The sequence below is a fragment of the Oleiagrimonas sp. C23AA genome (assembly GCF_011759385.1).
In the GTDB taxonomy this organism is placed as follows: Bacteria; Pseudomonadota; Gammaproteobacteria; order Xanthomonadales; family Rhodanobacteraceae; genus Oleiagrimonas.
In genome coordinates, this window is sequence record NZ_JAARLY010000002.1 from 459,503 (window position 1) to 514,811 (window position 55,309).

Consider the following 55,309-nt stretch of genomic DNA (forward strand, 5'->3'; position numbering starts at 1 on the left):
ATTGAGAAACAGCAGGTACTTGCCGTGGGCTTCCTGGGCGCCGCGGTTGCAGCTGCCGACGAAGCCGAGGTTCTGCGTGTTTCGCAGCAGGCGAAGACCGGGGATGTTCGCCAGCACGTCGGCGCTGTCGTCGGGCGAGGCATCGTCGACGATGATCACCTCGAACGGCAGCCCGGCGCCGTGACGGGCGATCGAGCGCAGGCAGGCCAGCGTGTAGGCAAGCTTGCCGTGCACGGGAATGATCACCGACACCGCCGGATGCTCGCTGCTGGGCAAGTGCCCGGGCACGGTGGGCGACGCGTCAGCCGGTTCGATATCCAGCGCCGTATCCAGCGCCGGGCGCGGCCGGAACTCCTGCGTGATGCGTGTGACGGTGGCCTTGAGGCCGCGCTGCTTGACGCTGCCGCCGGTGCGCTCGATCAGGTAGCGCAGGCGTTTCAGTCGTAGTGTCAGCGTGTCTGCCAGATTCATGCCCTAAATTTGCCCGTCCATTGCAATGCCGATGCTCGATAACCGGCCATTCTAGGCAAAAACGTGGGCGCGCCACCCATCGCGGTGCTGAACGGGACGCCTGTCAACGACTGGCGCTGCACGTCGCGCTCACGTATCAATAGCCCTTTCGTGTTCAGTGTGCGGATGATCTTTTGACCGTGTTTAACCGTTTGCGCAGCGTGACCGCCCGCGCGTGGCCTTGGCTGCGTATCCCATTCTGGCTGGGTTTGGGCCTGCTGGTGGGCTTCATGGTGCCCTATACGCTGGTGCTCAATGCCCGCGTGCAGGAGCGTTTCAACGATCTGGTGTTCTCCGTGCCCACGCGTGTGTATGCGCGGCCGCTGCCGGTGGCCCAGGGCGAGCCGATGAAACCCGACGCGCTGAAGCTGGAACTGACCTTCGCCGGTTACAGTCAGAACCCGCAGGCGCGCGTGCCGGGCACCTGGACCCATCACGGCGACACCTACATCATCGCCTCGCGTGGCTATGCCGGCCCGGAAGGCGGCGAGCTGCCGCGGCGCATCCAGGTGCAGCTGGGGCGCGGCCAGGTCGAGTCGGTCACCGACCTGACCAGCCACAAGTCGCTCAAGGCCGCGCATCTGGACCCGGCGCGCATTGCCACGCTTTACGGCGCGCGCCAGGAAGAGCGCCGCATCGTCGCCTTGAAGGACGTGCCGCCGTTGCTGGTGACCGGCCTGCAGGCGGTGGAAGATCGCGACTTCAAGAGCAACTTCGGCATCGATGTGTCGGCGATCTTGCGCGCGGCCTGGGCCAACATGATGGCCGGCCACGTCGTGCAGGGCGGCTCGACGCTGACCCAGCAGCTGGTGCGCAACCTGTTTCTGGACCGCAACCAGAATCTGGTGCGCAAGGTCAACGAGGCGCTGCTGTCGATCCTGATCGATGCGCACTACAGCAAGGGTCGCATCCTGCAGGCCTATGTGAACGAGGTGTTCCTGGGCCAGCAGGGCAACCAGGCCGTGCACGGCTTTGCCGCCGCCAGCGAATTCTACTTCGGGCGCCGGCTGGAAGAGTTGCGTCCGCAGGAAATCGCCCTGTTGGTGGGGCTGGTGCGTGGACCCAGCTATTACGATCCGCGCCGTTATCCCAAGCGGGCGCTGTCACGCCGCAATCTGGTGCTGCGCGAGTTTCACAAGACTGGGCTGATTTCGCAGCCGGTCATGCAACAGGCTCTCGCCTCGCCGCTGGATGTGACCCGCAATCCGCAGTTGCCGCACAACCGTTTTCCGGCCTTCATGGATCTGGTGCGACGGCAGATCACCTCTGATTTTGATGAGGCCTCCCTGCGAGCCGGTGGTCTGTCGGTCTACACCACGCTGGATCCGGCCGCGCAGCTTTACACAGAGCAGGCGGTCAAGCAGACCCTGGCGAGCATGGGCAAGGCTGGCAAGCCGATGCAGGCCGCCGCGGTGGTGACCGATGCCCACGATGGCAGCGTACTGGCCGTGGTCGGCGGGCGCCATCCGGGTCAGCCGGGTTTCAACCGCGCCCTGGATGCGCGCCGCCCGATCGGCTCGACGATCAAGCCGTTCGTGTACCTGGTGGCGCTCAGCCAGCCGGCCAAGTGGTCACTGGCCAGCTTGCTGGACGATTCGCCGATCAGCCTGCGCCAGCCCAACGGCAAACTGTGGCAGCCGCAGAACGATGACCACATCAGCCACGGTGAAGTGCCGGTGATGTACGCGCTGGAAAAATCGTTGAACCTGGCCAGTGTGCGTCTGGGGTTGGCGGTGGGGCTCAAGCGCATCCAGGGGTTCCTGGAGTCGTTTGGACTCAAGAACGTCAATCCCAATCCCTCGCTGCTGCTGGGGGCCATCGACCTGGCACCGATGCAGGTGGCGCAGCTGTACCAGTATTTCGCCGCCGACGGTCATGCGCTGCCGCTGGTGGCGGTGCGCGGCGTGGTCAACAGCAAGGGCCAGACCATCAAGCGCTATGGCGTGAAAACCGGCAAGTCGCAGTATCAGCAGGCGGCTTCGCTGGTGACCTACGCCATGCAGCACGTGACCACCGTCGGCACCGCGCACTCGATTGGCGATTCGGGCCTGGCCTGGCTGCATGCGGCCGGCAAGACCGGTACCAGCGACGATCAGCGAGACAGCTGGTTTGCCGGTTTCACCGGCAGCCATCTGGCCGTGGTCTGGGTCGGCCGCGATGACAACAAGCCGACGCATCTCTGGGGCTCCAGCGGCGCGTTGAAGGTGTGGGAGTCGCTGTTCAAGCACCTGCCGACGCGTCCGCTGGATCTGGACACGCACGGTTTGCAGTACGCCTGGATCAATCCCAAGACCGGGCATCGCACGCAGCAGGCCTGCGAGGGTGCGGTACAGTTGCCGTTCGTGGCCGGTTACGTGCCGCAGGACGAGGACGGCTGCTTCTGGCAGCGCGTGCGTGGCATGTTCGGCGGTCAGTAAGGCGGCGCAGGTAATGATGAGATCATGCGATTGAAAGTGACCCGACTGCTGTTGCCGAGCGCCGCCGTGCTGATGCTGGCGGCCTGCGCGCCGACCCCGACCCAGGTCAAGCGCAAGGGGCCGCCACCACCCACGCATGCGCAGATGATGGCAGCCATTCGCCATGCCGGCAAAACCGATCACTCGGCGGTGCAGGTCCGCCCGGTGCGCGATCCGGCGGCGCAGGCCTATCTGGATCAGGCCCATGCCGCCAATGACGCCGGCAAGTACCAACAGGCGGCCGATGCACTTGATCATGCGTTGAAGATCACGCCCAAGGCACCGGATCTGCTGCAGGATCGTGCCGAGCTGGCGCTGGAGCTGGGCAACTACGCCCGGGCCGAGTCGTTGGCACAGCAGTCCTACGCGCTGGGCCCCAAGCTGGGCCCGTTGTGCGCGCGCAACTGGCAGACCATTCTTGAAATGCGCAAGCTGGCCGGTGACACCGCCGGCATGGCCAAGGCAAGCAAACATGTGGGCCAGTGCCGCAAGAAGGGCGTGGTACGCATGTAGGCGGTGTGCCTACGCGACCGTGAGAGGTCCGGTACGATGGTAGGCGTTGGCCGGTGGTTCAGGGGGCGGCATCGCGGCGCAGTACGCGCTCGATGCGGCGGTCAGGCACTAGCCACATCAGCGCGACGCCGACGTAAAGCGTCCCCGCAATCCACGGGTTGACGAACGCGCAGGGGATCGCCACCAGGTAGCACAGTGGCGAGATCATGCCCTTGAGATCGCGCCCAAGTGCGCGGGCCAGCACTGACTGGTTACCCTGCAGTCTCACGATGGTCCGTTGCAATATCCAGTAGGCGACCGCCGCCATCAGTAGTGGCACGCCATACAGTGCTGTAGGAGCCGCCGCGAAGTGATTTTCGCCCATCCAGGCGGTGGCGAAAGGGAACAGCGACAGCCAGAACAGCAGGTGCAGGTTGGCCCACAGGACCGGTCCGCTCACCTGCTGCGTGGCCTGAAGCATGTGGTGATGGTTGTTCCAGTAGATCCCGACGTAGACGAAGCTCAGGATATAGCTCAGGAACACTGGTAGCACCGGTCGCAGTGCGTCCAGCGTGTCACCGTGAGGAACCTTCAGCTCCAGCACCATGATGGTGATGATGATGGCCAGTACGCCATCGCTGAACGCTTCCATCCGTCCGGTACGCATCGCCTCGCTTCTCCGTGTCGTTTTCGCGCTCACGCGCCGTTCTTCGCGCAGCCTGTTTAGACCAGGTCCATTGGCTCCTGCCCAGCATTGGCCCGGCGTTACAGCGGGCCATGATCTTGCCATGCACTTTCATCGGAGACGCCGGCGCCGATGCCGGGCGCATCGTAGCCGATCAGGTGTCACCGGCATCGAGCATGAAATCGATACCCGCCCGTGCGTGCAGCGCCAGGGTGTCGAACAGCGGCAGGGAGGTATCGTCGGGACCGATCAGCAGCGGGATTTCGGTACAGGCCAGGGCCATGCCCTGCGTGCCCTCAGCGCGCAGGGCATCCATCAGCGTGAGGTAGCGCTGGCGGGTGGCATCGGTGAAGCGGTTCTGGCCCAGCTCCTCCATGATCGTGCGGTGCACGAACTCGCGCCCGTAAGCGTCCGGCGTGCGCACGCTGATGCCCTGCGCGCCCAGCACCTCGCCGAAGAACGGCAGTTCCATGGTCGCGCGGGTGCCCAGCAGCCCTACGCAGTTCATGCCCCGCCTGGCAATGGACTGCGCAGTGATTTCGGCGATGTGCAGCAACGGTACGTCCAGCGCTTCGCGCAGCGCGTCGGCGGCCACGTGCGTGGTATTGCTGCATAGCATCAGACCCTCGGCACCTGCGGCCACCAGCCGCCGCCCGGCGTCGACCAGGCGTGCGGTGAGCGAGTCCCAGTCGCCGCTGTCGATACAGGCGCGCACTTCGGCGAAATTGAACGAGTACATCAGCAACGGTGCACTGTTCGAGCCGCCCAGCTTCGCATGCACGCCTTCGTTGAGACGGCGGTAGTAGTCGGCTGTGGACACCCATGTGGTGCCGCCAATCAGTCCAAGTGTCCTCATATGCTCCAATGTATCGACGTGCGCATTCGCGCGCCAGCGGATGCGCCGGAGGTTCCGCTGCCGCCGACGCTCGGCGATACTGGTCTTCATGATCGATGAAGACGAGATCGCCGCGCTGCTGGGCACAGATGGACCTTTCGCCCGTGAAGTGCCCAACTTCGCCCCGCGCCAGGCGCAGCAGACCATGGCCTGTGCGGTGGCGCGCGCCATCGAGGACGGCCAGACACTGATTGCCGAGGCCGGCACCGGTACCGGCAAGACCTTTGCCTATCTGGTGCCGGCCCTGATGTCCGGACGCCGGGTGATTGTTTCCACCGGCACCAAGACGCTGCAGGATCAACTGTATTTCCGCGATCTGCCACGCGTGCGCAACGTGCTCGATGCGCGCCTTCGCATCGGCCTGCTGAAAGGGCGCGCCAACTACCTTTGCCTGTATCGACTGGATCAGACCGTGCGCGAAGGACGCCTGGCCAGTCGTGAGGAGGCGGCGCAGCTGGCCAACGTGCGCGACTGGTCGGCGCGCACCCGGCGTGGCGATCGCATGGAATTATCCAGCGTGCCGGAAGACTCGCCGCTGTGGCCGCGCGTGACTTCCACCGCCGAGAATTGCCTGGGCAGCGAGTGCCCGTTCTTTGACGACTGTCATGTAGTCAAGGCCCGGCGCGACGCGCAGGAGGCCGATGTGCTGGTGGTCAATCATCACCTGTTGTTTGCCGATCTGGCCTTGAAACAGGAGGGCTTTGGCGAAATCCTGCCCGGCGCACAGGCCTTCATCCTGGACGAGGCGCACCAGCTGCCGGAGTTGGCTGGCATGTTCTTCTCGCAATCGGTCAGTGCGCGCCAGCTCAACGAACTGGCCAAGGATGCGCTGGCCGAAGCCGGCACGGTGACCGGCGGCACCAGCGTGGTGCTGGAGCCGGTCGAAGCGCTGCAGCAGGCGGTGCGTGCGCTGCGCCTGTCCATGCAGGGCTTGCCCGCGCGTGGTGCGTTGGGTGAGTTGCTGGCACGCGAGATGGCCGCCGAGGCACTGCGTGAACTTCGCGACACGCTGGATGGGCTGGGTGATGCGCTGGCCTCGCAGGCCGAGCGTTCGCGTGGTCTGGGCAACGTTCACGAGCGTGCCGAGCACCTGGCCGGACGCTTGTTGCATATCGACGAGCGCGAGGTCGACAGCGAAGTGCGCTGGTATGAAACCACACCGCGTGGCTTTTCCCTGCATGCCACGCCGCTGGATTTGGCTACGCCCATGCAGCAGCTGCGCGAAGCCACGCATGGCGCCTGGATTCATACCTCGGCCACCTTGTCGGTGGCGGGCGATTTTGGTCACTTTGCGCGTCAGCTGGGTATCGACGCGGCGCAGGAGCTGCGCGTGGAAAGCCCGTTCGATTACGCGCGCCAGGCCTTGTGTTACCTGCCGGCGGGGCTGCCGGCGCCGTCGGCGCGCGATTACACCGATCGCGTCATCGAGGCGGTGTTGCCGGTGCTGGAGGCCTCGCGCGGGCGCGCATTTTTGCTGTTCACCTCGCATCGAGCGCTGCGTCTTGCTGCCGAGCGACTGCAGGACAAGGTGCCCTGGCCGCTGTTCGTGCAAGGCACGGCGCCGCGGCATCAGCTGCTGGAGGATTTTCGCCAGTCAGGCGATGGCGTGTTGCTGGGCGCGGCCAGCTTCTGGGAGGGCGTCGACGTGGCCGGCGAGGCACTGTCGCTGGTGGTGATCGACAAATTGCCGTTTGCCTCACCGGATGATCCACTGCTGCAGGCGCGCCTGGAGGCCATGGAGCAGGCTGGAGAAAACCCGTTCATGGCCTGGCAGGTGCCCAGCGCGGTGATCGCGCTCAAGCAGGGCGCGGGCCGCCTGATTCGCGATGTGCATGATCGCGGCGTGCTGATGCTGTGCGATCCGCGCCTGACCACGCGCGGTTACGGACGCCTGTTCCTCAACAGCCTGCCACCGATGCCACGCAGCCGGGCCTTGGCCGACGTGCAGGCGTTCTTTGCCGAGGATCAGGTCGATGCCGGGGCGGCGGCAGGCGTCGCTGCCAGCCGGTCGACGTAGCATTCTCGCGACCGTGTGGCTGTGGCAAAATACGCCGCTATGGATATTCAACCTGTCATTTTGTCCGGCGGCTCCGGAACCCGCCTCTGGCCGCTTTCGCGCGAAGGTCACCCCAAGCAATTTCTGGCCTTGACCGGCGAGCACTCGATGTTGCAGGCGACCTGGCTTCGCGTGGCGCCGCTGGTCGATGGTGGCGCGCCGATCGTGGTGTCCAACGAGGCGCACCGCTTCATGGTCGCCGAGCAACTGCTGGAAGTGGGCTGCACGCCCTCTTCGCTGATTCTGGAGCCGGTCGGTCGCAACACCGCGCCGGCCATTGCCGTGGCCGCGCTGCAGGCGCAGGCCGACGGCCGTGACCCGTTGCTGCTGGTGCTGCCGTCCGATCACGTGATTGGCGATGAAGCCGGTTTTCGCGAGGCCGTGAGCGAGGCGGCCACGGCGGCTGGCGACGGCGCATTGGTCACCTTCGGCATCGTGCCGACGGCGCCGGAAACCGGGTACGGCTACATCCGCGCCGAGGCCGGCCAAGGCGTGCGCGCCGTACAGGCCTTCGTCGAGAAGCCCGATTCGGCGACTGCGGAAAGCTACGTGGCATCCGGCGATTACTACTGGAACTCGGGCATGTTCCTGTTCCGCGCCTCGCGTTACATCGAGGAGCTGGAACGTCACCATCCGGACATGCTGGACGCCTGTCGCCAGGCATTGGCCAGCGGCAGCCGTGATGCCGACTTCCTGCGCCTGGACCGCAAGGCCTTCGAGGCCTGTCCATCTGACTCCATCGACTACGCGGTGATGGAAAAGACCGACGCCGCGCGGGTGCTGCCGATCAATGTCGGTTGGAACGATGTCGGTTCCTGGTCGGCGCTGTGGGACGTGGCCGAGCACGATGGAGGCGGCAATGCCCATCGCGGTGACGTGCTGGCCATCGATTGCACCAACAGCTACGCCTGGACCGAGCGCCGCCTGGTGGCGATGATCGGGCTGGAAGACGTGGTGGTGGTCGACACCGACGATGCGTTGCTGGTGGCCAGAAAGGATCAGGTGCAGAAGGTCAAGGACGTGGTCGGTTCGCTCAAGGGCAGCCAGCGTGCCGAGGCCGTGTTGCATCGCAAGGTTTACCGCCCCTGGGGCGCGTACGACTCCATCGACATGGCCGAGCGCTTTCAGGTCAAGCGCATCACCGTGAAACCCGGCGCCACGCTCAGCCTGCAGATGCACCATCATCGCGCCGAGCACTGGATCGTGGTCAGCGGGACGGCCAAGGTCACGCGCGGCGAGGAGTGCTTCATCCTCAGCGAGAACCAGTCCACCTTCATCCCGCTGGGCGTCAAGCATCGGCTGGAGAATCCCGGCAAGGTGCCGCTGGAGCTGATCGAGGTGCAGTCGGGCAGTTACCTGGGCGAAGATGACATCGTGCGCTTCGAGGATATCTACGGGCGCTCCAGCTGAGCCCGGCACCCGTCAACAACAGAAAGGGCGCACCCCGCAGGGCGCGCCCTTTTTCGTGCCGATGAGAGGCCCCTACAGGTTGTAGGCGCGCTCGTCGTGCAGCGCCAGGTCCAGGCCCTGGGCTTCCTGCTCCTCGTCCACGCGCAGGCCAACGGTCCAGCCCAGCACCTTCAGGATCACGTAGGTCAATACACCACTGTAGACCACGGTGAACGCCACGCCCTTGGTCTGGATCCACAGCTGGCCGAACAAGCTGGTGACATCACCAAAGCCACCCAGTGTGGCTGAGGCCAGCGGGCCGGTAAGCAGGGCGCCGACGATGCCGGCCATGGCGTGCACGCCGAAGACGTCCAGCGAGTCGTCATAGCCCAGCTTGTGCTTGAGCGTGGTCGCGCAGAAAAAGCAGATCACGCCAGCCAGCAGGCCCAGTACCAGCGCACCACCGGGGCCGGCGGTGCCAGCGGCCGGCGTTACCGCGACCAGACCGGCCACAGCGCCCGAAGCAATGCCCAGCACGCTGGGCCGGCCATGCCTGATCCACTCGATCACCATCCAGCCCAATGCGGCGGCGGCGGTGGCTATCTGTGTGACCAGCATGGCCATGCCGGCCGAGCCGTTGGCGGCCACCGCCGAGCCAGCGTTGAAGCCGAACCAGCCCAGCCACAGCATGCTGGCGCCAACCAGGGTATAGCCCAGGTTGTGTGGTGCCATCGAGGCATTGGGGTAGCCCTTGCGCTTGCCGATCACCAGGCAGGCGATCAGGCCGGCGATACCGGCGTTGATGTGCACCACGGTGCCGCCGGCAAAGTCGAGCACGCCCCAGCCGCCCAGCAGCGAGCCGGCACCACCCCACACCATGTGCGCCATCGGCGCATAGACGAAGGTGAACCACAGTCCGGTGAACCACAGCAGCGCGGTGAATTTCATGCGCTCGGCAAAGGCGCCGACGATGAGCGCCGGGGTGATGATGGCGAAGGTCATCTGGAACATCACGAACACGCTCTCAGGCACGGTGCCGGAGAGGGTCGAGGGCGTCATACCGGCCAGCATGGCCTGGCCCAGGCCGCCGACAATCGAGTGCCAGTTGACTACGCCGGCCTGCATGCCAGTGGTGTTGAAGGCCAGGCTGTAGCCGTAGATCACCCACAGCACGCTGACCAGCGCGGTGATGGCAAAGCACTGCATCAGCACCGACAGCAGGTTCTTGGCACGAACCATGCCGCCGTAGAACAGCGCCAGGCCGGGAATGGTCATCATCAGCACCAGCGCGCAGGAGGTCAGCATCCAGGCAGTGTCACCGCTGTCCAGCGTGGCTGGTGCCGCGCAGGCGGGCAGGGCGGCCAGGGCCAGTCCCATGGCGGTGCCGGTTCGGAAAAGATGGCGAAACGTCATCGTTGGCAATCCTCGTCTGCTGGCGCGCTCAGAGCGCATCGCTGCCGGTTTCGTAGGTGCGGATGCGCACCACTTGCTCCAGATCGGAGACGAAAATCTTGCCGTCGCCCACCTTGCCGGTACGCGCGGCCTCGGTCACCGCCTCGACAGCGCGTTCGAGCTGGTCATCTTCCAGCGCCACCTCGATCTTCAGCTTGGGCAGGAAATCGACCACGTATTCGGCGCCGCGATACAGCTCGGTGTGGCCCTTCTGGCGGCCGAAGCCTTTTACCTCGGTTACGGTCAGGCCCTGCACACCGATGTCGGCCAGCGCCTCGCGCACATCGTCCAACTTGAACGGCTTGATGATGGCGGTCATCCACTTCATCGCACTCTCCCCTCATGGAATGGTGGTGGTCACGGCGTCACAGCCGCGCGGTCGAATAGCGGTGGTGCAGAAGCTGTGCCACGCCTCTTGGGTATGACTCAATCGTTTTTATTCATGTGTTTACGCTGTGAAGCATATGGACGAAAATTTAGTTTGCACGGCTGTGGTGCAATTTTGATTGCTGCGTTGCACCAGGCTGGAAGGTGGGTCTGTGGTGAAGAATTGACCGCGGCCAAGCTAATCCGTACCATTTTGGTACGTTTTAGAACGGCTCTTCGTCCCATGCTTCGCGTCAGCCGCTTGACCGACTACGCCACGGTGGTGATGACCTGTCTCGCCGCCCGACCTGACGACGTGCTCAGCACGGCGCAGATCGCCGAGGACGCCCGTCTGGAATGGCCCACCGTCAGCAAATTGCTGAAGTCGCTGGCGCATGCCGGCCTGGTGGAGTCGTTCCGCGGCGTCAATGGCGGCTATCGGCTCGCGCGCGCGGCCGAATCGATCAATCTGGCGCAGATTGTCGAGGCGATGGAAGGGCCGATCGGGATGACCGAGTGCAGTGTCAGCGCCGGCCAGTGCGAGCGCGAGTCGCATTGTTCGGTGCGTGGCAGCTGGCAGCACGTCAGCTCGGCTCTGGATGGTGCCCTGCGTGGCGTCACCCTGGACCAGTTGTCGCCGCCGGCCCAGCGCACCGGGTCATCCAACCTTGGAACTTTGACGGAATCCACGCCATGAGCAGCGAACGCAGCGACATCTCAGCCACGCTTCGCGACAACGCCGAGGTTGCCGAGGCGCTGTCGCGCCGCTACGGCGCCGGCTTCATCACCGATATCGAGACCGACAGCCTGCCGCCGGGCCTCAACGAGGACATCATCCGCGCGCTGTCGGCGCTCAAGCACGAGCCTGAGTGGATGACCGAGTGGCGCCTGGACGCCTACCGGCACTGGCTGACCATGCCGATGCCGCACTGGGCCAAGCTGAAGATTGCGCCGATCGACTTCCAGGCCATCAGCTACTACGCGGCGCCGAAGAACCGGCCCAAGTCGCTGGACGAGGTCGACCCCAAGCTGCTGGAAACCTACGACAAGCTGGGCGTGCCGCTGCACGAGCGCGCCAAGCTGGCCGGCGTGGCAGTGGACGCGGTGTTCGATTCGGTCTCGGTGGGCACCACCTTCCGCAAGGAACTGGCCGAGGCCGGGGTGATCTTCTGCTCGATGAGCGAAGCCATCGCCGAGCATCCGGAACTGGTGCGCCAGTACCTGGGTTCGGTGGTGCCGACCGGCGACAACTACTTCGCCGCGCTCAATTCGGCAGTGTTCTCCGATGGCTCGTTCGTGTTCATTCCCAAGGGTGTGCGTTGCCCGATGGAGCTGTCCACGTATTTCCGCATCAACGCCGGTCATACCGGCCAGTTCGAGCGCACGCTGATCATTGCTGAGGACGAGGCCTACGTCTCGTACCTGGAAGGCTGTACCGCGCCGATGCGTGATGAAAACCAGCTGCATGCGGCGGTGGTCGAGCTGGTCGCGCTGGAAAAAGCGCAGATCAAATACTCCACCGTGCAGAACTGGTATCCGGGCGACGAGCAGGGCCGCGGCGGTATCTACAACTTCGTGACCAAGCGTGGCGACTGCCGTGGTGACGACTCGAAGATCTCCTGGACCCAGGTCGAGACCGGTTCGGCGGTAACCTGGAAGTACCCCAGCTGCGTGCTGCGCGGCGAGCGCTCGGTGGGCGAGTTCTACTCGGTGGCGCTGACCAACAACATGCAGCAGGCCGATACCGGCACCAAGATGATCCACCTCGGCAAGCACACCAAGTCGAAGATCATCTCCAAGGGCATTTCGGCCGGCCGCAGCTCCAACGCCTATCGCGGCCTGGTGAAGGTGGAGAAGGGTGCCGAGAACGCGCGCAACTACACCCAGTGCGACAGCCTGCTAATTGGCAAGCGCTGCGGCGCGCACACCTATCCGTACATGGAAGTGAAGAACCCCAGCGCGCAGGTCGAGCATGAGGCCACCACCTCGAAGATTTCCGATGAGCAGATGTTCTATTGCCGTTCGCGCGGCATCGGCGAGGAAGATGCGGTGTCGATGATCGTCGACGGCTTCTGCAAGCAGGTGTTCAAGGAGCTGCCGATGGAGTTTGCGGTCGAGGCCAAGAAGCTGCTTGAGGTATCACTGGAAGGCGCGGTGGGTTAAGCCGATGCTCTACCTGGCCACCAAGTACGCCATCACCGCAGCTGTAGTGGTCGCCGTTTCCGAGATCGCCAAGCGCAGCGGGCGGCTGGGGGCGCTGATAGGCGCCCTGCCGCTGGTGGCGGTGCTGGCGCTGCTCTGGATGCGCGTCGAGCGTGAGGATGCCGCCAAGATCGGCAGCTACGCCTGGTACACGTTTTGGTATGTGATCCCGACGCTGCCGATGTTCCTGGTGTTTCCGTCGCTGTTGCAGCGTTTCGGCTTCACCGTGGCGATGCTGGCCTTTTGTGTTGGCACCGTGCTGATTTTCCTGGCTTTTGCCCTGGTGCTCCGCCGTTTCGGCATCCAGTTGCTGTGAAGGGCGCCGCCAGTTTTTTTGAATCCCCATTTCCCATGCCAGATATGACCATGCTGACCATCGAAAACCTCCATGCCCGCGTCGAGGGCAAGGACATTCTCAAGGGCCTTTCGCTGACCATCGGTCCGGGCGAAGTGCACGCCATCATGGGGCCCAACGGTGCCGGCAAGTCCACGCTGGGCAATGTGCTGTGCGGCCGTGACGGCTACGAGGTCACCGAAGGCTCGGTGCTGTTCGAAGGCAAGAACCTGCTCGAGCTGGAGCCGGAAGAGCGCGCCGCTGCCGGCGTGTTCCTGGCCTTCCAGTATCCGGTGGAAATTCCCGGCGTGAACAACACCTACTTCCTGCGTGCCGCGCTCAATGCCCAGCGCAAGGCGCGTGGCGAGGCCGAGCTGGATTCGATGCAGTTCCTGAAGATGGTGCGCGAAAAGCTCAAGGTGATGCAGATCTCCGATGATTTGCTGCATCGTGCCGTCAACGAAGGTTTTTCCGGCGGCGAGAAAAAGCGCAATGAGATTTTCCAGATGGCGCTGCTGGAGCCGAAGCTGGCGATACTGGACGAGACCGACTCGGGCCTGGATATCGATGCGCTCAAGCAGGTGGCGCAGGGCGTCAACTCGCAGCGCGACCCGGCGCGTTCGTTCCTGGTGATCACCCATTACCAGCGTCTGCTCGACTACATCGAGCCGGATTTCGTGCACGTGCTGGCCGATGGGCGCATCGTCGAAAGCGGCGACAAGACGCTGGCGCACAAGTTGGAAGCACAAGGCTACGCCTGGCTTGCCGAGCACGGCGAGCCGGCCGGCGCAGGAGCGGCATGATGGCCACGCCGTTCGTCGAGGCCATGGCCGAAGGCGCCGCCCAGGCGCTGCCAAGCCTGCCCGGTGCCCAACTGACCTGGCTGGATGCGGCGCGGCGCGAGCAACTGCAGGCGTTTCTGTCCGAGGGCCTGCCCGGTCCGCGCAGTGAGGCTTTCAAATACACCTCGCTGCGTGCGCTGGAACGCCGCGCGTTCGCGCCGATCGACGCCGATGCCGGCGAGCATGCCGTGGACGCGCAAGCGCTGGCCTTGCCGGGCGTCGAAGGCCCGCGGCTGGTGTTCGTCAATGGTGCGTTTCGTGCCGATCTTTCGCAGCTTGATGGTCTTCCCGAAGGCGTCACGTTGGAGCCGCTGTCGCAGGCGCTGGCCGGCGATGCCGAGCCGTTGCGCTTTTTCCTGACCCGCCACTGGCAGGCGCCGGGCGATGCCTTTGCGCGCCTGAACGCGGCGCTGGCCTCCGATGGCGTGGTGTTGCGCGTGGCCGCCGGCACGCAGGTTGCTGCACCGGTGCACGTGGTGCACATGGGTACCACGGCAGCGAGCGACGTGGCCTGGCATGGCCGCCACATCATCGAGCTGGGCGAGGGCGCCCGTCTGTCGCTGATCGAGCAGCATGCCGCCGGCGAGGCGCACAGCCATTTCGCCACCCAGGTCACCGACGCGGTGTTGCGTGAAGGCGCCCAGCTGGACTGGCTGATGGTGCAGGAAGCGGCCAGCGGCGCGACGCTACTGCGGCGCACCGGCCTGCGTCTGGATGCGCGTTCGCGCGTCACGCTGCATGCGCTGGAGCTGGGCGGCGGATTGGTGCGCCACGAACTGGGCGCAGACCTGGTCGGTGACGGCGCACAGCTGGAAACGCGCGGGGTGTTCATACCGCGCGCGCGTCAGCATCAGGAGACGCGCCTGGATATTCGCCATCAGGCAAAAAGCACGGCCAGCGACGCGCTGTGGCGCGGCGTGGCCGACCAGCGCGGCCGCGGCGTGTTTCATGGCGCCATTACCGTTGATGAAGGCGCCGATGGCACCGATGCCGCGCTCAGCAACAAGAACCTGCTGCTGTCGCCACATGCGGAAATCGACACCCAGCCGGTGCTGGAAATCTACGCCGACGAGGTCACCGCGGCGCACGGCGCCACGGTTGGCCAGCTCGACGAGCGTTCGCTGTTCTACCTGCGCTCGCGTGGCATTGGGTACACGCAGGCGCGCTCGCTACTTACGTTGGCGTTCTGCCGCGCCGCGCTCGATAGCGTGGCCAACGAGGCGCTTCGCGAGCATTTGAATGGCCGTCTGGTGGCGCAGCTGCCGATCGACGCCGACGCCCGCTGAGTTCGCCACTGCCGGCCGCCCGACCACCGTTCGATTGACCTTTGCCCGGACCCTTGATGACCGCCCCGACTTCCCGCGTCCAGCCCATTGATCCGGCCACCGTGCGTGGCGATTTTCCGGTGCTTGCCCGCCAGGTGCACGGCAAACCGCTGACGTATCTGGACAGTGCCAACACCGGGCAGACGCCGAACGCGGTGATCGAGGCGGTGGACAGCTATTACCGCCAGTTCAACGCCAACGTGGCGCGTGCGGTGCATCAACTGGGCGACGAGGCCACCACCGCCTACGAAGGCGCGCGCGACAAGCTGGCGGCCTTCATCGGCGCCAATACCCGCGAGGAGCTGGTGTTCACCTCCGGTACCACGCAGGCAATCAATCTGGTGGCCTACAGCTATGCGCTGCCGCACCTGAAGCCGGGCGATGCGATTCTCGTCACGCAGATGGAGCATCACGCCAATATCGTGCCGTGGCAGCTGGTCTGCGAGCGCACCGGCGCGACGCTGAAGGTGGCGCCGATCACCGAGTCGGGCGAGCTGATCGTCGACGAGTTCGTCAAGGCGCTGACGCCCGAGGTGAAACTGGCGGCGTTCACGCATGTGTCCAATGTGCTGGGCACGGTCAACCCGGTGCGCGAGCTGGCCAAGGCCTGCCGTCAGCGCGGCATCGCCAGTCTGATCGATGGCTCGCAGGCGGCGCCGCATCTGCCGCTGGATGTCAAAGCCATCGGCTGCGACTTCTACGCCATCACCGGGCACAAGATGGCCGGGCCGACCGGCACCGGTGTGCTGTGGGCGCGCCGCGAGCATCTGGATGCCATGCCGCCGTTCTTTGGTGGCGGCGAGATGATCCGCGAAGTCAGCTTCGAAGGCACCACATTTGCCGATCCGCCGCACAAGTTCGAAGCCGGCACGCCGAATATTTCCGGCTTTGTGGGCTTGGGCGCGGCGGTCGATTACCTGACCGGCCTTGGCATGGAGCGCATCGCGGCGACCGAGCAGGAGCTGCTGGCCTATGCCACGGAAAAGCTTTCGGCGGTGCCGGGCCTGCGTATCTTCGGCACCGCACCGCACAAGGCGGCGGTGATCTCGTTCCTGATCGAGGGCGCGCATGCGCACGATCTGGCGACCATGCTCGATTTGCAGGGTGTGGCGGTGCGCTCGGGCCATCACTGCGCGCATCCGCTGATGCAGTTCTATGGCGTGCCGGCCACGGTGCGTGCCTCGCTGGCGTTCTACAACACGCCTGAGGAAGTGGACCGCTTCATCGAGGCGCTGGCCACGGTGCGCAAGCTGCTGATGTAAGCGCCGCCTCAGCCTGCGGCGGCAGCATGGGCATGCAGTATGCTCAGGTCACCGTTCGCAGGGGGAAAGGCATGAAGACACGTCGCCAGTTTCTGGCCCAGGTGCCATTGGGGTTGCTGGGTGCGGCCGCCGCTACGCGATTGCAGGCGCAGGATACGTCCGTGCCCGGCGCCGCGCCGGCCTTCAATACGTCCAAAGGTGCTGGCCCCAACGTCACCGCCGACACCTTCGCGCAGGCCGAAAAGCTGGTTCGGGCGCCGATGTCGGCCGTGCAGCGCGAGATGGCCGCATCCAACTGGGGCACCTCGATGGCCGGTCTGATGGAGCGGCGCACCGGACCGAACCGTGTCGCGCTGGAAGCTGATCTTGCCCCGGCGTGCGTATGGGACCCTCGACTGCCAGGGCATCGGGTGGGGCCGGCGCACGATCATTTCGCGCCGGCCAAGCCGGCGCCAGTGCCGCTGCCCGCCAACGATGCCGATATCGCCTACGCCAGCGTGGCGCAGCAGGGGCAGTGGATTGCCCGGCGCCAGCTCACCTCCGAGCGCCTGACGCGCATCTACATCGCTCGCATCAAGCACTTCGACCCCAAGCTACGCTGCGTGATCACGCTGCTGGAAGGTCACGCCCTGGCGCAGGCCAAACAGGCTGATCGCGAGATCGCCGCCGGGCATTATCGTGGCCCGCTGCATGGCATTCCGTGGGGTGCCAAGGATCTGCTCGACACCGCAGGCATTCGCACCACCTATGGCGCCGAGCCGTTCCGCGATCGCGTACCGGACGCCGATGCGGCCGTGGTCAAGCGCCTCAACGAGGCCGGTGCGGTGCTGCTGGCCAAACTCAGCATGGGCGCGCTGGCGCTCAACGACATCTGGTTTGGCGGCCAGACCATGAATCCCTGGCTGCCGCAGGAGGGCTCCGGCGGCTCCAGCGCGGGGCCTGCCTCGGCCACGGCGGCAGGGCTGGTGGCGTTTGCCATCGGCAGCGAGACCCAGGGCAGCATCATCGACCCGGCGATGCGCTGTGGCGTGACTGGCTTGCGCCCCAGTTTCGGGCGCGTGCCGCGCACCGGCGCCATGACGCTGTGCTGGACCATGGACAAGCTCGGTCCGCTGACGCGCTCAGTGGAAGACACCATGCTGGTGCTGCATGCGATCACCGGCCCGGATGCCGGCGATGTCTACAGCGTACCCAGTCATCTGGACTATGACGCCGCCGCCAGCGTCGAGGGGCTCACCGTCGGTTACTTCCCGGACTGGATGCACGAGGCCCCGGCCACCGACGTCGATCGCGCCGCGCTCGATCAGCTCAAAGCGCTGGGGCTGCGAGCGCAGAAGGTGTCCTTGCCGGACTGGCCCTACGATTCGCTCAACCTGCTGCTGTTCGCCGAGGCGGCCGCTGCTTTCGAGGAGTTGACCTTGAGCGGCAAGGTGGACCAGTTGAGTGTGCAGACGCCCGACGCGTGGCCCAACCTGTTTCGTGAATCGCGCTTCCTGTCGGCGGTCGATTACGTGCAGGCCGACCGGCTGCGGCGCAAGGTGGCCCAGGCCATGGCCGCGCTGATGGGGAAAGTGGATCTTTTGCTGGTGCCATCCTTGCGCGACGAGATGCTGGTGATCGGCAACATGACCGGCCAGCCCTCACTGACCCTGCGCACCGGTTTCGTCGAAGTCTCGCAGGCGCGCAGCGACTGGGCGCCCGATTTGGCCCATCCCTTGCCGCGTTTTTCGCCGCCGCGGCGGGTGCCTTACGGCGTCACGCTGATCGGTCGCCAGTTCGAGGAAGGCACGCTGGCGCAGGTGGGGCGCGCGTTGGAGCTCAAGCTGGATGTGGCCAAGGCGCGCCCACCCGGTTTCTAGCGCGAAGCGTGGATGGCTGCGTGGCCGGGGCCGCCACGCAGCCGTTATCATGGCGGCCATGAATCACGTTTCCGATCTCACTTTCCGCGCCGCCAACGTTGACGACATCGAGGCGATCGTTGCATTGGTGCAATCGGCCTATCGCGGTGATGTCAGCCGCCAGGGCTGGACCACCGAGGCCGACATCCTGGACGGGCAGCGCATCGATCCGGCGCTGCTGCGCAAGGACATCGAACGCGCCGATAGCCGCGTGCTGCTGGCCGAGCGCGATGGCGAACTGGTCGCCTGCTGTCACGTCGAAAAGCGCCCGGATGCCGGCTACTTCGGCATGTTTGCCGTGCGCCCGGGTCTGCAGGGTTCGGGCCTGGGCCGGCGTGTGCTGGCCCAGGCCGAGCACGTGCTGGCCGATGAGCTGGGCGTAAGCCAGGTGCGCATGACCGTGATCGATGTGCGCGAGGAGCTGATCGCCTGGTACGAGCGCCGCGGTTACGTGCGCACCGGCCAGTTCGCGCCGTTTCCCTACGGCGACGAGCGCTTCGGCATTCCGCGTCGTGATGATCTTCGTTTCACCTGGCTCAGTAAGTCGCTGGCAGGCACACCTGACGAGGCGGTGGCATGAGCGAGTGGATCGAAGTGGGCACGCGCAGCGAGATTCTGCCCGGCGAGTTCAAGATCGCCTGGGATGGCGATACACCGATTGCCGTCTACAACATCGACGGCGAGCTCTACGCCATCGAAGACACCTGCACCCACGACGGTGGCGAACTGGCTGGTGGCGAGGTGCATGGCTTTGAGGTGGAATGCCCGCGTCACGGCGCGCGCTTCGACGTGCGCACCGGCGCGCCGACCTGCGCGCCGGCGTATGAGCCGATTGCCAAGTTTCCCGTGCGTGAGGAAGGCGGCGTCATCTACACGCGTGACGACCGCTTCGACTAGGCCGCGCCCGCCGCGCTCAGAACAGTTCGCGCCGGTAGCGGCCCTCGGTATGCAGGGCGTCTAACGCCTCGGCGCCCAGCAGGGTTTCCAGCGTCATGTGCACGCCTTCGCCCATGGCCGGACTGCCGCAGACCATGATGTGCGCGCCGCGTTGCAGCCAGGCGCGCAGGCGCTCGGCGTCATCGGCCAGTGCCTGCTGCACATAACCATCGCCATCGCGCGAATAGCGCGTGTCGAGCACGGCCAGCACGCCGCGGGCATGCAGTGCCTTCAGCATGGCCTGCGCGTAATGGTCGCACTGGGCATGACGCTCGCCATGCACCAGCCACGCCGGTGCCGCGTCATGGCTGGTGCCGCGCTCGTGCAGAAGACCCAGGAATGGCGCGATGCCGACGCCATTGGCGATCATGATCAGGGGTACGTGCGGCGCCGGAGCGTGAAAGCGCGGGCAGTGCCGTACACGCGCCGGCAGCTCCATGATATCGGCATCGACCAGTGCCCGCGAGGCCAAACCATGGGCCCCGACGCGCAGCAGCAAGCGCACATGCGGACTGTCCGATGCCGAGGCGATGGAATAGCTGCGCGCTGACAGTGGTGCCAGTCCATCCAGCAGACGCTGCGCATCGGGCTTGGCCGGTCGGGTCGGGTGTCGTGGCAGCTCATGGTATTGCAGCGCCTGATAGAGCGTGGTTTCAGCGCCGGCGTGGGTGACCGGGGTGTCGCCATCCTGCGCCCATGCGTCCAGGCACGCACTGATGCGGCTATCCGACGGCGCCACCCGTACATCCAGCAGGTCGCCCGGCTGCCAGCGCGCGTCGGCGCCTTGCGGCGGTTCCAGTTCGATGGCCCAGACGGCGTCGCCGTCGCTGCCGGGGTTCAGGTGCTGGCGATGCACGATGCGCCATGGCTGCATGGCCGCGGCCGGCTCGATGTGCGAGGCGGGAATGTCGCCTTCGGCCACGCCCTCCCAATAGCGACTGAGCTCGGTACGCCATCGGTGCAGGGCCTGGGTGTCGCCCTCGTCGTATTCGATGGCCGGGAACAGGGCGTGGGCACCGGCCTGCTCCAGCCAGGTATCGAGACGGCGGCCGAAACCACAGAAGGCATCGTAACGGCGGTTGCCTAGCGCCAGCACGGCGTAGCGAAGCGACGATAGCTCGGGCACATCGGCGTGGCCCATGAATCGCCTTACGAAGCGCAGCGCATTGTCCGGTGGCCCGCCGTCGCCATAACTGGCGACCACCAACAGGGCCTGCCGACACGCCGCGAGCGTGCGCCGGTCCAGTGCACCCAGCGAGTGCACCTGCGCGGTCTGGCCGCCATCGCGCAGCCAATGGGCGGTGGCCCAGGCCAGGCGCTCGGCCGTGCCGCTCTGGCTGGCGAAGAACACATGCACCGGCTCGCCGTGAGGTATCACCGGTTGCATGGCATCGCGCTCGCGTCGGGCCTGGCCGGCGCTGCGTCGGCGCTTCAGCCACAGCCAGACACCGGTAATGAAAAACAGCGGCATACCCAGCGAGGCGAGGGACATCAGATACAGGCCCACACGGCCAAAGTAGCTGCCCGAATGCAAGGGGAACAGCGCGCCAACAAAGCGCTGTCCGCGAGGCTTTTCCGCCCATAGCTGACGCTGGGTGATGGCACCGCTGCGCGCGTCGATGCTCAACAGGTTCCAGGCGCGTTCGTGCGGCGAGTGCGTGGTCAGATAACGCACCTGCAAGGGTTTGCCCGCATCGCGGCTGGGCGTGAGCATGATGCGGTTGGCATCCGGGGCGCTGCGCCGTGTGCTGGCCCAGGCCGCATCCAGCGACAGCCACGGCCCCTGGCCGCTGGGTGCGCTGAAGCGGTGGTGGTGCGAGCGCCCTTGGACGCCGGCCAGGTGGTTGATGGCGTTGCGGTAGAAGCTGTAGCTCCACCACAGGCCGGTCAGCCCCGCCATCAGGTAGAACACCAGCACCCAGGTGCCGACGACGGCGTGCAGGTGCCACAGGAAATTGCGTCCTTCAAGGCGCGTATCCAGCGCCAGCCAGGCGCGCAGCGAGCGCATCTGGCGTGGCCAGCGCAGGATCAGTCCGCTCAAGGCCAACAGCACCAGCGCGGCGGTACTGGCGCCGACCAGTTGTTTGCCGACTTCGCCGGCGGTGAGGTTGCGATGCAGCTGTTCGGCGCCGTGGAAGAAGCCTTCACCGCGGACCGGCGCCAGTATCTGGCCGGTGTAGGGGTTGATCGCCACCTGTTCGCCGCCGCGGCGCTGTCCGGGGCGGCCCATGCGCACCATCACCGCCTGCTCGGGGCCATTCCACTCCACGGCGCGCGGCTGCAGCCCTGGATGGGCCTTTCGCGCGGCCGCCAGCCAGGCATCCGGGCCGGCCGCCTTGGCATGGGCCGGAGCGGTGACTGAAAGCTGGGGATTGATCAGCGCCAGCAGCGGCTTTTCAAAACCGATCAGACCGCCGGTAACGCCAATCACCACCAGGAACAGGCCGGCGCTCAAACCCAGAATCCAGTGCAGGCGGAACAGCACGCGCTTGAGCACAAACGGCATGGAAGGTGACTCGCAGTCGGGAAAGTGAAGGATTCAAACAGAAATGATAATGACTTGCAATTGCGTCCATGGGTTGAGGATGGCTTCTCGTCCGACCATTGCCTAACGCCGGCCATTTGTCGCACTCTTGGATGACAACGGCTGCGGTCGGGAAACCGCCAGGCGATACGAGGGACATCGCTCCGCGCCGACATCCAGGGGGATATTCATGCCGCTTCATGCACGCATGGGACGCCTGCGCGTCCTTTTGATTACCGGTCTTTGCTGGACGGGCGCGGCGCTGGCACAGGCGCCGCCGACCAGGCCATTGCCGGCGACCGCTTCCAGCGCCGCACCGGCCAGCGTCAGTTCCGTCGCACCGATCGGCTTTGCCGCCTCCGATGCCGCCGCCGTGCGCACGCCGTCATCGGCCGACGCCTGGGGTGGCGTGCACACCGGCATGCAGGCGCCGCTGTCCGATCGGGTGGTCAGCTACCAGATCGACGCGACCTTGCATCCGGATACGCATATCGTCGATGCGCGCCAGCACATGACCTGGCGCAACCGCAGCGATCGCCCGGTGCACGCGGTGTATCTGCATATGTATCTGAACGCCTTCGAAGGGCCGGGCAGTACCTTTTTTACCGAGCGGCGCCTGTTGGCCCAGGGCCATTCTCGCGGCAAGGCCAAGCTGAAAGCCGGGCAGTGGGGACATATCCAGCTCAACAGCGTCAGTCAGGGCGATGCGCCGGTGCGCTGGCGCTTTGTGCATCCGGATGGCGGCCCGACCAGCGACCACACCGTGGTGCGCCTGGAGTTGGCACAAGCGGTGCCCGCGCACGGCACGTTGAGCCTGGATATGGATTTCACCGACAAGCTGCCGCGCGTGGTCGAGCGCACCGGCTGGTTCGGCAAGTTCCACCTGGTGGCGCAGTGGTTTCCCAAGATCGGCGTGCTGGAGCTACCCGGTGAGCGTGGCGCCACCCAGCCGCAGTGGAACGTGCACGCGTTCCATTTCAACAGTGAGTTCTACGCCGATTACGGCCGTTACGATGTGCACCTGACCGTACCCAAGGGCTACACGGTGGGCGCGGTGGGCCGGCAACAGGGCAAGCCGGTGGCGCACGATGGCCAGCAGACCTATCACTTCGTGCAGGACGATGTGCACGATTTTGCCTGGGTTGCCGCGCCCGGCTATCGCGTGCTGCAAGGCAGTTACGACGGCGCTGGCAGTCCGCACGTCAAGGTCAAGGTGATCTATCCGCCCGAGTACAGCGCCAGCGCCGCGCCGGTGCTCAAGGCCACCATCGATGCGCTGGGCTATTTCTCCAAGACGCTCGGCCCTTATCCGTACCACACCGTCACCGCGGTGGTGCCGCCCTACAACGCCGGCGAGGCCGGTGGCATGGAGTACCCGACCTTTTTCACCGCCGAGGGCTACAAGTCGGTGCCGGAAGGCACGTTGACGCAGGTGCTGCTGGACTTTGTCACCATCCACGAGTTCGGCCACGGCTACTTTTACGGAATCCTGGGTTCCAACGAATTCGAGGAACCGATGCTCGACGAGGGCCTGAACGAGTTCTGGGATCAACGCATGCTGCGCGCACGCGGGCAGCTGATCGATCTGACCTCGCCGTTCCTCAAACTGCTGGGTTTTGACCCCAAGGTGCCGCCGTTCGTCTACGAGCGTTTTGCCGGTGTGCGCTTGCTCGATCCGCCGGCCGATCCCACCGGCGCCAACAGCTGGGATCGCATGAACAGCGAAAGCTACGGCACGGTGTATTCGCGCACCGCGACGGTGATGCATGATCTGGAATCGCGTATCGGCTCCGAGGCGCTGGAGAAGGGTTTCCGCGCCTATTACCAGCGCTGGCGCTTCCGTCACCCAAGTGTGGCCGATCTGGAGCAGTCGCTGGCCGAGGCTTCCGGCAAGCCCGAGGTGGTGCATCAGCTGTTCGACCAGCAGGTGTATGCCACCCATCACGTGGATGATCGCGTCGGCGCCTTCAGCAGCGAGGAGGTGCTGCCGCAACCAGGGTCGCAGTTCAAGGGTGGTCACTGGCAGGTGACCACCGCGGCCGACGTTCGCGCCACGATCGCGCGCACGCGCAAGCAATGGAAGGCCAATCACCCCGATGCCAAGCCGGGCACAGGGCCTTATCCCTGGCAAACGGTGGTGGTGCTGCGTCATGACGGCGCCGCGATGGCGCAGACGGTGCGTGTCAATTTTGCCGATGGTAGCCACATCGAGCGTACATGGGACAGCGCCGCGCCCTGGCAGCGCATGGTGTTCGAGCGCCCGGTCCGCGCCGTGTCGGTGCAGATCGATCCCGCGCGCAAGGCCTATCTGGATGCGAACAAGCTCAACGACAGCCGCACGCTGAAAGCAGACGGGGCCGCATCGCGGCGCTGGACCGCGCAGGCATCGGCCTTGCTCGAAACCCTGTTCGGCTCGCTGGAGACGCTATGAATACGGTGCCGCGTTCTGGATTGACCGGTTTTTTCGGCGCATTGGCAGCGGCGCTGCAGTGGCGCCTGCTGCTGTGGTGGATGCTGTTGCTGCTGATACCCACGGCGGTGGTGGCCATTCCGCTGTGGCGACATCTGGCCGGCATGCTTGATCACGCCGTCGGCACAGCTGGCTGGGCGCAGCATATCGACGCGCTGGCTGTTTCCGACGCGCTGGAAAATCTCATCTGCCAAGGCAGTGCGCCGGGTGGTGCGGGACTGGCCGGCATGCTGCTGGCGCTGTTGCTCTCGCCTTGGCTGACCGGCATGGTGCTGGCCAGCGCGCGCGCGCCACGCGTGGGTTTCATCGAGCTGGCGCAGGTCGGCCTTGCCGACTACGGACGCCTGTTGCGGCTTTTGATCTGGTCGGTGTTGCCGCTGGGTATTGCGGTGGCGGCGTTCGCCTTGTTGCAGCATGTGGCTGGCGGATATGCCGACAAGGCCGTGCTTGAAGGGGCGGCAGATCGGGTTTCGTGGGCGTGCACGCTGGCCGCCTGGCTGGTCTACGTGGTGATGCACACGATGGTGGAATCGGCACGAGCGGCGATGCTGATCGAACCGGGACTGCGCTCGGCCACGCGCGCGTTGGGGCGTGGCGTGATGCTGGTGTTGCGTCGTCCGCTGGCCAGCCTGCTGGGTTACCTTGCAGTCACCGCGATCGGTGCGGTGCTGTTGCTGCTGGTCGGCGCGTTGCGCCTGCATACCGGTGGCCCGGGGTTTGTGGGCATGCTGGCGGGGTTTGCGGTCACGCAAATGCTGGTGCTGGTGTTGGCGTGGATGCGCGCGGCGCGCTTGTTCGTGCTGGCCGGCGTGATGCATCACGCACCTTCACGTCGGCGCCGGGCACATCGATTGGCGCCGGTTTGAGCTCGGGGCAGGCGTTATTTAGTCAGGGTCCAGGCGCGCCAGCACCAGATCGCCGGCGCCATCGATCAGCACGCGGCGGCCGGCGCCGGGCTGCACCCACACCGGCTGGTCCGTGTCCAGGGTCAGCCGGTCGCCATCGGCCTCGCTGAGCTGGGCGCGACCGGCAGCCAGATAGACCAGCCAGCGCGCCGGTGGCAGCCATTGGGTTCCCAGCAATGGGCGGGCCAGCAACTGGGCGCGGTGACCGTGACGAAGCATCAGGTTGAAGGCGCGAGAGGGGCCTTGCGGCAGTTCGCAGCGGGTGCGGCCGGCGCCATCGAAGCGGTGTACCGCCAGCCGCGCGACCGGCGAGGGCTGGTCGTCGTGATGCAGCGTCAGTGGCGCATCCAGAGGGACGAGAAGCCGTTGCACACCGGGCAGCGTGGAAAACTCCCCCGGTTGCTCGATCTGCGCCACGCTGGCGCGCCAGTGCCAGTCATCGACCTCGGGCTCACGGGCCAGCTCGGTGGTCAGGCCGCCGCCATTGGCCCATGCCTCTGGCTGAAAAGGGCCGGGCAGTGGTGCAAAGGTCGGCACGGCGATGTCAGCCGACGGCAGACAGACGCTGACGCAGCGGCGGGTAATAGGCGAACACGTGGGTGGCCGCCCCCATGAAGTCGATCTCGTCGACGCGTTCGCCGCCCAGGCGCTGGGCGACGCAGTCGGAGCTTTCGTTGCCGTTGCGGACCAGGCTGATCACGCGCTGCGCGCGCAGCTTGCGCCAGGCGTAATCGAGTGCCGCCTCGCTGGCTTCGGTGGCGTAGCCGTGATGGCGGTGCTCGGGTTTGAGCATCCAGCCCAGTTCCATGTCGGGCCAGCCTTCCGGGCGCATCAGGCCGACACGGCCAAGGAAGGCGTTGTCGGACAGACGTTCCACGGCCCACATGCCGAACCCGCGCAGCTGCCAGTGGCCGGCCAGCATGGCCAGCGAGCGCCAGGCGTTCATGCGGTCCAGTGGCAGGCCGTCACCAACCCAGCGCGTACTCTCGACATCGGCCAGCATGCTGGCGTAGTCGTCGAAATGGCACTCGGTCAGCGCGGTCAGGCGCAGACGCTTGGTATGCAGAGTGGGGATGTCGAACATTGCGTATGAGGTCAGGCCGTCAATGCGGCCAGGGCGCGAGTGGAGACTGCCAGGCTTGTTGGCCAGTCGAAGCCGGTGATTGTCTCACCGGTGACCGCATCATTGAAAGTTTCGCTGATCCCGGGTGGCAGCAGGTGCCGATAATCGACCGTGATCTCCGTGCCTGCGGCGAGGTCGGCCGCGGCGAAGATGAAACCCAGGTGCCACAGCCCGGTCGGGGTGAAGCTATGGTTGACGTAGCATTCGTCCGGCCATTCCGGCGAAAGCGTGTAGCGGTCCTCGAACCAGCGTGCACTGGCTGACATCTGCGCGCTCAGCGCGGGATCGCGCTGAATCTGGCTCAGGCTGTAGGTGTGCTCGATGGCGTCTGGGGCAGTGATGATCTGGCCGGCACGCAGTGCCTGATCGAGAAACAGACCCTTGCCGGCTCCGGCCAGGGTGGAATCGGCAATACGATAACGCGGCAGGATCATGAAGGCGCCCCGGGAAGGTGGGCGAAGTCTAGGCCTGCTTCGGTCGCTATGGAAGTGCCTCGTGCAGCGCAGGGGGCCGCGCCGGCGACCGGGGCCGGCGCGGCGCCCAGGCGCCTACGATTTGCCGGCGTGAACCGGCTTCAGCTTGATGTCGGCACGGTTGTGGCTGACCGTCGCCGGGCCGATGCCCTTGACCTTGGTCAGCGCCTCGACGCTCTTGAAAGGTCCATTGGCCTTGCGATAAGCCACGATGGCCTTCGCCTTGGCCATGCCCACACCATCGAGGGATGCGGCGATAGTGGCGGCATCGGCGTGATTGACATCGACCGGCTTGGCGGCCAGCGCCGGCAGGCTGAAGGCAAGACCCAGCAGTAGTAGCGGCAGTTTTCGCATCATGCGTATCTCTCCATGTGTCATCCATGCGGCAGTCGCCGCATGGCGCACTGTTGCAGAGAACGTCGCAGCTGACTGTCGGCTTGGGGGCCGCTTTGTGCTCGCATGGGCCCTGCCATTTCGTGCGCCCGTGACGATCGCGGACGTGGGCATGAACTGATACTCCGGAGGGTCCATGCCGACAGCCCGTGAGGCTTTTTTTGCCCTGCTAGAATGAGGACCTTTACGCAGTTGCCGAGGAGCACTTCATGGACAGCACCCGGATCCAGTCGTTTGTCGAAGGTGTGTGGGACGAGGAGATCGTTCCGCAGCTGGTCGAGTACATCAAGATTCCCAACAAGTCGCCCATGTTCGACGAAAAGTGGGTCGAGCACGGCTACATGGAAGAAGCCATCGCGCTGATGGAAGGCTGGGCGCGCAAAAAGCTGGACAGGTTGCCCGGTGCCACGCTCGAGGTGGTGCGCCTGGAAGGCCGCACGCCGCTGATCTTCATCGATGTGCCGGGGCAGGTGGATGACACCGTGGTGCTGTACGGGCACCTGGACAAGCAGCCGGAAATGACCGGTTGGGACGATGACCTGGGTCCGTGGAAGCCGGTGCTGCGCGGCGACAAGCTGTACGGCCGCGGCGGCGCTGACGATGGCTATGCCATCTTCGGTTCGCTGACCGCTTTGCTGGCGCTGGCCGAGCAGGGCGTGCCGCATGCGCGCTGCGTGATCATGATCGAGGCCTGCGAGGAATCGGGCAGCTACGATCTGCCGTTCTATGTCGATCACCTGGCCGACCGCATCGGCAACCCGTCGCTGGTGGTTTGCCTGGACTCGGGCTGCGGCAACTACGAGCAACTGTGGCTGACCACCAGCCTGCGTGGCATGACCGGCGGCGAGCTCAGCGTCAAGGTGCTGACCGAGGGCGTGCATTCGGGCGATGCCTCGGGCGTGGTGCCGGACAGCTTCCGCGTGTTGCGCCAGATCATCTCGCGCCTGGAGGACGAGACCTCCGGTCAGGTGCGCCCGCAGGAACTGTACGTGGACATTCCCGAGGAGCGCCGCGAGCAGGCGGGCCATTGCGCCGAGGTGCTGGGCGACGCGGTGTTCGACAAGTTCCCGTTCGTCGAGGGCATGAAGCCGGTCAGCCACGATCGTGTCGAGCTGATCCTCAACCGCACCTGGCGTCCGCAGCTGGCGGTGACCGGTGCCGACGGCCTGCCGTCGCTGGACAGCGCCGGCAACGTGCTGCGTCCGGGCACGGCGGTCAAGCTCAGCCTGCGCCTGCCGCCGACGCTGGATGGCGTCAAGGCCGGCGATTTCGTCAAGAACCTGCTGGAGTCCGATCCGCCGTACGGCGCCAAGGTCGAGTTCGAGCTGGAAAAGAATGGCAGTGGCTGGCATGCCCCGGCACTGTCGCCGTGGCTGGCCGAGGCGGTCTCGGCCGCGTCCGAGCGCTACTTCGGCAAGCCGGTGGCCTACATGGGCGAAGGTGGCTCGATTCCGTTCATGGGCATGCTCGGCGCCAAGTTCCCCGAGGCGCAGTTCCTCATCACCGGTGTGCTGGGCCCGCACTCCAATGCGCATGGCCCCAACGAGTTCCTGCACATTCCGATGGGCAAGCGCGTGACCATGGTGGTGGCCGATGTGGTCGCCAGCCACGGCAAGCGCATGGCGCAGGGCTGAGGCGTCATGAGTGCCGATGCCGGACACGATCTGGCCGCGCGCTGGGCGGCGGTGCGCGAGCGCGTCGCCGCCGTCTGCCAGCGCGTCGGACGCGCACCGGGCTCGGTGCAGATTCTGCCGGTCAGCAAGACCTTTCCTGCCGATACGGTGCGTCAGGCTGCCAGCCTGGGCCTGACGCGCTTTGGCGAGAACAAGGTGCAGGAAATCCGCGAAAAGGCGGCCGCACTGGCCGATCTGTCGCTAGAGTGGGTGGTGATCGGCCACCTGCAGACCAACAAGGCCAAGGACGTGGCAAGGCTGGCCGCCGAGGTGCAGTCGCTGGACCGGCTGGATCTGGCCCAGGCCCTGCAGCGGCGGCTGGACCTGGAGGGGCGCCAGCTGGATGTGCTGGTGCAGGTGAAGACCTCCAGTGAGGACAGCAAGTTCGGACTGGCGCCGCAGGACCTGCCGGCATTTCTGGACACGCTGGCCGCCGATTACCCGGCCTTGCGCGTGCGCGGGCTGATGACGCTGGCCGAGCACAGCGACGATGAGGCCGTGGTGCGTGGTTGCTTCGCCCGCCTGCGCCAGCTGCGGGAAGAGGCGTTGGCGCGCGGTCATGCGCTGGAGCGTCTGTCGATGGGCATGAGCGGTGATTTCGAGTGGGCCATCGCCGAAGGCTCAACCGAAGTGCGCATTGGCTCAGCCATCTTTGGCGCACGACAGTATCAGAAGGCCTGAGATTTCGCTGAATTAGCCCGGATTTAACGACTCATCGACACAGCTTTGCTAGGTTCGCTTCACGCGGTCGTCACGTCCTCGGGCGGGCGGCCCTCTTCCGAACCTGGATGTGGACTGACGATGCGTATCCGCTCCGGCGCGTTCTGCGCCCTTGCTCTGTTCGTGTGTGCGTTCGCCGCCACCGCGCGTGACCTGCCGGTGGTCCCGGCCAATCACGAGGCGCCGCGCCTGGTGCTGGGTCCGGAAGTGGCCGATCTGGCCAGTTCGCCGCTGGTGCTGGACGCGCCACCGGTCGGCGCCAGTAATGCTGCGCAGCAGTCGCTGATCCGCATGGCGCTGACGCTGCGCGACATTGCCTATCGCTATGGCGGCAACCTGCCGTCCACCGGCTTTGATTGCAGCGGCTTCGTGCGCTATGTGTTTGCCCGCGTGATGGGTATCAACCTGCCGCACAGCTCGCGCAGCCAGTTCCACGAAGGCACCCGCGTCGCACGCAGCCAGCTGCATGCCGGCGATCTGGTATTTTTCCGCACCCGGGGCCGGCACGTCTCGCATGTGGGCATCTATTTGAGCGACGGTCGTTTCATCCATGCCCCGGCCGCCGGTCAAAGTGTACGGGTGGATACGCTGAGCTCGCGCTACTGGTCGCGCCGTTACATGGGCGCCCGGCGTCTGCTGGCGCAAAGCTGAGCCCCGCCAGCAATGCGTCGGCTTCACAATGTAGGCGGTGCGTCCCTGAGCGTGCGCCGGCGGAACCAGCCGGCAATGGAGATGCGTTCGCGTCGGGTCGGCAGCACTTCGTGATCGAACTGCGCTGACAGGAACAGCGCCAGCCGGCCGTGCTGCGGCAACACGTCATGATGGCCGCCATCGGGCAGGTACAGGCGCAGGGCACCGCCATCGGCCGGCGCCCAGTCCTGGTTGAGGTAGAGCACAGCACTGAGTACACGCGCGTCGTCGTCCTGGAAGCGGTCGCGATGGCGCGCGTAGAACGTGCCCGGTGGATAAAGCGCGTAGTGAGCCTCAAAGCTTTCCATACCCAGTAGCAGGCGTCGGTTGAGCGTGATGCGCAGGCTGTGCATGTGTTCGAGGAACTGCGCCTGCAGGGCGCTGTGGCGCGTATCCAGCCAGCGCGTGCGGTCACCGCGCACGCGTCGGTCGAGCATGTGCGAGCCACCGCGGCCGATACCGGCGCGGGTCAGTTGGTCTTGCTCATCCAGCTGCTGGCATTGCTCGGCCAGGGCCAGCAGCATGTCGGCAGGAAACAGGCGGTCGCTTACGCACCAGCCGTCGCGCTCCAGCGAATCGCCGAGCGTCTTGAACTCATCGGGGCAGATGGCCATCTAAGTCGCTATTGCCGTGCGAAGTGACGGCGTGCGCGGCGCACGATACCCTTTCCGGGCTTTTTCGCAAGGATTTTTGATGAACTTTGATTTGCCGCCGGTGACTCGTAACCTGCTGATCGCCAACGTGGCGGTGTATCTGCTGCAGATGCTGCTCGGCGACCAGATGCTGGCCTACTTCGCGCTGTGGCCGCTGGGACCGCATCAGCCGGCGATGACCTCGCATGGCGTGATCATGGTCGGTTTCCAGGTCTGGCAGCTGGTCACCTACGCGTTCCTGCATGGGGGCTTGATGCATCTGGCCTTCAACATGCTGGCCTTGTTCATGTTTGGTGGTGCCATCGAGCACACCTTCGGCAAGCGCCAGTTCCTGCTCTATTACTTTGTGTGCCTGCTGGTGGCTGGCATCTGCCAGCTGATCGTGCTGCACCTGATGGGCGGGCGCTTCGTGCCGACCTTGGGCGCATCGGGCGCCATCTTCGGCCTGCTGCTGGCGTTCGGCATGATGTATCCGCACGAGCGCATCATGTTGATCATTCCGCCGGTGCCAATGCCGGCCTGGGTGTTTGTCACCGGTTACGGCGCGGTGGAGCTGTTCCTGGGCGTGACTGGAACGGAGGCGGGCGTGGCGCATTTTGCGCACTTGGGAGGCATGCTGGGTGGCTTTGTGCTGATCCAGTACTGGCGCGGCAAGCTGCCGATCAAACCCAAGCGACGCCTGATGCGCTAGGTATTCGCGCGTCGGCCTTGCCAAAAAAGCCGGCGCCGAGGGTATGGTTGTTTACAGCGACGCCGTGTCATGGCTGCAGTGTGTGGGCAGCATGAGGCGGCAAGAGGCATTGGCATAAAACGGCGGGGCGGCCCGAGGGTGGGGTGGCCGGGCACGCTGGCGGGCTCGCATCTAAGGGCCTTGTCCGGGTATTGTATTGCCAAATTGAATTGTTAGAATTTCCAGAATTCTGCTATGGCATTGAACGTGGAACTCAAGAATCTCCGCTACCTGGTCGAAGTGGTGCGCCAGGGTAGTTTCTCGCGTGCGGCCGCGGCGCTGTACGCCACCCAGCCGACCATCAGCAAGGCGATCAGCCAACTGGAGTCGGAATTTGGTGCGCGCCTGCTCGAGCGCGGCCGACGCGGCGTGCGCCTGACCTCCGAGGGCGAGGTGGTGCATCGGCGCGCGCAGGCCATGCTGGTCGAGCGCGACAGCATGCAGAGCGATCTGGATGAACTGCGCGGCCTGCGTCGCGGCGAGTTGCGTCTGGGTTTGCCGCCGATGGGTTCCAACGTGTTGTTCGCGCCGCTGTTCGCGCGCTTCCGCCAAAGCCATCCGCAGATCGACATCAAGCTGCTCGAACGCGGCAGTCGGCGCCTGGAAGAGGCGCTTTTGAGTGGCGAGATCGAGCTGGCCGCCAGCCTGCTGCCAGTAGCCGAGCATTTCGAGTGGCAGTCGGTGCACGACGAGCCGATGGTGGCGCTGGTGCCGCGCACGCATGCGCTGGCCAAGGCGCAGACCGTGCGCCTGCAGGATTTGCGCGACGAGCCGCATGTGCTGTTTGAAAGCGGCCTGGCCTTGCAGACCATCATCACCAATGCCTGCATGCAGCGCGGTTTCATGCCGCATGAGGCGGCGCGTACCTCGCAGCCGGATTTTGCCATCGCGCTGGTGGCCGCAGGCCTGGGTGTGGCGGTGTTGCCGCAGATGGTGGCCGGTCAGCACGCGCAGGAAAACGTGGTCGCGGTGCCGCTGGACGAGCCGGATCTGCGTTGGCATCTGGCCTTGCTGTGGCGCCGGGGCGCGGGCCTCTCGCCGGCCGCCCGCGAGTGGCTGGCGCTGGTGGCCAGTGAACGCGAAGGCGTGTCGCCGGCAGCCGAGGCCTAAGACGACACGTCACATCGGCCCGGGCGATGCCCGCGGGCCGACGAAGGTCACAAAAAAAGGTCGGCCCCTCGGGACCGGCCTTTTTTCATGGGCGCGAAGCAGAATTGACTCAGCGCATGGCCAGGAAGTCCGGGCTGACCACAAAGCGCACCGCGTCCAGGCGCAGGCGCGCCGAGGGCAGGGCCAGCTCCAGCTGCGCCAGTTCATCGCTGACAGCCTTGACGTCGGCCTCGCTCACGGCCGGATTGACCCGCGCCAACGCCTCCAGGCGTTCGCGCTCGGCACCCAGTTGCGCGCGGGCCTGCTCCAGCGCCGCGTCAGCGTGCTTGGCGGCCTGGGCGCCGGCGACCGTCTCGGCGCGTTCGAGCATCGGCGGCACCAGCTTGGTCAGGAACTTGCGGTAACGGTTCACTTCGATCTTGCGTTCAGTGGCACGGCGCAGGGCCGGCGCCGAAGGCTCGAAGTCCGGACGCGGCAAAAGCCGTGTATCGATGGTCACCAGCAGCGGCTGCGGCGGCAGGAAGCGCGCCGCATCCAGGCTGTGATCGGCGATGCACTCGAGCACGAATACCGCCTGCAGCAGTGCGGTGCGCGCGGTCAGGCCGTCATCGACCAGGAACGCGGCGTTACCGGTTTCCGAGGCCAGCAGCAGATCCAGGCCGCCCAGCACCATCGGGTGATCCAGGCGCAGCAGGGTCAGTTCCTCGCGGGCCAGCGCGGTGGCGCGGCTGAAAGTGGCCGGCACCGGGCCTTCACGGAAGCCGGGGAAAGCATCGGTGGTCAGGTATTCGGGGTCCAGCGACAGCACGCCGGCGCCGATGTCGTCCACGTGCACGCCGAATTCTTCCATCAGGCGCAGCACGAAGCCCTCGCGGCCGCCGTCGGCATCTTCCGCGGCCAGGGCTTCGCCCAGCGCTTCGGCCTGCGGTTCGCGCTCGGTGGCCAGTTCCAGCAGGCGATCGCGGCCGCTGTTGACCAGCGTCTGCAGTTCCTCGTGGGTGCGCCGAGTCTCCTCGATCAGCGCTTCCAGCGCGGCGTCGTCGGCCTGGCCCTCGGCCTGGGCTTCGGCGCTTGCCACCAGGCGTTCGCCGAAGCGGCGCAGCAGTTCTCGGCCATCGGCCGGACTGGCATCGAAGGCGTCCACGCCTTCATCGAACCAGCGTGCCAGCAGCTGTTGCGCGGAGCCTTCCAGCACCGGCACATGGATGTCGATGTCGCTGCGCTGGCCGATGCGGTCCAGACGGCCAATGCGCTGCTCCAGCAGGTCCGGGTCCAGCGGCAGATCCCACAGCACCAGGTGATGGGCGAACTGGAAGTTGCGCCCTTCCGAACCGATCTCCGAGCACAGCAGCAGGCGGGCGCCGTCGGCCTGTGCGAACCAGGCTGCGTTGCGATCGCGTTGCAGCAACGACAGGCCTTCGTGGAAGCGTGCCACGCCGACGCCGCTACGGGTGCGCAGGGCGTCTTCAATGGCCTGCACCTTGGCCTGGGTGCGGCAGATCAGCAGGAACTTGTCATCGGGGTTCGTATCGAGCAGCTCGACCAGCGCCTCGATGCGCGGGTCGTTGTCGTAGATCGGCTCGAAGTCGCCGGGCGGCTGCTGGATGTCGGTCCGGAACTCTTCCAGCAGTGCGGCGTGGGCATCCGGATCGGCCAGATCGCCGGGCAGCTCGATGATGTCCGGCACACGGGCCGGGAAGCCGCCGACATGGGCGCGGCGGTTGCGGAACATGGCGCGGCCGGTGCCGTGGCGGTCGATCAGCGCGCCGAGCAGGGCGTCGGCGCTGCCATCGTGGTCCGGATAGCCGGCCAGCGCCGCCATGGCGGTGGCATCGTCGCCCAGGCGCTCGGCCAGGTCCGCGCCTTGCGCCTGGCTCAGCGTGTCGCCGGCGCGAATGGTATCGGCGATGTCCGACAGCGCGGCAAAATCGTCCGACTCGGTCAGATAGTGTTCCAGGTCGCTGTAGCGCGCCGGATCGAGCAGGCGCAGGCGCGCGAAATGGCCGGTGCGGCCGAGCTGCTCGGGCGTGGCGGTCAGCAGGATCACGCCGGGCGTGGCCTGGGCCAGGGCTTCGACCAGTTCGTAGCGCGGGCTGACCGCGTCCGGACGCCACTCCAGGTGATGGGCCTCATCGACGATCAGCAGTTCCCAGCCGGCGGCCAGCAGCTGTTCGCGACGCTTGCCGTCCTCGTCGCCGAACAGGCTGAAGCCGGCGATCACCAGTTGCTCGTCCTCGAACGGGTTGCGGCCGTCGCCCTCGGACTCGATGGTCTGGCAGCGCTCTTCGTCGAAGATGGCGAAGGCCAGGTTGAAGCGGCGCAGCAGCTCCACGAACCACTGGTTGACAAGCGCGTCGGGCAGCAGCACCAGCACGCGCTGGGCGCGCCCCGAGGCAATCTGGCGCGCGGCGATCATGCCGGCCTCGATGGTCTTGCCCAGGCCCACCTCGTCGGCCAGCAGCACGCGCGGCGGGCGGCGCGAGGCGGCCACGCCGGCCACGCGAAGCTGATGCGGCACCAGGTCGATACGCGAGGAGGCCAGGCCCCAGGCCGGCGAGCGACGCGCGTTGGCGCGGCGTTGCATGGCCTCGTAGCGCAGATCGAACTTGTCCACGGCGTCGACGCGGCCACCCATCAGGCGGTCGTCCGCCTGCGACACGCTCTGTTCGTCGTCGAGCTGGCCTTCATGCAGCTCGCGGCCCTCGCCGCGATAGGTGATCAGGCCGTCGTGGATTTCCACGCGCTCGATCAGGAAGGCCACGCCCTTGCCGGCGATGCGCTGACCGACGCGAAATTCCGCGCGGGTCAGCGGCGCCGTGTCCTGCGCGTATTGGCGCAGCACACCGGACTTGGCGAACAGCACCTGCACGCTGCGTCCATCGACGCGCAGCACGGTGCCAAGACCGAGCTCGGGCTCGGCAGCGGAGATCCAACGTTGACCAGGTACAAACATCGCGCACACGAGTAAAGCAGGGCCGCGAATTATCCTTGTCTGGCCGCCTTGTGCAAAGCGATAGCGATGAAATGGTTCACCGACGTGGTTTTTGCGCGAAGTGCCGGTGCCGCTTTGCAGGGCTCAGGTTTCCGCCCACTGGCGCAGAAGATTGTGATACACGCCAGTCAGTTGCAGCACAGCCTGGGCGTCGGCGCCGGTCTGTGTCAGGCGCGTGATCGAGGTGTCCATCTCAAAAAGCATGCGACGGCGCGCGTCGTCGCGAATCATGCTTTGTACCCAGAAAAATGCCGCCAGTCGGGCGCCCCGCGTCACCGGCTTGACCATGTGCAGGCTGGAGGACGGGTACAGAATCAGGTCGCCGGCGGGGAGTTTGACCTCGTGCTCGCCGTAGGTGTCGGCGATCAGCAGTTCGCCGCCGTCGTAGTCGTCCGGCTCGTTGAGAAACAATGTGCAGGAAAGGTCCGAACGCAATTGCGCGCCCTGTTCAAGTGCGCTGCCAGCGCCGGGCAGGCGCATCACCGAGCCGTCGATGTGCATGCCGTAAGTGCCGCCCCCGGCGTAACGGTTGAAGCGGGGCGGCAGCACGCGCAGCGGCAGTGCCGCGGCGAAAAACAAGGCGTGGCGTTCAAGCGCCTCGCGCACCTGCCGGCCCAACTGATCGCGCAGCGGTGCCTGCTCGGCCAGCTGCTGGTTGTGTTTGACCTTGGCACCCTGCGCGCCGACGGTTTCGCGACCGTCCACCCAGTCCTTGCTGGATTCCAGGGCGGTGCGCATGGCGCGCACCTGTTCGGGCGAAAGTACACCGGGCACGTGCAAAAGCATGGCGGATCCTTTGGGGCGGGCATGGGCCGGCGCAGGTTGCTACAGACAACCCGCGCCGGCCGGCGCTCAGAAGCGCAGGTTTAGCGTCAGCGTGGCCGAGCGGGGCGTGCCCGGCGTGTAGCGGTAGCCGCTCTTGTTGATCGCCGCCACGTAGTCCTTGTCGAACAGGTTGTACACGTTCAGCTGTACATCCAGGTGGCGATTGATCGGATAGCTGGCCATGGCATCGAACACCCAGTAGCACTGGGTATGGTCGGGTGTGCCGACCGCCCCGTCGTGGCCGCGCTTGAGGCCGTCGGCATAGCGCGCGCCACCACCGATGGTCAGGCCGAACGGCAGGTGGTAGCTGGTCCAGCTGGTGAAGGCCTTGTTGGGCGTGTAGGCCAGATCATTGCTGCCATCCTGCGACTCGGCAGCGCCATCGACGATGCGCGCATGCATGGTGGTGAAGCCGGCGCTGACCGCCCAGTCCGGGGTGATCTTGCCCACTGCCGAAAGCTCCACGCCATCGACGCGCTTCTTGCCGGTCTGGTAGTACTGCTGGTCGACCGGGTCCTGCTCGACCTGGTTGGACACGGTGGTGCGGTACAGCGCGGCGGTCAGCAGCAGGCGGTCGCCGGCCAGGTTCCACTTGGCGCCCACTTCGGCGCTGCGTGAACGCACCGGATCGAAGTTGGGGTTGTCGGCGCTGTTGGCACGCGAGCTCAGCTCAAGGTTGTCGCCGCCGGGTGGCTGCGCGGCAATGGCGTAGTTGACGTAGACGTTGGCCGCGTCGGTGAGCTTGTAGAGCACGCCGAGCTTCCAGTTGAACAGGTTGTCGCTGACATCGGCGTTGACATCGGGTACCGGCGTGCCGGCAGGAAAGTCGCCGCAGTCCGGGCCGCGACGGCCGCCGCACACCGAGGTCGACTGAAAGCGCGCCTTGTAGTGATCGATGCGCACGCCGCCGGTCACTTCCCAGCGCTGGGCAAACTTCATGGTGTCGAACAGGTAGCCGGCCACGGTGTCGGTGGTGCCTTCGCCGCTGGCGCCGGTCGGGCCCCAGACCAGACCGTCGGCGCTGTGCTGCGGGTGGTACAGGTTCACGTCCGGCCAGTCGCTGATTGCCACCACGCCGGTGGTGGAGACTTTCTCGCGGGTCAGCTCCAGGCCGTAGGAGAAGGTGTGCGAAACGCTGCCGGTGTCGGCGTGGGTGATGATGCCGGTCTGGTTGGTGAGGATGCGGTTGGTCTGGTCCTTGAAGTTGGGCAGACGGCGGATCGACCAGCTGCCCGGATCGGCCAGGTCCGGCGTGTTGAAGTAGTCGGCTGCGCTCATGAACGAGGACAGCAGGTAATCCTGTTTGGTGCGGCCCCAGCGCGTGGTGTTGCGCAAAAGGCCGTGATTGGGCAGGTCGTGTTCGATGATCACCGTGGCCATGTCGGCGGTGACGTTGTCGTGATCGGCATCGGTGCCGTAGAAGTTGTGCGTGTCCACCTGCGGCGCATCGGCCAGCGACGGGCGCGTCGGGTCGGGGCTGGTGTAGCCGGGCAGGCCGACGGTCGGCACGCCGCCATCGGGCACGTTGTTCTGCTTCACGTGCAGAGCGTCGATGTAGACGCGCGTGGGCGTGTCCAGGCCAAAGGCCAGCGATGGCGCGATACCGAAGCGGCGGTGCTTGACCTCGTCGCGGCCGGGCACGCCGCCGCCCTGATCCATCAGGTTGAGCCGGAACGCGCCGTGATTGCCGATGGCACGGTTCCAGTCCACGCTGGCGCGCTTTTGCTGGCCGCTGCCGTAGCTGACGTCCGCGCCGAGACTGTTTTCCAGGCGCGGCTGCTTGGTCACCATGTTGATCGAGCCGGACGGCGCGGTGCGACCGTAGTCGGTACCGGCCGGGCCCTTGATCACTTCCACCTGCTCGATGTTGAAGGTGTCGCGTGAGATCGAGCCCAGGTCGCGCACGCCGTCGACGAAGATCGAGCCGGAGGAATCAAAGCCGCGCATGTAGACGTCGTCACCGGTGTTGGTGCTGCCGTTTTCGCCGACGTAGAACGTGCCCACGCCGGCGCTGTTGCGCAGCGCCTCGGTCAGCGTGGTGGCGTGCTGGTCGGAGATCAGGTCGTTGGTGATGATCTGCACCGTCTGCGGGGTTTCGCTGACCGGCTGGGTGAACTTGGACGAAGACAGCGTATCGGCCTTGTAGGTGCCGACGCTGACCGCCTCCACATGAATATTGGCCAGGCTGGTGGGCCGGGTCTGCGTGGTGGTCTGCGCGTCGCCGGCATGCGCGGCGCTGGCCATCAGGCCGGTGAGCAGGGCCGCGCCCAGTCCCGCGCCGTGGGCAAGAGGGTGGCGATCGAGCGCGCGCTTGCGTCGGGTGATGTAAGCCATGGGGTGTCGATTCCTTGAAGTGAGCAGCGAAAGTCGGCCCGTCGCGCACACGGTGGAGCATGGCGCGGGCAGGGCGTGGAAGGCTTCCGGCTCGATGGCTTGCGGGAGGCGTGGCTGGTCGAGCGCGCGGTGGCGTATTCCCCATCTGGAGGGTTCCAGAGCGCGCCAATCATATTGTTAATGAGAATGATCCGCAACAACGATTAATGCCAGTGCTGTGCAACACCCTGGGCTTGAGGCATAAAAAAACGCCGCGCCCGAAAAGGCGCGGCGTTCTTCAGGTCCAATGCCGGAACGTATCCCGGCACGGAGCGTGGCTTACCAGATCTTCACGCGCTTGTCGGCCGGACGCACCATCTTGTCACCCGGCTTGCACTGGAAGGCCTGGGCGAAGGCCGGCATGTTCGACGGCGCACCGATGGCACGGAACTTCATCGGCGAATGCGGATCGGCGTTGAGCAGCACCATCTGGCGCTTCTCGCGGATCTCGCCACGCCAGACGCGGGCCCAGTTCATGAAGAAGCGCTGGTCCTCGGTGTAGCCGTCGATCTTCTTGTTGGCTTCCTCAGGATGGTTCTTCAGCGCCGTCTGCAGGGCGTCGTAGGCGATGTTCAGGCCGCCCAGGTCGGCGATGTTCTCGCCCAGGGTCAGCTTGCCGTTGACGTGCAGGTCCGGGTGGTCCTTCAGCGGCTTGTAGGCGTCGAACTGGTCGACCAGCTTCTTGGTACGCGCATCGAACTGCTTGCGATCGGCCTTGGTCCACCAGTTCTCCTGGTTGCCGTTGCCGTCGAACTGGCTGCCCTGGTCATCGAAGCCATGGCTGGATTCGTGACCGATCACCGCGCCGATGCCGCCGTAGTTGATGGCGTCGTCACCGTGGGCATAGAAGAACGGCGGCTGCAGGATCGCGGCCGGGAAGTTGATGGTGTTGTCGGTCGGGTTGTAATACGCGTTCACCGTCTGCGGCGTCATGCCCCATTCGTGACGGTCGGTCGGCTTGCCGATCTTGGCAATGTCGTAGTCGTAGTTGAACTTGCCGGCACGCTCGAGGTTGGCGTAGTAGTCATCCTGGGTGATCTTCAGGCCATCCCAGCTGCGCCAGTGATCGGGATAGCCGATCTTGGGCAGGAACTTGGACCACTTCTCCAGCGCCTTCTGCTTGGTGGTATCGCTCATCCAGTCCAGGTTCTGGATGCGGTTCTTGAGCGCCGCCAGCACGTTGTGAACCAGCTGGTCGGCGCGCTCCTTGGCTTCCGGCGGGAAGTACTTGGCCACGTACAGCTGGCCCAGGGCCTGACCCATGGCACCGTTGACGGCGCCCAGCGAACGCTTCCACTGCGGCTTGTTCTGCGGCTGGCCGCTCAAGGTCTTGCCGTAGAAGTCGAAGCTGGCATCGACGAACGGCTCGGACAGGGCATTGGCGGCGCCGGAGATGGTGTGCGCCTTGAGGTAGGCCTTCCACTCGTCCATCGGGGCCTTGGCCACCAGGTGGTCGAACTCCTTGAAGAACTTCGGCTGCGACAGCGAGAAGCCCTTGTCGACGGTCACACCCTGTGACGTGAAGAACTGCTTCCAGTCAAAGTGCGGGGTGATCTTGTTGGCCTCGGCCAGCGACACGAAGTGGTACTGGTTCTTCGGGTCGCGCAGCTCCACGCGCGGCACCGAATGCTTGGCCAGCTCGGTTTCGAACTTCATGGCCAGGTCGGCCTGCTTCTTGGCCTGGTCGGGCTTGTCGCCGGTCAGCTGGAACAGCTTGGCCATGTATGCGGTGTAGGCGTCACGCACGTCCTTGTACTTGGCGTCGGTGTAGTAGGCCGGTGTCGGCAGGCCCAGGCCGCTCTGCTCGGCATAGCCGATCTGCATCTTGGCGTTCTTGAAGTCGGCGCCGGAGCCAAAGCCGAACACGCGGCCATCACCCTTGGCGAAGGCCTTGTCCAGCCACGGCTGCAGGTCCTTGTGCGACTTGATGGCGTCGATCGAGGCCAGATCCGGCTTGATCGGGTCGAAGCCGGCCTTGTTGCGCGCGTCCATGTTCATGGCCGAGTTGTACAGGTAGCCGATCTTCTGCTCGATCGAGCCCGGCTTGGCACTGGCGGCGTTCTTGGCGGCCGCCTCGACCAGGCTGTGCTGGTCGTTCAGGCTCTTTTCGCGCAGCTCGTTGAACGAACCCCAGGAGGTCTGGTCGGCCGGAATCGGGTTGGCCTTGACCCACTTCTCGTTGACGAAGGCGTTGAAGTTGTTGCAGGGGTCGGCCTGCGTATCCAGCTCGCTGATGTCGAATACCGGGGTGTTGGCATCGGCCACGCTGCCGGAGCTGGCCGGCGCCGCCTGCTTGGCGCTGCTGGCAGCGGCAGGCTTGGCCGGTTTGGCCTGGTCCTGCGAATGGTCATTCTGGCTGCAGCCAGTGGCGGCCAGCGCCAGGCCGACGGCCAGGGCCAGCGGTTTCAGAAACGGCTTGTTCATGAGTTTCCTCTCGAGCTTGGGCTTGGGATCGCACGCGATCCCGTGACAACCGACAGGCGGGCCCACGTCCCCCAACGGCCCGCGGTCGCCTGCGTCCTTTTTGTGTGAAGCAGCAACCACCGAGGCTAGGACGAAAGTAACGCTCCGCCACAGTGTCGAAGGTCAGGGGTGCGCTAGTGACCCATGGGCGAGGCGGCGATAGCGACGCCCCTGCGCGTCGGCCGCCGCGCTTTGCATCAGCGCCAGACCGTCAAACCCCAGCGTCGGGGGCAATGACGCCTGGAGCGGGCTAGACGCGCCGGCTGGCGGGCGGGCCAGGGTGATGTGCGGGCGAAAGGCGCGTGTGTTGGCCGCCAGACCGCAGGCCGTGGCGATCTGCTCGCAGCGCTCGGCCAGCTCACGGGTGGCCGTATTCAGTTGCGTGCTCAGCACCAGTACACGGGCGTGTTGCGGCTGCGGCCACGCTTGTAGTGATTCGGTGCGTACGGGTGGCAGCGTTGGCACGGACAGCGCCTGGAGGCGAGCGGTGACCTGCGCCAGCGTCGTCGGGTCGATGGCGCCCAGAAAGCGCAGCGTCAGATGCAGGTCGTCCGCATGTGGCCAGCGCGCGGCGGCAGGCAGGGTGGGGCGCAGCTCTCGCTGCAGCTGGACCAGTTGCTGGCGCGACTCGGCATCCGGGCACAGCGCGATGAAGGCACGTATCCGGCGCGGAGCGGAGCTGGACAAGGCCATGACGCGCTTACGTCGCGGGCGGCTCAGGCTGCGGACGCAGCGCCTCGGCATCGGCGGGCGGCGCCGATGCCGGCAGCGTGTCCGGTGCTACCGCACCGCCGGAGATGATGAAGGCCATGGCCTGATCCATGGTCCAGTCGGTGGGTGTGACTTCCTCGATCGGCACCACTTCCAGGTAGCCGCCGGTCGGATTGGGCGTCGTGGGGATATACACCGCGGCCATCTCGCGGCCGGTGCCTTCCTCACGCATCACGCGCGTGACGAATCCGACCACCTTCATGCCGCGGCGCGGAAAGTCGATCAGCACCACGCGCTGCACGCCGCTGGGCTTGTTCTGCAGCACTGCCATCAGTTTCTTGGTGCCGCCGTAGATGGTCTGCACCAGAGGAATGCGTTGCAGCAGGGCATCGAAGGCATCAATCAGGCGGCGCCCGATCACACGGCTGGCCAGAAAGCCGACCACGTACAGCACGCCCAGTGTCAGCAGCAGCGCCAGCGTGTACAGCAACCAGTCGCTGTGCAGGGCCGTGGCGGTGTGCGGCGCCACTACCCCCAGCGCGGCCAGCAGCGCGTTGACCAGCGGTTCGCCCATTTGCGCCAGCAGGCCGAGCACGAACTTGAACACCGCCACGGTCACCCACAGCGGGATCACCGTCAGCAGGCCGGTCAGCAGATAGCGTTTGATACGAAGTGAAGCCATGGGCAGGCGCGGGCCGGAAGTGGAAGGCGCAGCCATTGTAGGCAGGTGGCGCGGTTACGTGCGACCGCGTGCCTCGGGCTTCAGACGGATGTACAGCTGCTTGCGCACGCGCGCCACCACGGTGCCATCGGCCAGTGTCAGCTCCTGCTCGAACCAGTGCAGCACCTTGTCCCCGCCGGCGGCCTGCTGGCGGATCTGTTCGACGGTGGGGGCATCAAGCACGAAATGCGCGTACACATCGCCGCGGCCAGGCGCGACAAAGTCGATGGAGCCGGCGCGGTCCCACACATAGTAGTCGCGCCCCAACTGGTGCATCAGCAGCAGCATCCAGAACGGGTCGCCCATGGCGAACAGGCTGCCGCCGAACTGGGTGCCGACGTAGTTGCGGTTCCAGCGATGCAGGCGCAGCACGACGCGCGCCTGGCTCCAGTCCGGCGCAAGCTCAGTGACGCGAACACCGGTAAACAGAAACGGCGGCCACAGATTGAGCAGCCGCCGGAACGTGGATGCCTTCAAGCGCTTGCGCCCATCAGAACAGCAGCGAGGACATCTGGCGGCGATAGCGGCCCACCAGCGCGGCATCGTCCAGAATCTGGAAGGCGGCCAGCAGGCGCTTCCTGGCCTGGCCATCGTTCCAGTCGCGCGCTTCCTTGAGGATGGCCAGGAACTGCTCCAACCCCGCGCCCGGATCGTGGCCCAGTACCAGGCGCACGCCCAGCAGCTCGCGCGCCTCCCAGTCGTCTGGCTTGAGGTCGATGCGCTGGCGCAGCGCGGTCTCATCGGGAGCCTGCTCCAGGCTGCGCGCCAGCTCCAGCTGGCCCTGCAGACGTTTGGCCCGATCGTCGGTCGCCAAATTGGCCGGCAGGTTGGCAAGCTCGGCTTCCGCCGCGGCGTATTGGCCGGTGTGGATCAGTGCCTGGGCCAGGTCCAGCTTGAGTTCGGGCTTGTCGGGCGCGGCCGCCATTTCCTGCTGGATACGTGCCAGCGCCTGATCGGGTGTCTCGGTGGCCGTCTCAGGCTCGGAGGTGGCTTCCTCGGGCACACCTTCCAGCCGGGACGACGGCTGCACATGACGCGACAGAAACTCGCGCAGCTGCGATTCGGGTAGAGCGCCGGCAAAACCGTCGGCAATCTGTCCGTCCTTGATCAGCACCACGGTGGGGATAGAGCGCACGCCGAATATGCCGGCCAGCTCCTGTTCGGCCTCCACGTCGACCTTGGCCAGGCGGAAGCTGCCGTTGTATTCGCCCGCCAGCTTTTCCAGCAACGGCCCCAGGCTCTTGCATGGCCCGCACCATTCGGCCCAGAAGTCGACCAGAATCGGCGTTTCCAGCGATGCCTTGATGACGTCGGTCTCGAACGTGCCCTGGGTGACATCGAACACATGCGTGTTGGCAACGGTCACGGCAACTCCTTGAATGCGGTAACGGAATGAGTCTGAGAGCTCAGGTTTGGGCGTGCGCGGGCAAATCAAGCCACGGCGGCTTGCCGGGGCGGTGTTTGGGTGCGGTTTAGCCGCCACCGTTCACATTCGTCATAATGGCCGACCATGGAGGAGATGCGTGCCAGACCTGGCGAGTACTCAATGCCGCCGCTGATTGTCTGTGAGCACTGCGACGCGGTGTATCAGCGACGTACGCTTGCGCGCGGCGAATCGGCGCGCTGCCAGCGTTGCCATGCGGTGCTCTATCGGGCGCCGTGGCTCAGCGTGCATGCGATGCTGGCGCTTACCGTGACGGCCATGCTGTGCTTCGTGATGGCCAACAGCTGGCCGATCGTGGCGCTGGGGCTCAATGGCAAGGACAACGCCTCGACGCTGTGGGGGGCCATCATCGCCGTGTGGGGTGCCGGCGTACCGCTGATCGCGGTACTGGCGGCGCTGACGCTTTTCTTCTTTCCGCTGGCGCAGATTCTTTTGTTTACCTGGGTGCTGATGTTCCTGCGTTTTCATCGTCGACCGCCGGCGTTCGCGCCGGCCATGCGGGCGATTCGGCTGTTGCGGCCGTGGGCCATGATCGAGGTGTTCATGCTGGGCACGCTGGTGGCATTGACCAAGGTTTCGAGCCTGTTCGACCTGGAGATGCGGCCTGGCGTGATCCTGTTTGCTGGCCTGACCGTGACACTGACGCTGGTCACCACCTTCGACGTGCGTGATCTTTGGACCCTCAAGCAGGAGCGTTGCCGGTGACCGGCGCACCGGTGCGCTCGGCCCGCGCGCTGGGCCTGTGTGGATGCCATGTCTGCGGGCTGGTGATGCGAGCTCCCGGCCCCGACCAGGCCGCTGTCTGCCCGCGTTGCGGGGCCAGGGTGCACCTGCGCAAGCCGCACTCGCTGGCCAGCTGCTGGGCACTGCTGCTGAGCGCGATGATGTTGTATATCCCCGCCAACGTGCTGCCGATCATGCGCACGGGCACACTGTTCAGCAAGGAAGACAACACCATTCTTTCCGGCGTGGTCGAGCTTTATCGCAATGGCTCGTGGGATCTGGCCGTGATCGTGTTCGTGGCCTCGATCATGGTGCCGATGCTCAAATTCCTGGCCCTGATCACATTGCTGGTCAGCACGCAGCGTGGTAGCAGTTGGGCCAGCACGCACCGGGCCAAGCTCTATCGTGTGGTCGAGCTGGTCGGCTACTGGTCGATGCTGGATGTATTTGTGGTCACGCTGCTGGTGGCGCTGGTGAACTTCCAGCCATTGGCTGAAGTCGAGCCGCTTCCTGGCGTGGTGTATTTCGGCTTGGTGGTAGTGCTGACCATGCTGGCCTCGATGAGTTTCGATCCGCGGCTGATCTGGGACAACGATCCGTCGCATGCCGATATAGATATGCACAAGGGGACATCCGATGAATGACGCCGAGAAGCGGTCCGGTGCCACGCCCAACGTGCCGGAGCCCGAGGTGCATCGGCGTCGGCGCTGGCAATTTTCGTTGATCTGGCTGGTACCGCTGGTGGTGGCTCTGGTAGGACTGTCCATGGTGGTCAGTTCGTACGTATCGGCCGGGCCACAGATCACCATCACCTTCCAGAGTGCCGAGGGCCTGGAGGCGGGGAAGACCGAGGTCAAGTACAAGAATGTGGTCATCGGCAAGGTCAAGACCATCGAATTGTCCGGTGACCGCTCCAAGGTGCTGGTCAACGTCGACCTGAAGAAGAAGGACTCCAGCTTTGCCACCCAGGGCAGCCGCTTCTGGGTGGTGCGTCCGCGCATCGGGCTAGGCGGTGTTTCCGGCCTGGGCACGCTGCTGTCCGGCGCCTATATCGGCGCCGATACCGGCCAGTCGCAAAAGGCCCAGCACCAATTCGCCGGTCTGGAGACACCACCACCGCTGACTCATGGCGAGGCAGGTTCAAGTTACCTGCTGCGCAGCAGTGATCTTGGCTCGCTGGATATCGGCTCGCCAGTGTATTTCCGCCGCATCCAGGTCGGACGCGTGGTCGCCTATCACCTGGACTCCGACGGCAAGGGGGTCTCGGTGCAGGTGTTTGTGAAGGCTCCCAATGACAAGTTTGTGACCAAGGAGACGCGCTTCTGGAATGCCAGCGGTGTGGATGTGAACGTCAACGCCAACGGGCTGAAACTCAATACCGAATCGCTGGCCACGGTGGTGGCCGGAGGCGTGGCCTTCCAGCGCCCGCCGCATGCTGGCAAGGATCGCACGCGGGCCGAGCCGGGCACGCGCTTCAAGCTGTATGACGGGCGCAGCAAGGCGATGACGCCACCGGATGGTCCGCCGGTGATGATCACCATGCGTTTCCGCCAGTCGGTGCGTGGCCTGTCGGTGGGCGCGCCGATCGATTTCCAGGGCATCACCCTGGGCGAGGTCAAGGCGATCACGCTCAACTTCGATCCCAAGACCAAGTATTTCCCGGTGGACGTGACCGCCGTGGTCTACCCCGAACGCATGGGCCGTGCGAATGCCAGGTTCATCAAGCGTGCCGGCGACCGCTACGCGCACAACCACGGCGCTCTGCTGGGCATTCTGGTCAAGCATGGGCTGCGTGCGCAACTGCGCAACGGTAACCTGCTGACCGGTCAGCTGTACGTGGCGCTGGACTTCCTCCCGCACTCGAAGAAGGTCAAGTTCGACCCGGATGCCAAACCACTGCACATTCCCACCACGCAGGGCAATTTCGATCGCATCCAGGAGCAGGTGGGTCACATCGTCGACAAGCTGGACAAGGTGCCGTTCGACAAGATCGGCAATAACCTCAACGGCAGTCTGAAGGGGGTCGATCAGTTGCTGAAGAAGGTCAACACGCAGATCGTGCCGCAGCTCAAGACTACGCTGGACGAGGCGCACGACACCCTGGGCACGGTCAACCAGGCGCTGGGCGGAGACTCGCCGCTGCGTCAGAACATCGGCCAGACGCTCAACGAGCTGCAGCGTGCGGCGCGCTCGCTGCGCGTGCTCAGCGATTACCTGAGCCGCCACCCCGAAGCGCTGCTGCGTGGTCGCCGCAACGCGCCGCCACCGCTGGCACCGGACAAGGACGATGAGGGCAGGCAATGAGTACTGCAAAGTTACTGAAACTTGGCGTTTTCGCCGTGCTGGGTCTGCTGCTGGCCGGCTGCAGTTCGGCGCCAACTCACTTCTACACCCTGGTGCCGCCGTCGACGGTGACGCCCACTTCGAAGTCGCCGTATCTGATCGAGGTGTTGCCGGTGACCATCCCGGCGCAGGTCGATCAGCCGCAAATGGTGGTGCGCCAAGGTGACGATCAGGTTCAGCTTGTCGAAGCGGAGCAGTGGATCGCGCCGCTGGGCAACGAGATCCGCGAGGCTTTTGCCGATCGCCTTGGTGATGAGTTGGGCACGCACGATGTCTACGGCATGCCGCACGCCAAGAAGGCGCCGCTGTACCGGGTGCGCCTGCATGTGCAGCGCTTTGACTCGGCGCTTTCGCACTATGCGCAGATCAACGCGACCTGGAGCGTGCAGGGCGAAAAGGGGCCGGCCATCAACTGCGTCAGTCAGGTACGCCAAAGTGTGGGCGCCGGCTACAGCGCCCTGGTGCAGGGCCATCAGCAGGCCATCGCCGCCCTGGCCGACCAGGTCGCCGGCGTGGTGCGGCAGATGGCATCGGGCGCCACGGCAAACTGCCCGGCCGAGTAAGCCGGGCGGCGGCGCGGTGCGGGGTCAGTCGATCTCGCGCCGCGCCAGTTGCATCAGCGCCAGCGTTCCCAGTACGAGTAAACCGCCGGCACCCAGCCAGCTGACCTGTGCGGCGATGCCTGGCCGATTGACCAGCACCTGCGTCGGCATGGACCATGGAAACCATAGTCCATATTTGGACTGCATGATCAGGAAGCTGGCCACGGTGCCCGCCATGCCTAAGCCAATGGCGGCGGTAAAGCTGCGCCAGCGCAGCGCGGCCCAGAACTGGATCACCACCATCAGCCCACAGGCCAGCAGGCTTTGCACGCCGATGCGCGCGATGAAGCGCCACGGCGGCGCGCCGTGCGTGGTGATGGCCGGGCGCAGCCACGCCATCAGCCAGCCGCTGAGCGGCATCAGCAGCACCAGAATCAGCTGACTGAGCAAAAGCAGGCCCAGGAGTACCAGTAGCTTGGCCAGATAGTGCGCGCTTCGTGGGACCGGTTGGGCCAGCAGCTGCTTCCACTGCGCGCCGTTGTGTTCCAGCGCGGCCAGCCAGGCCGCCTGCAGCGCGATCATCAGCGGCAGCATCATGCCTGTCCAAAGGTAGGTGATGCCCATCAGGTGGCGCTGCCAGGCCTCGCTGGCAGCGCCGGTCACGGCCGCAGGCAGCTTTTGGCGCATCACGATCGCCAGCACGCAAAGAGTCACCACCATCAGCGGTGCCAGCAGCGCCAGCCAGAGCGTGAGTGTGTGGCGCAGCTTGATGTATTCGGCCGGCAGGGTGCGTGTGAGCGTGGCGCGAATCAGGTTCATGCGGCCTCCTGGGTATCGGCGGTCAGGCTCAGGAACATGTCTTCCAGTGAATGGCGGTGCCGGCCCACGGCACTGACGGCGTGGCCGGCCTCGACCAGCAGGCGATTGATGGCGTGGTCGGGCAGCGAAGGCGCGGCAATTTCCAGGCAACCCTCATCGATCAGTTGAGCCTGCTGGCCGGCGCCGCGCATCACCGCCAGCGCGGTGACGGTGTCGTCCACCCGCACGCGAAGGGCGTCGGGGAACTGCGCGCGCAAGGTCTCGATGCTGCCCTGAAAGCGCAGGCGCCCCGCTTCGAGCATGCCCAGCTGCGTGGCCACCTGCTCGACTTCGCTCAGCAGATGGCTGCAAAGAAAAATGGTGAAACCGTGTTCGCTGGACAGACGCCGCAGCAGATCGCGCATGGCGATCACGCCAGAAGGGTCAAGGCCATTGGTGGGTTCATCCAGAATCAGCAGCGGTGGTTGGCCCAGCAGGGCCAGTGCCACGCCCAGGCGTTGGCGCATGCCCAGCGAATAGGTGCCAACGCGACGTTGCGCGTCATCGCTCAATTCCACCTGTTGCAGCGTGCGCTCGATCTCGGTGTACGGCAGTCCGCGCAGGCGGCAGGCGATGGCCAGGTTCTGATGGCCGCTCAGATGCGCATACAGCGAGGGCGCCTCGACCATCGCGCCGACCTGCGCCAGAGCCTCTCGACGACGCCAGTCCAGCGGCTTGCCAAGCAAGGTCACCGTGCCCTCATCGGCACGCAGCAGGCCCAGCAGCAGGCGGATGGTGGTGGTCTTGCCGGCGCCGTTGCGGCCCAGGAAGCCATACACCTGGCCGGCGGGCACCTCAAGGTCCAGCCCGTGCACGCCCTTGCCGCCGTCAAAACGCCGGTTCAACTGGTGGCTGCGAATGGCCCAATCCATGACACCTCCTGTGTACTGGTGATATGTAACACCATGTCATCATCGGCTCGTGCGGCGCGCCGCACATGTGCCAGAACGCCTGCATCCACCATCGTTCCGCGCTTGGCCGGCGTTCGGGCCTTAGGGTAGTCTTGGCGCCTTCCCCCAACATGCGCGCCCGTCCGGGTGCCCCGATACCGATTTCTATGCAGGAAACCTACGATCCGCAAGCGGTCGAAACCGCCGCGCAGCAGTTCTGGACCGAGACCGGCGCCTTCGAGGTGACCGAAGATCCCTCGCGGCCCAAGTACTACTGCCTGTCCATGTTGCCGTACCCGTCCGGTGCATTGCACATGGGGCATGTGCGCAACTACACCATCGGCGATGTGATCAGCCGCTACCAGCGCATGCAGGGCAAGAACGTGCTGCAGCCAATGGGTTGGGATGCGTTCGGTCTGCCGGCCGAGAATGCGGCGATCAAGAACAAGACCGCGCCGGCCAAGTGGACCTACGCCAACATCGAGCACATGAAGGGCCAGCTCAAGCGCATGGGCTTTGCCTATGACTGGTCGCGCGAATTTGCCGCCTGCCGCCCGGATTACTACGCCCACGAGCAGCGCATGTTCGTGCGCCTGTTCAACAAGGGCATGGCTTACCGCAAGAATTCGATCGTCAACTGGGATCCGATCGACCAGACCACGCTGGCCAACGAGCAGGTGATCGACGGCCGCGGCTGGCGTACCGGCGCGCTGGTGGAAAAGCGCGAGATTCCGCAGTGGTTCCTGAAGATCACCGATTACGCCCAGGAGCTGCTGGACGGCCTGGACGCGATGGATGGCTGGCCCGATGCGGTCAAGACCATGCAGCGCAACTGGATTGGCCGCTCCGAAGGCCTGGAAATCCGTTTCGATGTGGACGGCGCCGACGACTCGGTGACCGTGTTCACGACGCGTCCTGACACGCTGATGGGCGCCACCTATCTGGCCGTGGCCGCCGAGCATCCGCTGGCGCAGCGCGCCGCGGCGGCCAATCCGGAGCTGGACGAGTTCGTCGAGGAGTGCAAGCGCGGCGGCACCGCCGAGGCCGATGTCGAGACGCAGGAAAAGCGTGGCATGGCCACCGGCTTCCATGTGATCCATCCGCTGACCGGCGACAAGCTGCCGGTGTGGATCGCCAACTTCGTGCTGATGGGCTACGGCACCGGCGCGGTGATGAGCGTGCCCGGCCACGATGAGCGCGACCACGAATTTGCCCGCAAGTACGACCTGCCGATCAAGATGGTGGTGGTCAACCGCGACGTGGTCGATGCGGTAACCGAGCTGCAGCACGATCTGGCCGCCGGTGTCGGCGCCGATCCGATGCGTGCGGCACTGGAAGGCGGCCACACCGACGCCTATGACCGCACCGCGGCCATGCAGCTGATCGAGCAGTTCGAATACCGCGTGCTCAACGAGGCCGCGTTCACCGAGCACGGCACGCTGGTCAACTCCGGTCCGTACGACGGCCTGGAGTTCGAGCAGGCCTTCGATGCCATTGCCCAGGCGCTGGTCGAGGCCGGCCGTGGCGAGCGACGGGTCAACTGGCGCCTGCGCGACTGGGGCGTCAGCCGCCAGCGTTACTGGGGCTGCCCGATTCCGATCATCTACTGCCCAACGTGCGACGCGGTGCCGGTGCCCGAGGACCAGCTGCCGGTGGTGCTGCCGGAAGATGTCGAGTTCACCGGTGTGAAGTCGCCGATCAAGGCCGACCCCGAGTGGCGCAAGACCACCTGTCCCAAGTGCGGCGGTCCGGCCGAGCGTGAAACCGACACCTTCGACACCTTCATGGAGTCGAGCTGGTACTACGCCCGCTATACCAGCCCAGGGGCGGCCGATCAGGTCGATGCGCGCGCCAATTACTGGCTGCCGGTGGATCAGTACATCGGCGGCATCGAGCACGCCATCCTGCATCTTTTGTATTTCCGCTTCTATCACAAGCTGATGCGAGATGCCGGACTGGTCGACAGCGACGAGCCGGCGCGCAACCTGCTGTGCCAGGGCATGGTGATTGCCGAGACCTTCTACCGTGACGAGGACGACGGCTCCAAGACCTGGTTCAACCCGGCCGACGTGGAAATTCAGCGCGACGAGAAGAACCATGTCACCGGTGCGGTGCTGATCTCCGACGGCAAGCCGGTCAAGATCGGCGGCACCGAGAAGATGTCCAAGTCCAAGAACAACGGCGTCGATCCGCAGACCATGGTGCAGCGCTATGGCGCCGACACCGTGCGCCTGTTCTCGATGTTCGCCGCGCCGCCCGAGCAATCGCTGGAGTGGAACGAGGCCGGCGTCGAGGGCATGGCGCGCTTCCTGAAGCGCCTGTGGCGCGAAGTGCACGTCCATGCTGCGGCCGGCGCCGCACCGGCGCTGGACAAGGCCGCGCTGGACAAGAATCAGAAGGCGCTGCGTCGCCAGCTGCACGAAACCATCGCCAAGGTCAGCGATGACTATGGCCGCCGCCTGACCTTCAACACTGCCATCGCCGCGGTGATGGAGCTGCTCAACGCGCTGGGCAAGTTCAGCGACACCTCCGACCAGGCCCGCGCGGTGCGCCAGGAAGCGCTGGAAGCGGTGGTGCTGTTGCTGAACCCGATCACCCCGCACGCCAGTCACGCGCTGTGGCAGGCCTTGGGTCATGGCGAAAGCCTGATCGAGGGCCAACCCTGGCCGGCGGTCGACGAGTCGGCGCTGGTGCGCGACTCGGTGAAACTGGCGGTGCAGGTCAACGGCAAGTTGCGCGGTACGCTGGAGCTTGCCGCCGATGCCTCCAGGGACGACGCCCAGGAACAAGCGCTGGCGCTGCCCGGTGTGGCGGCGCACTTGGAAGGCAAGACCGTGCGCAAGGTGATTGTGGTACCCGGCAAGATCGTCAATATCGTGGTGGGATGATGTCCATGCTCCGTCGTTCGTTTGCCCTCTCCACGCTGGCGTTGCTGACGCTGGCTCTCGGCGCCTGCGGGTTTCACCTGCGGCGCAGCGCTCAGCTGCCGGCCAGCATGGCGCGCACCCACCTGAGTGTGAATGGCGGCGGCGATCTCACTCGCGATCTGGCCACGCAGTTGAAACTGGCCGGCATTGATCTGGTCGACGAGCCCGGCGACGGCATTGCGGAGCTGAAGGTGCCGGTGGCGCGCTTTTCCACGCAGACCCTCACCGTGGGCGACTACTCGCGGGTGAAGGAATTTGCCGTGCGTTACCACGTCGAGTTTGTGGCCACCGATGCCAAGGGCAACATCATCGTGCCGCGGCAGAGTGTCAACATGTCGCGCGAGTTCACCTACGACTCGCGCCAGACCATCGGTACCGAAACCCAGACCGAGGCCCTGCATCGCAGCCTGCAGACGGACATGGTGCAGGCCATCATGCTGCGCCTGCAGGCGGCGGCCGAGCATCCCGATGCGGCGCGCAAGGCACAGTCGGACCAGTTGCCGACCCAGGGCGCCGATCAGCAGTCCGATCTCGGCGCGCCGGGCGGGGACTGAGCCGCGCATGCCGCTGAACCCGGGCCAGTGGAGCCGCCAGCTTGCCGCGCCGCAGCTGGCGCCGGTGTATCTGCTGGTCGGTGAAGAACTGCTGGTGCTGGAAGCGGCCGATGCGCTGCGTGCACGGGCGCGTGAGCTGGGCTACAGCGAGCGCGAGGTGATGAGCGTCGAGTCCGGTTTCGACTGGGACGACCTGGCCCGTGCCGCCGCCGGCATGTCGCTGTTCGCCACCCAGCGCCTGCTGGATCTGCGCCTGCCCACGGCGCGTCCCGGGCGCGAGGGCAGTGCCGCGCTCAGCGCCTATTGTGAAAATCCGCCGCCCGATACCGTGCTGCTGGTGACCTGCACGCAGTGGGCCAAGGCCAACGAGGGCGCCTGGAGCCGGGCCATCGACAAGGCCGGCATCATGGTGGTGTTCTGGCCGCCACGACCCAACGAGTTGCCGGCCTGGATCGGTGCGCGCATGAAGGCCCATGGTTTGAACCCGAGCCCCGATGCCGTCGGTCTGCTCAGCCAGCGCATCGAGGGCAATCTGCTGGCCGCCGCGCAGGAGGTGGACAAGCTGGCCGTGCTGGTGCCGCAGGGCGCACGTCTGGACGCGGCCATGCTGGAAGACCTGGTCGCCGACAGCGCCCGCTTTGATGCCTTCAAGCTTTCCGACGCCGCGTTCGCCGGCGAGGGCGCACGCGCGCTGCGCATCCTGGCTGGCCTGCAAGCCGAGGGCGAGGAACTGATTCCGCTGCTGGGCTGGTTGGTCAAGCAGCTGGAAATTGCCCTGCGCCTGGCTTCGGCGCGCGATTTTGCCGCCCAGGCCAAGGCCGAGCGGTTATGGGCGGCGCGTGAACAGCTTTTCCGCAAGGCGCTGCGCCGCGCGCCGCGTGAGCACTGGCTGCGCTGTCTGGCGCAGGCGGCCCTGATCGACCGCCAGAGCAAGGGCCGCGCCGATGGCCAGCCCTGGCTGGAAATGCAGCGGTTGGTGGCGATGGTCGCCGAACCGCGTGCCGCCAAGGTGTTGATCGACGCATGAAACCACTGGCTATTTTTGGCGGCACCTTCGACCCGGTGCACCTGGGACATCTGCGCGCGGCGTGGGAGGCTTCCGAGTTGCTCGATGCCGAGGTGTGCATGATGCCGGCCCGCGTGCCGCCGCATCGCCCGCCGACCGTGGCCGATGCCACGGCCCGCGTGGCCTTGCTGCGCGCCGCGCTTTCCGGGCAGGACCGGTTGCTCCTGGACGAGCGTGAACTGGGCCGCGACGGGCCGTCCTACAGCATCGATACCCTGGCCGAGCTGCGCGCGGAGATCGGCCCGCAGCGGCCCTTGATCCTGCTGCTGGGCGCCGACGCGTTCGCCGGCCTGGCCAGCTGGCATCAGTGGCGGCGCCTGTTCGAGCTGGCGCACATTGCCGTGTTGACGCGTCCGGGTGGGGGCTCCGGTGCCCTGCCGGGCGAACTGGCACGCGAGGTCGAACCCAGGCGTGTGGCGCATGGCCGGCAATTGGCCGAGTGCGCATATGGGCGTGTGTGTGGCCTCAGTGTCACGCCGATCGATATCTCCGCCTCGGAGGTGCGCGCACTGCTCGCCGCCGGGCGCTCGCCGCGTTATCTGGTGCCCGATGCCGTGCTGGAGCAGCCACCGCTGCTGGCCCCGTATCGCGTCGATTGAGCGTGGCGGTGAGCGTGTCGGTGCACGCCTTCACGCGACGATGGCCGGCGCCGTTATAATAGTGCCCACATCGCGCCATCCTGGCGCCATCCACTTTTGAAGGTAAATCGCATCTTGTCTGCCAGCCCGTCTTCCCAATCGTCCCGTTCCACCGCCGATGAGGCCAACGAGGTGGCCATGCGGCAGACCGTGGTGGCCGCCCTCGAGGACATGAAGGCCAAGGATGTCGTCGAACTCGACGTCCGCGAGAAGACCTCGGTGGCCGACCTGATGTTCGTGGTTTCCGGCAGCTCCTCCCGTCATGTCAAGGCCATCGCCGACGAGGTGGTGAAGAAGGCCAAGGAAAACGGCAACGCGCCGCTGGGTGTGGAAGGCGAGCGCGAGGGCGAGTGGGTGTTGGTGGATCTTGGCGACATCATCTGCCACATCATGCTGCCGCGTATCCGCGAGTTCTACGGCCTGGAGCGTCTATGGTCGGTCGGCGGGGAACGTCCCTCGCGCCTGGATATGAGTGACGCCGGCGCCGGCGAGCCGGTCGAATTCGACGACGACGATCTGGACGAAGTCTGAGCACGCGGGACTGATGCGTCTTCGCATTCTTTCCGTCGGCGAGCGCATGCCCGGCTGGGTGGCCGAAGGCTACGCCGAGTACGAAAAGCGCCTGTCGCGCGAATACAGTGTCGAGCTGGTCGAGATTCGTCCCGGCCTGCGTGG

At 65.7% G+C, this 55,309-nt stretch carries 51 protein-coding genes (2 of these 51 cut by a window edge); 30 read left to right on the forward strand and 21 right to left on the reverse strand.

From position 1 onward, the window contains the following. Positions 1–471: the 5' portion of a glycosyltransferase gene (locus HBF24_RS05005; RefSeq protein ID WP_167169832.1), read on the reverse strand. It extends 1,659 nt beyond the left edge of the window; the window shows 471 of its 2,130 coding nt (coding positions 1–471); it begins with the start codon at positions 469–471; its stop codon lies off the left edge, out of view. A 269-nt stretch (positions 472–740) separates the two neighbouring features. Between HBF24_RS05005 and mrcB the strand changes: the two genes are divergently transcribed. Both mrcB and HBF24_RS05015 read left to right on the forward strand, forming a co-directional pair. Then, positions 741–2,927, forward strand: coding sequence for a penicillin-binding protein 1B (gene mrcB, locus HBF24_RS05010; protein ID WP_167170095.1), 2,187 nt, complete (start codon positions 741–743; stop codon positions 2,925–2,927). Between the two features lie 24 nt (positions 2,928–2,951). Beyond that, positions 2,952–3,479 (forward strand): tetratricopeptide repeat protein, encoded by a 528-nt coding sequence (locus HBF24_RS05015; RefSeq protein WP_167169834.1) that lies wholly within the window; start codon positions 2,952–2,954, stop codon positions 3,477–3,479. 58 nt (positions 3,480–3,537) lie between these two features. On the opposite strand, the gene HBF24_RS05020 is transcribed toward HBF24_RS05015, so the two are convergent. Both HBF24_RS05020 and HBF24_RS05025 read right to left on the reverse strand, forming a co-directional pair. Beyond that, positions 3,538–4,125 carry a TMEM175 family protein gene (locus HBF24_RS05020; RefSeq protein ID WP_167169836.1) on the reverse strand — a complete coding sequence of 196 codons (588 nt, stop codon included), beginning with the start codon at positions 4,123–4,125 and terminating at the stop codon, positions 3,538–3,540. Between the two features lie 172 nt (positions 4,126–4,297). After that, on the reverse strand, positions 4,298–4,999 hold the full coding sequence (locus HBF24_RS05025) for an aspartate/glutamate racemase family protein (protein WP_167169838.1): 702 nt from the start codon (positions 4,997–4,999) through the stop codon (positions 4,298–4,300). An 88-nt stretch (positions 5,000–5,087) separates the two neighbouring features. Here HBF24_RS05025 and HBF24_RS05030 point away from each other — a divergent pair, with 88 nt between their 5' ends. Next, positions 5,088–7,055 (forward strand): ATP-dependent DNA helicase, encoded by a 1,968-nt coding sequence (locus HBF24_RS05030; RefSeq protein WP_167169840.1) that lies wholly within the window; start codon positions 5,088–5,090, stop codon positions 7,053–7,055. 39 nt (positions 7,056–7,094) lie between these two features. Then, positions 7,095–8,504: a mannose-1-phosphate guanylyltransferase/mannose-6-phosphate isomerase gene (locus HBF24_RS05035; protein WP_167169842.1), complete on the forward strand. Its 1,410-nt coding sequence runs from the start codon at positions 7,095–7,097 to the stop codon at positions 8,502–8,504. A gap of 72 nt (positions 8,505–8,576) precedes the next feature. Here the strand turns inward: HBF24_RS05035 and HBF24_RS05040 are convergent, their stop codons facing one another. Both HBF24_RS05040 and HBF24_RS05045 read right to left on the reverse strand, forming a co-directional pair. Next, the gene (locus HBF24_RS05040) at positions 8,577–9,896 is read right to left on the reverse strand and encodes an ammonium transporter (protein WP_167169844.1); all 1,320 of its coding nucleotides are present in this window, start codon (positions 9,894–9,896) and stop codon (positions 8,577–8,579) included. Positions 9,897–9,924: 28 nt separating this feature from the next. Next, positions 9,925–10,263 carry a P-II family nitrogen regulator gene (locus HBF24_RS05045; RefSeq protein WP_167169846.1) on the reverse strand — a complete coding sequence of 113 codons (339 nt, stop codon included), beginning with the start codon at positions 10,261–10,263 and terminating at the stop codon, positions 9,925–9,927. 282 nt (positions 10,264–10,545) lie between these two features. Between HBF24_RS05045 and HBF24_RS05050 the strand changes: the two genes are divergently transcribed. The 9 genes from HBF24_RS05050 to HBF24_RS05090 all read left to right on the forward strand — a co-directional run bounded on the left by HBF24_RS05050 (position 10,546) and on the right by HBF24_RS05090 (position 19,061). Then, positions 10,546–10,998: an SUF system Fe-S cluster assembly regulator gene (locus tag HBF24_RS05050; RefSeq protein WP_167169848.1), complete on the forward strand. Its 453-nt coding sequence runs from the start codon at positions 10,546–10,548 to the stop codon at positions 10,996–10,998. Continuing rightward, complete coding sequence (gene sufB / locus HBF24_RS05055) at positions 10,995–12,464, forward strand: Fe-S cluster assembly protein SufB (RefSeq protein ID WP_167169850.1); 1,470 nt, start codon at positions 10,995–10,997, stop codon at positions 12,462–12,464. The genes HBF24_RS05050 and sufB overlap by 4 nt, the downstream gene beginning before the upstream one ends. Positions 12,465–12,468: 4 nt before the next feature. Next, positions 12,469–12,819 (forward strand): DUF3147 family protein, encoded by a 351-nt coding sequence (locus tag HBF24_RS05060; RefSeq protein WP_167169852.1) that lies wholly within the window; start codon positions 12,469–12,471, stop codon positions 12,817–12,819. A 50-nt stretch (positions 12,820–12,869) separates the two neighbouring features. Further along, positions 12,870–13,640: a Fe-S cluster assembly ATPase SufC gene (gene sufC / locus HBF24_RS05065; protein WP_167169855.1), complete on the forward strand. Its 771-nt coding sequence runs from the start codon at positions 12,870–12,872 to the stop codon at positions 13,638–13,640. Beyond that, the gene (gene sufD / locus HBF24_RS05070; protein ID WP_343162716.1) at positions 13,637–14,965 is read left to right on the forward strand and encodes a Fe-S cluster assembly protein SufD; all 1,329 of its coding nucleotides are present in this window, start codon (positions 13,637–13,639) and stop codon (positions 14,963–14,965) included. The genes sufC and sufD overlap by 4 nt, the downstream gene beginning before the upstream one ends. Before the next feature lie 56 nt (positions 14,966–15,021). Beyond that, the gene (locus HBF24_RS05075; RefSeq protein ID WP_167169858.1) at positions 15,022–16,266 is read left to right on the forward strand and encodes a cysteine desulfurase; all 1,245 of its coding nucleotides are present in this window, start codon (positions 15,022–15,024) and stop codon (positions 16,264–16,266) included. A gap of 71 nt (positions 16,267–16,337) precedes the next feature. Then, positions 16,338–18,125, forward strand: a complete 1,788-nt coding sequence (locus tag HBF24_RS05080) for an amidase (protein WP_167169861.1) — start codon at positions 16,338–16,340, stop codon at positions 18,123–18,125. 58 nt (positions 18,126–18,183) lie between these two features. Beyond that, positions 18,184–18,744: a GNAT family N-acetyltransferase gene (locus tag HBF24_RS05085; protein ID WP_167169864.1), complete on the forward strand. Its 561-nt coding sequence runs from the start codon at positions 18,184–18,186 to the stop codon at positions 18,742–18,744. After that, a complete protein-coding gene (locus tag HBF24_RS05090; protein ID WP_167169867.1) occupies positions 18,741–19,061 on the forward strand; it encodes a non-heme iron oxygenase ferredoxin subunit in 321 nt (106 codons plus the stop codon). The genes HBF24_RS05085 and HBF24_RS05090 overlap by 4 nt, the downstream gene beginning before the upstream one ends. Before the next feature lie 16 nt (positions 19,062–19,077). On the opposite strand, the gene HBF24_RS05095 is transcribed toward HBF24_RS05090, so the two are convergent. Continuing rightward, positions 19,078–21,606 carry a sulfite reductase flavoprotein subunit alpha gene (locus HBF24_RS05095; protein WP_167169869.1) on the reverse strand — a complete coding sequence of 843 codons (2,529 nt, stop codon included), beginning with the start codon at positions 21,604–21,606 and terminating at the stop codon, positions 19,078–19,080. A gap of 208 nt (positions 21,607–21,814) precedes the next feature. Between HBF24_RS05095 and HBF24_RS05100 the strand changes: the two genes are divergently transcribed. Together HBF24_RS05100 and HBF24_RS05105 are read left to right on the forward strand one after the other, a co-directional pair. Next, positions 21,815–24,055 (forward strand): M1 family metallopeptidase, encoded by a 2,241-nt coding sequence (locus HBF24_RS05100; protein ID WP_240922200.1) that lies wholly within the window; start codon positions 21,815–21,817, stop codon positions 24,053–24,055. Further along, entirely contained in the window at positions 24,052–24,960 is a 909-nt protein-coding gene (locus HBF24_RS05105; protein ID WP_167169872.1) for a hypothetical protein, read from the forward strand. Before HBF24_RS05100 ends, HBF24_RS05105 begins: the two co-directional genes overlap by 4 nt. 18 nt (positions 24,961–24,978) lie before the next feature. Here the strand turns inward: HBF24_RS05105 and HBF24_RS05110 are convergent, their stop codons facing one another. The 4 genes from HBF24_RS05110 to HBF24_RS05125 form a co-directional block, all read right to left on the reverse strand. Next, positions 24,979–25,536 carry a HutD family protein gene (locus HBF24_RS05110; protein ID WP_167169875.1) on the reverse strand — a complete coding sequence of 186 codons (558 nt, stop codon included), beginning with the start codon at positions 25,534–25,536 and terminating at the stop codon, positions 24,979–24,981. A 7-nt stretch (positions 25,537–25,543) separates the two neighbouring features. Continuing rightward, complete coding sequence (locus HBF24_RS05115; RefSeq protein WP_167169878.1) at positions 25,544–26,083, reverse strand: GNAT family N-acetyltransferase; 540 nt, start codon at positions 26,081–26,083, stop codon at positions 25,544–25,546. Positions 26,084–26,094: 11 nt separating this feature from the next. Further along, positions 26,095–26,556: an SET domain-containing protein gene (locus HBF24_RS05120; RefSeq protein ID WP_167169881.1), complete on the reverse strand. Its 462-nt coding sequence runs from the start codon at positions 26,554–26,556 to the stop codon at positions 26,095–26,097. 114 nt (positions 26,557–26,670) lie between these two features. Continuing rightward, positions 26,671–26,952, reverse strand: coding sequence for a helix-hairpin-helix domain-containing protein (locus HBF24_RS05125; protein WP_167169884.1), 282 nt, complete (start codon positions 26,950–26,952; stop codon positions 26,671–26,673). Between the two features lie 245 nt (positions 26,953–27,197). Here HBF24_RS05125 and HBF24_RS05130 point away from each other — a divergent pair, with 245 nt between their 5' ends. From HBF24_RS05130 to HBF24_RS05140, 3 genes are all read left to right on the forward strand, one after another. Beyond that, positions 27,198–28,622: a M20 family metallopeptidase gene (locus HBF24_RS05130; RefSeq protein ID WP_167169887.1), complete on the forward strand. Its 1,425-nt coding sequence runs from the start codon at positions 27,198–27,200 to the stop codon at positions 28,620–28,622. Between the two features lie 6 nt (positions 28,623–28,628). Continuing rightward, on the forward strand, positions 28,629–29,342 hold the full coding sequence (locus tag HBF24_RS05135; protein WP_167169890.1) for a YggS family pyridoxal phosphate-dependent enzyme: 714 nt from the start codon (positions 28,629–28,631) through the stop codon (positions 29,340–29,342). 120 nt (positions 29,343–29,462) lie between these two features. Continuing rightward, on the forward strand, positions 29,463–30,032 hold the full coding sequence (locus tag HBF24_RS05140; RefSeq protein WP_167169893.1) for a C40 family peptidase: 570 nt from the start codon (positions 29,463–29,465) through the stop codon (positions 30,030–30,032). A gap of 23 nt (positions 30,033–30,055) precedes the next feature. On the opposite strand, the gene HBF24_RS05145 is transcribed toward HBF24_RS05140, so the two are convergent. Continuing rightward, positions 30,056–30,685: a 2OG-Fe(II) oxygenase gene (locus HBF24_RS05145; RefSeq protein WP_167169896.1), complete on the reverse strand. Its 630-nt coding sequence runs from the start codon at positions 30,683–30,685 to the stop codon at positions 30,056–30,058. 79 nt (positions 30,686–30,764) lie between these two features. On the opposite strand from HBF24_RS05145, the gene HBF24_RS05150 reads away from it, so the two are divergent. Beyond that, positions 30,765–31,415: a rhomboid family intramembrane serine protease gene (locus HBF24_RS05150; protein WP_167169898.1), complete on the forward strand. Its 651-nt coding sequence runs from the start codon at positions 30,765–30,767 to the stop codon at positions 31,413–31,415. 234 nt (positions 31,416–31,649) lie between these two features. Beyond that, positions 31,650–32,564 carry a LysR family transcriptional regulator gene (locus tag HBF24_RS05155; protein ID WP_206064180.1) on the forward strand — a complete coding sequence of 305 codons (915 nt, stop codon included), beginning with the start codon at positions 31,650–31,652 and terminating at the stop codon, positions 32,562–32,564. 109 nt (positions 32,565–32,673) lie between these two features. On the opposite strand, the gene rapA is transcribed toward HBF24_RS05155, so the two are convergent. From rapA to trxA, 8 genes are all read right to left on the reverse strand, one after another. Beyond that, positions 32,674–35,517, reverse strand: coding sequence for an RNA polymerase-associated protein RapA (gene rapA / locus HBF24_RS05160; protein ID WP_167169901.1), 2,844 nt, complete (start codon positions 35,515–35,517; stop codon positions 32,674–32,676). Positions 35,518–35,640: 123 nt separating this feature from the next. Further along, on the reverse strand, positions 35,641–36,342 hold the full coding sequence (locus tag HBF24_RS05165) for a Fe2+-dependent dioxygenase (RefSeq protein WP_167169904.1): 702 nt from the start codon (positions 36,340–36,342) through the stop codon (positions 35,641–35,643). 66 nt (positions 36,343–36,408) lie between these two features. Then, positions 36,409–38,715, reverse strand: coding sequence for a catecholate siderophore receptor Fiu (locus tag HBF24_RS05170; protein WP_167169907.1), 2,307 nt, complete (start codon positions 38,713–38,715; stop codon positions 36,409–36,411). Between the two features lie 318 nt (positions 38,716–39,033). Further along, positions 39,034–41,178, reverse strand: coding sequence for a M13 family metallopeptidase (locus HBF24_RS05175; protein ID WP_167169910.1), 2,145 nt, complete (start codon positions 41,176–41,178; stop codon positions 39,034–39,036). A 162-nt stretch (positions 41,179–41,340) separates the two neighbouring features. Further along, positions 41,341–41,910 (reverse strand): RNA 2',3'-cyclic phosphodiesterase, encoded by a 570-nt coding sequence (thpR, locus tag HBF24_RS05180; RefSeq protein WP_167169913.1) that lies wholly within the window; start codon positions 41,908–41,910, stop codon positions 41,341–41,343. Positions 41,911–41,917: 7 nt separating this feature from the next. Further along, the gene (locus HBF24_RS05185; protein ID WP_167169916.1) at positions 41,918–42,610 is read right to left on the reverse strand and encodes a DUF502 domain-containing protein; all 693 of its coding nucleotides are present in this window, start codon (positions 42,608–42,610) and stop codon (positions 41,918–41,920) included. A 54-nt stretch (positions 42,611–42,664) separates the two neighbouring features. Continuing rightward, positions 42,665–43,126: a DUF4442 domain-containing protein gene (locus tag HBF24_RS05190; protein WP_167169918.1), complete on the reverse strand. Its 462-nt coding sequence runs from the start codon at positions 43,124–43,126 to the stop codon at positions 42,665–42,667. 13 nt (positions 43,127–43,139) lie between these two features. After that, entirely contained in the window at positions 43,140–44,015 is an 876-nt protein-coding gene (gene trxA, locus HBF24_RS05195; RefSeq protein ID WP_167169921.1) for a thioredoxin, read from the reverse strand. Positions 44,016–44,168: 153 nt separating this feature from the next. Here trxA and HBF24_RS05200 point away from each other — a divergent pair, with 153 nt between their 5' ends. From HBF24_RS05200 to HBF24_RS05215, 4 genes are read left to right on the forward strand one after another with little or no spacing between them, the layout of a single operon-like run. Beyond that, on the forward strand, positions 44,169–44,798 hold the full coding sequence (locus HBF24_RS05200; protein WP_240922202.1) for a paraquat-inducible protein A: 630 nt from the start codon (positions 44,169–44,171) through the stop codon (positions 44,796–44,798). Continuing rightward, positions 44,795–45,460 carry a paraquat-inducible protein A gene (locus HBF24_RS05205; RefSeq protein WP_343162717.1) on the forward strand — a complete coding sequence of 222 codons (666 nt, stop codon included), beginning with the start codon at positions 44,795–44,797 and terminating at the stop codon, positions 45,458–45,460. Before HBF24_RS05200 ends, HBF24_RS05205 begins: the two co-directional genes overlap by 4 nt. Next, complete coding sequence (locus HBF24_RS05210) at positions 45,453–47,120, forward strand: MlaD family protein (protein WP_167169924.1); 1,668 nt, start codon at positions 45,453–45,455, stop codon at positions 47,118–47,120. The genes HBF24_RS05205 and HBF24_RS05210 overlap by 8 nt, the downstream gene beginning before the upstream one ends. Continuing rightward, a complete protein-coding gene (locus HBF24_RS05215) occupies positions 47,117–47,722 on the forward strand; it encodes a PqiC family protein (protein WP_167169926.1) in 606 nt (201 codons plus the stop codon). The genes HBF24_RS05210 and HBF24_RS05215 overlap by 4 nt, the downstream gene beginning before the upstream one ends. A 24-nt stretch (positions 47,723–47,746) precedes the next feature. On the opposite strand, the gene HBF24_RS05220 is transcribed toward HBF24_RS05215, so the two are convergent. Both HBF24_RS05220 and HBF24_RS05225 read right to left on the reverse strand, forming a co-directional pair. Beyond that, complete coding sequence (locus HBF24_RS05220; RefSeq protein ID WP_167169929.1) at positions 47,747–48,520, reverse strand: ABC transporter permease; 774 nt, start codon at positions 48,518–48,520, stop codon at positions 47,747–47,749. Further along, positions 48,517–49,431: an ABC transporter ATP-binding protein gene (locus HBF24_RS05225; protein WP_167169932.1), complete on the reverse strand. Its 915-nt coding sequence runs from the start codon at positions 49,429–49,431 to the stop codon at positions 48,517–48,519. Before HBF24_RS05225 ends, HBF24_RS05220 begins: the two co-directional genes overlap by 4 nt. A 185-nt stretch (positions 49,432–49,616) precedes the next feature. Here HBF24_RS05225 and leuS point away from each other — a divergent pair, with 185 nt between their 5' ends. The 6 genes from leuS to rlmH all read left to right on the forward strand — a co-directional run. Continuing rightward, positions 49,617–52,337, forward strand: a complete 2,721-nt coding sequence (gene leuS, locus HBF24_RS05230) for a leucine--tRNA ligase (protein WP_167169935.1) — start codon at positions 49,617–49,619, stop codon at positions 52,335–52,337. Between the two features lie 5 nt (positions 52,338–52,342). Further along, on the forward strand, positions 52,343–52,930 hold the full coding sequence (gene lptE / locus HBF24_RS05235; protein WP_206064182.1) for an LPS assembly lipoprotein LptE: 588 nt from the start codon (positions 52,343–52,345) through the stop codon (positions 52,928–52,930). A gap of 7 nt (positions 52,931–52,937) precedes the next feature. Next, positions 52,938–53,957 (forward strand): DNA polymerase III subunit delta, encoded by a 1,020-nt coding sequence (holA, locus tag HBF24_RS05240; protein WP_167169938.1) that lies wholly within the window; start codon positions 52,938–52,940, stop codon positions 53,955–53,957. After that, positions 53,954–54,595: a nicotinate-nucleotide adenylyltransferase gene (gene nadD / locus HBF24_RS05245; RefSeq protein ID WP_167169941.1), complete on the forward strand. Its 642-nt coding sequence runs from the start codon at positions 53,954–53,956 to the stop codon at positions 54,593–54,595. The genes holA and nadD overlap by 4 nt, the downstream gene beginning before the upstream one ends. Positions 54,596–54,772: 177 nt before the next feature. Further along, positions 54,773–55,165 (forward strand): ribosome silencing factor, encoded by a 393-nt coding sequence (gene rsfS / locus HBF24_RS05250; RefSeq protein WP_167170112.1) that lies wholly within the window; start codon positions 54,773–54,775, stop codon positions 55,163–55,165. A gap of 13 nt (positions 55,166–55,178) precedes the next feature. Next, positions 55,179–55,309 carry the 5' end (the start) of a 23S rRNA (pseudouridine(1915)-N(3))-methyltransferase RlmH gene (gene rlmH / locus HBF24_RS05255; protein WP_167169944.1) on the forward strand. The gene runs 340 nt beyond the window's last position, so 131 of the gene's 471 nt are visible here — the first part of the coding sequence; its start codon is at positions 55,179–55,181; its stop codon lies off the right edge, out of view.

What these genes read in the sequence shown, in the direction of transcription:
- mrcB (WP_167170095.1), top strand. Translation starts at nt 741, where the DNA reads ATGGTGCCCTATACGCTGGTGCTCAATGCCCGCGTGCAGGAGCGTTTC.
- HBF24_RS05150 (WP_167169898.1), top strand. Translation starts at nt 30,765, where the DNA reads ATGAACTTTGATTTGCCGCCGGTGACTCGTAACCTGCTGATCGCCAAC.
- HBF24_RS05035 (WP_167169842.1), top strand. Translation starts at nt 7,095, where the DNA reads ATGGATATTCAACCTGTCATTTTGTCCGGCGGCTCCGGAACCCGCCTC.
- HBF24_RS05125 (WP_167169884.1), bottom strand. Translation starts at nt 26,952, where the DNA reads ATGATGCGAAAACTGCCGCTACTACTGCTGGGTCTTGCCTTCAGCCTG.
- leuS (WP_167169935.1), top strand. Translation starts at nt 49,617, where the DNA reads ATGCAGGAAACCTACGATCCGCAAGCGGTCGAAACCGCCGCGCAGCAG.
- HBF24_RS05175 (WP_167169910.1), bottom strand. Translation starts at nt 41,178, where the DNA reads ATGAACAAGCCGTTTCTGAAACCGCTGGCCCTGGCCGTCGGCCTGGCG.
- HBF24_RS05080 (WP_167169861.1), top strand. Translation starts at nt 16,338, where the DNA reads ATGAAGACACGTCGCCAGTTTCTGGCCCAGGTGCCATTGGGGTTGCTG.
- sufD (WP_343162716.1), top strand. Translation starts at nt 13,637, where the DNA reads ATGATGGCCACGCCGTTCGTCGAGGCCATGGCCGAAGGCGCCGCCCAG.
- HBF24_RS05155 (WP_206064180.1), top strand. Translation starts at nt 31,650, where the DNA reads ATGGCATTGAACGTGGAACTCAAGAATCTCCGCTACCTGGTCGAAGTG.
- HBF24_RS05060 (WP_167169852.1), top strand. Translation starts at nt 12,469, where the DNA reads ATGCTCTACCTGGCCACCAAGTACGCCATCACCGCAGCTGTAGTGGTC.
- HBF24_RS05210 (WP_167169924.1), top strand. Translation starts at nt 45,453, where the DNA reads ATGAATGACGCCGAGAAGCGGTCCGGTGCCACGCCCAACGTGCCGGAG.
- HBF24_RS05200 (WP_240922202.1), top strand. Translation starts at nt 44,169, where the DNA reads ATGCGTGCCAGACCTGGCGAGTACTCAATGCCGCCGCTGATTGTCTGT.
- HBF24_RS05090 (WP_167169867.1), top strand. Translation starts at nt 18,741, where the DNA reads ATGAGCGAGTGGATCGAAGTGGGCACGCGCAGCGAGATTCTGCCCGGC.
- HBF24_RS05115 (WP_167169878.1), bottom strand. Translation starts at nt 26,083, where the DNA reads ATGTTCGACATCCCCACTCTGCATACCAAGCGTCTGCGCCTGACCGCG.
- HBF24_RS05050 (WP_167169848.1), top strand. Translation starts at nt 10,546, where the DNA reads ATGCTTCGCGTCAGCCGCTTGACCGACTACGCCACGGTGGTGATGACC.
- HBF24_RS05165 (WP_167169904.1), bottom strand. Translation starts at nt 36,342, where the DNA reads ATGCTTTTGCACGTGCCCGGTGTACTTTCGCCCGAACAGGTGCGCGCC.
- holA (WP_167169938.1), top strand. Translation starts at nt 52,938, where the DNA reads ATGCCGCTGAACCCGGGCCAGTGGAGCCGCCAGCTTGCCGCGCCGCAG.
- HBF24_RS05225 (WP_167169932.1), bottom strand. Translation starts at nt 49,431, where the DNA reads ATGGATTGGGCCATTCGCAGCCACCAGTTGAACCGGCGTTTTGACGGC.
- rapA (WP_167169901.1), bottom strand. Translation starts at nt 35,517, where the DNA reads ATGTTTGTACCTGGTCAACGTTGGATCTCCGCTGCCGAGCCCGAGCTC.
- HBF24_RS05140 (WP_167169893.1), top strand. Translation starts at nt 29,463, where the DNA reads ATGCGTATCCGCTCCGGCGCGTTCTGCGCCCTTGCTCTGTTCGTGTGT.
- HBF24_RS05170 (WP_167169907.1), bottom strand. Translation starts at nt 38,715, where the DNA reads ATGGCTTACATCACCCGACGCAAGCGCGCGCTCGATCGCCACCCTCTT.
- HBF24_RS05085 (WP_167169864.1), top strand. Translation starts at nt 18,184, where the DNA reads ATGAATCACGTTTCCGATCTCACTTTCCGCGCCGCCAACGTTGACGAC.
- HBF24_RS05135 (WP_167169890.1), top strand. Translation starts at nt 28,629, where the DNA reads ATGAGTGCCGATGCCGGACACGATCTGGCCGCGCGCTGGGCGGCGGTG.
- HBF24_RS05100 (WP_240922200.1), top strand. Translation starts at nt 21,815, where the DNA reads ATGCCGCTTCATGCACGCATGGGACGCCTGCGCGTCCTTTTGATTACC.
- HBF24_RS05045 (WP_167169846.1), bottom strand. Translation starts at nt 10,263, where the DNA reads ATGAAGTGGATGACCGCCATCATCAAGCCGTTCAAGTTGGACGATGTG.
- thpR (WP_167169913.1), bottom strand. Translation starts at nt 41,910, where the DNA reads ATGGCCTTGTCCAGCTCCGCTCCGCGCCGGATACGTGCCTTCATCGCG.
- HBF24_RS05030 (WP_167169840.1), top strand. Translation starts at nt 5,088, where the DNA reads ATGATCGATGAAGACGAGATCGCCGCGCTGCTGGGCACAGATGGACCT.
- HBF24_RS05220 (WP_167169929.1), bottom strand. Translation starts at nt 48,520, where the DNA reads ATGAACCTGATTCGCGCCACGCTCACACGCACCCTGCCGGCCGAATAC.
- HBF24_RS05105 (WP_167169872.1), top strand. Translation starts at nt 24,052, where the DNA reads ATGAATACGGTGCCGCGTTCTGGATTGACCGGTTTTTTCGGCGCATTG.
- HBF24_RS05130 (WP_167169887.1), top strand. Translation starts at nt 27,198, where the DNA reads ATGGACAGCACCCGGATCCAGTCGTTTGTCGAAGGTGTGTGGGACGAG.
- HBF24_RS05095 (WP_167169869.1), bottom strand. Translation starts at nt 21,606, where the DNA reads ATGCCGTTTGTGCTCAAGCGCGTGCTGTTCCGCCTGCACTGGATTCTG.
- sufB (WP_167169850.1), top strand. Translation starts at nt 10,995, where the DNA reads ATGAGCAGCGAACGCAGCGACATCTCAGCCACGCTTCGCGACAACGCC.
- HBF24_RS05215 (WP_167169926.1), top strand. Translation starts at nt 47,117, where the DNA reads ATGAGTACTGCAAAGTTACTGAAACTTGGCGTTTTCGCCGTGCTGGGT.
- sufC (WP_167169855.1), top strand. Translation starts at nt 12,870, where the DNA reads ATGCTGACCATCGAAAACCTCCATGCCCGCGTCGAGGGCAAGGACATT.
- HBF24_RS05185 (WP_167169916.1), bottom strand. Translation starts at nt 42,610, where the DNA reads ATGGCTTCACTTCGTATCAAACGCTATCTGCTGACCGGCCTGCTGACG.
- HBF24_RS05145 (WP_167169896.1), bottom strand. Translation starts at nt 30,685, where the DNA reads ATGGCCATCTGCCCCGATGAGTTCAAGACGCTCGGCGATTCGCTGGAG.
- rsfS (WP_167170112.1), top strand. Translation starts at nt 54,773, where the DNA reads ATGCGGCAGACCGTGGTGGCCGCCCTCGAGGACATGAAGGCCAAGGAT.
- HBF24_RS05040 (WP_167169844.1), bottom strand. Translation starts at nt 9,896, where the DNA reads ATGACGTTTCGCCATCTTTTCCGAACCGGCACCGCCATGGGACTGGCC.
- HBF24_RS05075 (WP_167169858.1), top strand. Translation starts at nt 15,022, where the DNA reads ATGACCGCCCCGACTTCCCGCGTCCAGCCCATTGATCCGGCCACCGTG.
- lptE (WP_206064182.1), top strand. Translation starts at nt 52,343, where the DNA reads ATGCTCCGTCGTTCGTTTGCCCTCTCCACGCTGGCGTTGCTGACGCTG.
- HBF24_RS05020 (WP_167169836.1), bottom strand. Translation starts at nt 4,125, where the DNA reads ATGCGTACCGGACGGATGGAAGCGTTCAGCGATGGCGTACTGGCCATC.
- nadD (WP_167169941.1), top strand. Translation starts at nt 53,954, where the DNA reads ATGAAACCACTGGCTATTTTTGGCGGCACCTTCGACCCGGTGCACCTG.
- HBF24_RS05025 (WP_167169838.1), bottom strand. Translation starts at nt 4,999, where the DNA reads ATGAGGACACTTGGACTGATTGGCGGCACCACATGGGTGTCCACAGCC.
- HBF24_RS05120 (WP_167169881.1), bottom strand. Translation starts at nt 26,556, where the DNA reads ATGATCCTGCCGCGTTATCGTATTGCCGATTCCACCCTGGCCGGAGCC.
- HBF24_RS05015 (WP_167169834.1), top strand. Translation starts at nt 2,952, where the DNA reads ATGCGATTGAAAGTGACCCGACTGCTGTTGCCGAGCGCCGCCGTGCTG.